Genomic DNA, 57,011 nt, shown 5'->3' with positions numbered 1-57,011 from the left:
TTTCGCCCTGGTCCCGGTGGCCGCCGGCTTCATCTGGACGGGGGACCTGCGCGCGGCGTTCTGGGTTTTCGTCGCCGCCGGGATCACCGATGCCCTGGATGGCTGGCTGGCCCGGGTGCTTGACGCCCGCACCGCCCTGGGGGCGACCCTTGATCCCTTGGCCGACAAGGCGTTGCTGGTGGCGACCTTCTTCACCCTGGCGCTGACGGGGGCCATTCCCTTGTGGTTGCTGGGGCTGGTGGCCCTGCGCGACGCCTTGATCCTGGCCGGTTTCGCTTGGTTGCGTCTCAGGGCCGGGCGGCCGATCCGGGTCACCCCCAATATCCTGGGTAAGGCCAATACCCTGGCCCAGATCCTGCTGTGCGCCGCGGTGATCGGCGCTAGCGCCTTCACCTTGGATCTCAGCGCGGTGATCGCCGTTCTGACCCCGGTGGTGGCGGCGACCACGATCATCTCGGGGATCGCCTATCTGCGGATGTGGCTGCGCCGGGGCTGGGATGGCCAGCAGGCCCACGACCGAATCGAACGAACCCGGCGCAATAATCAGCAAAGAGACGACCGATGAACCGCGACAAACAAATCCGTGTCTGGCTTATCGGCATCCTGGTTTTCGCCGTTCTGATCTTTCTGCTGCGCTCGGTGCTGCTGCCCTTCGTCACCGGGCTCGCCGTCGCCTATTTTCTCGATCCGCTGGCCGATCGCCTGGAAAAATGGGGAACCTCGCGGCTGTGGGCGGTCATCTGGATCACCCTTGGCTTCGTGCTGGTCATGGTGCTGGCGCTTCTGGTGCTGTTGCCCCTGATCAACGGCCAGATCGCCGATTTCGTCACCAATATGCCCGAATACGCCCGGGCCCTGGTCGGCAAGGGGCGGGCACTGCTTGATAATCTGGTCGATGTTTTGGGCCCCGACCGCATGAGCGATGTCACCTCGTCGCTGGAGGCGGCGGCCGGCGAAGCCACCAAATGGCTGGGCGGGCTGGTCAATCAGCTGATCAGCGGCGGCGCCGCCCTGATCAATCTGGTGTCGGTGCTGGTCATCACCCCGGTCATCGCCTTCTATATGCTGCGCGATTGGGATGTCATGGTGGCGTCGATCGACCGCTGGCTGCCCCGGCCCTACGCCCCGGTGATCCGCGCCCAAATGGCCGAGATTGATCGCACCATCGCCGGGTTCGTGCGCGGTCAAGCCAGCGTCTGTCTGGCCCTGGGCTCGTTCTACGCCATCGGCTTGACCATCGGCGGGCTTGATCTCGGGCTGATCGTCGGCATGATTTCGGGGTTGCTGTCGTTCATTCCCTATGTGGGAACCATCACCGGCTTCATCGTGTCGATGGGGTTGGCCCTGGCCCAATTCGACAGCTGGATCGATACGGCGATCATCGCCGGCATCTTCGTTGTCGGCCAGATGATCGAAGGCAATTATCTGACGCCCAAGCTGGTGGGCGACCGCATCGGCCTGCATCCGGTCTGGGTGATCTTTGCCCTGCTCGCCGGCGGCGGATTGTTCGGTTTCCTGGGCGTCTTGCTGGCGGTGCCGCTGGCCGCGGTGATCGGCGTGCTGGTGCGCTTCTTCCTGGGCCGCTATCTCAACAGCCCGCTTTATACCGGAGCCACCCCGGAAGCCCCGGCCGTGACTCGGGTCCCCCCGGACAACGGGGCGCCTGAATGAGCGCCGGGGTGCAGCTTCCGCTGGATCTGCCCTGGCGGCCGGCCCTGGGGCGCGAACATTTTCTGGTGGCCGCCTGCAATGCCAGCGCCGTCGCTCTGGTCGAGGCCTGGCCCCATTGGCCAGCCCCGGCGGCCTGCATCCATGGGCCGACGGGGGCGGGAAAAACCCATCTCGCCCAGGTTTTCGCCACCCGGGCGGCGGCGGTGGTGCTTGACCCCGCCGTTATCCTAGGTACCGATCCGCTGACCCTGTTCGAGGGGGGGCGGGCGGCGGTGATCGAGGACGCCGACCGCGCCGGGCTGCCCGAGGCGACGCTGTTCCATCTGCTCAACGCCGCCCGCCAAAGGGGCGGATCGCTGCTGCTGACCGCCCTGTCGCCGCCGGCGCGCTGGGGCGTCCATCTGGCCGATCTGCGCTCGCGGCTGGCCGCCCTGCCGGCCGAAGGGCTGTGCGAGCCCGATGACGAGCTGATGGCCGCCGTTCTGCTCAAGCTGTTTTCCGATCGCGGGCTTGATGTTGCCCCCGGCGCCATCGGCTATTTGCTGCCGCGCATGGAGCGCAGCTTCGCCGCCGCCCGCGATCTGGTGGTCCATGCCGACGCCCTGGCCCTGCGCGAAGGGCGGGCGGTGACCGTGCCGCTGCTTAGGCAACTGCTGGCTACTCCAGATCGCGCGGACAGGTGAACGCCGTCAGGCGGGCGCAGGCGGCCTCCAGATCCGACCACGGTCGGCCGATCGCCAATTCGGCCAGGGCGCCGGTGGGGAATTTGTCCCTGGCCTTGGCCAGGGCGGCCGGGTCGCTGGCGGGACCGGCCAGGGCCAGGGTCAGATCGCCCAGCGCCGGATTATGCCCGACCACCAGCACCGAGGCGGTTTCGGCCTGAAGGCCGCGCAGCAGGTTGAGCAGCGGACCGGCATCGAACACATAAAGCAGCGGCTCGTAGACCACGGGGACGCCATAAAGCGCGGGCAGGATGAGGGCCAGGGTTTCGCGGGTCCGCCGCGCCGGCGAACAAAGGACCACGGCCGGCGGGTCGGTCCGCCTCGCCAGGGACAAACCGATCAGGCGGCCGGCGCGACGGCCGCGCGCCGAGAGTGGTCGATCGAAATCGTCGACTTCTGGGTCTTGCCAGTCGGACTTGGCATGGCGGAGGAGGAGCAATCGTTTCATATTTATGAAAGCGTCCTTCGCTGGGCCGGTCGCATGTTTGCAGGCCGGGGGCCCTGTCGTACAAAGGACCCGAGGAGTCCGCCTCCTTTGGGTTTTGCCGGGCCCGCGTTCATCATCTCAAGGAAAAAGAAGGGAAGCCAGCATGACCTCCGCTCCGCCGCCCCCCGCCGTCGAAGCCATCCAGGGTGTTGCCGCCCAGGATGTCGCCCCGCGGACCCGTCAGGGGGTCAAACCGACGGCGGCGGCCTCTGGCGATCACCCCGAGGCGCCGGTGATCACCATGGACATGCCCGATCGCTTCATCAATCGCGAGGTCTCGTGGCTGGCCTTCAATTTCCGGGTGATGGAGGAGGCGCGCAATACCCGCCATCCCTTGATGGAGCGGCTGCGCTTCCTGTCGATTTCCGGCTCCAACCTCGACGAGTTCTATATGGTGCGCGTCGCCGGGCTGAAGGGGCAGGTCGAGGCCGGGGTGAACAAGGTCAGCCAGGATGGGCTGACCCCGGCCCAGCAGCTGACCGAGATCAATCAGGCCGCCCGCCAGCTTCTGGAAGAGCAGCAGGTGGCCTGGGAAATCCTCCATGACGAACTGGCCGCCCAGGGCATCACCGTGGTTACCCCGGGCCAGTTGTCCAAGGCCGACCGGGTGTGGCTCGATACCTATTTCATGGGGCAGGTCTTCCCGGTTCTGACGCCGCTGGCCATCGATCCGGCCCATCCCTTTCCGTTCATTCCCAATCTGGGCCATGCCCTGGTGCTGCAGCTCCATCGTCCCAACGACGACACCAGCCTGCGCGCCCTGGTGCCCTTGCCCAATCACGTCAGCCGCTTCACCCGCCTGCCTTCGGAAGAGGGGCAGGGGGCGCGCTATATTTTCCTGGAAGACATGGTCGGGCTGCATCTCGACCGGCTGTTCCCCGGCTTCAAGGTCAGCCAGGGCGGGCACTTCCGGGTCATTCGCGATTCCGAAATGGAAATCGACGAAGAGGCCGAGGATCTGGTGATGAGCTTCGAATCGGCGCTCAAGCGCCGGCGGCGCGGCCATTGCATCCGCCTGACCCTCAACGCCAATATGCCCGAGGAGCTGGTCAAGCTGATCTGCGACGAGATGGACGTCGCCGAGGAGGATATCTTCAAGGTGCGCGGGCCGATCGGTCAGGCCGACCTCAAGCAGCTGATCTCCGATGACCGCCCCGATCTGCAGTTCACCCCCTATACCGCCCGCTTCCCCGAGCGCATCCGCGACTTCGGCGGCGATTGCTTCGCCGCGATCCGCAAGAAGGACATCATCGTCCACCACCCCTATGAATCCTTCGATGTGGTGGTGCAGTTCCTGCGTCAGGCGGCGCGCGATCCCAATGTGCTGTCGATCAAGCAGACGCTCTATCGCACGTCGAATAATTCCTCGATCGTCGCGGCCCTGGTCGAGGCGGCCGAGGCCGGGAAGTCGGTCACCGCGATGGTCGAGTTGAAGGCCCGCTTCGATGAGGAGGCCAATATCCGCTGGGCCCGCGATCTGGAACGCTCGGGCGCCAATGTCGTCTATGGCTTCATGGATCTGAAGACCCACGCCAAGATCTCGCTGGTGGTGCGCCGGGAAAGCGGCGGCGAGCTGCGGTCCTATGTTCACTTCGGAACGGGCAATTACCATCCGATCACCGCCAAGATCTATACGGATCTTTCCTATTTCACCTCCGACGAGAAGCTGTGCCAGGACGCCGCCCGCGCCTTCAACTACATGACCGGCTATGCCCGCCCGGGCGAGATGGAAAAGCTGCGCATCGCGCCTTTGGGGCTGAAGGAATACCTGCTCGAACGCATCCAGGCCGAAGAGGATCACGCGCGCGCCGGGCGGCCGGGAACCATCTGGGCCAAGCTCAACGCCCTGGTCGATCCCGATGTCATCGACGCCCTTTATCGCGCCTCGCAGGCCGGGGTGCGCATCGATCTGGTGGTGCGCGGTATCTGCTGCCTGCGTCCCGGCGTGGCCGGGCTGTCGTCGACCATCCGGGTGAAGTCGATCGTCGGCCGCTTCCTCGAGCATTCGCGCATCGCCTGTTTTGGCAATGGCAAGCCGCTGCCCGGACCCGATGCCCTGGTCTATATCTCCTCGGCCGACTGGATGCCGCGCAACCTCAATCGTCGCGTCGAGTCTTTCGTCCCCATCGAAAACCCGACGGTGAAGGCCCAGGTTCTTAACCAGATCATGGTGGCCAATCTCAATGATCGGGCCCAGTCGTGGTATCTGACCGCCGATGGCGTCTTCCGCCGGGCCAAGGCCTCGGATGACGCCTTCTCGGCCCATACCTATTTCATGACCAACCCGAGTCTGTCGGGACGGGGATCCGCGCTCAATGACCCTGAAAAGGACATTCCTACCCTGGAGGTTTCAGCTCAGAGGAACTAAGGTGCCGACCCCAGAGACCGGTACCGGATCCCTTGCTGACATGACTGCGTCCGCCGCCTTCCCGCATGTTCCGGCCGCCCCGGTGGATCTTCGTCCGCTCGGGGTGGTCGATATCGGCTCCAATTCCGTTCGCCTCGTCGTCTATCGCGGCCTCGCCCGCACCCCCATTCCGCTGTTCAACGAAAAAGCCACCTGCGCCCTGGGCAAGGGCCTGGGCGAGACCGGCGTGCTCAATCCCGAAGGCGTCGCCCTGGCGCTGAAGGCGGTCAAGCGTTTCGCCCATCTGGCGCGCCGCATGAACGTCGGCAAGCTGGAACTGGTGGCGACGGCGGCGGTGCGCGACGCCTGGGACGGCCGGGATTTCGTGCGCGCCCTGGAACGGGTGTCGGGGCTGCCGGTCAGCGTTCTCAGCGGCGAACAGGAAGCCAAGACCGCCGCGCTCGGCGTGCTCTGCGGCTTGCCCGATGCCGATGGCATGGTCGCCGATCTTGGCGGCGGCTCGCTGGAACTGGTGATGCTTGACCAGGGGCGCTTTGGCGATTTCGCCACCATGCCGCTGGGGATCTTGCGCCTGTCGGAAGCCTCCGATAACAGCCGCGTGCGCGCCGTCGACATCATCGACGAGCATCTGGCGGGGCTGCCGTGGATTCCCAAGGGCCGGGGGCGGACGCTTTATGCGGTGGGCGGCGCCTGGCGCAGTCTGGCCCGGGTCTGCATCGAACAGATGCACTATCCGCTTCATGTTCTCGATAATTTCGCCATTTCCCGGGTCGAGGCCCTGCGCCTGATCGAGGTTTTGTCGCGGCTGTCGCGCAAATCGCTGGAATCCATCCAGGGAATCAGCCGCAAGCGCCTGCCCCATTTGCCGATGGCGGCGGTGATTCTGGAACGCCTGCTTGAGGAGGTCCGTCCCGAGACCCTGGTCTTCTCGGTGTACGGCATGCGCGAGGGCCGCTTCTTCCAGAACCTGCCGCCCGAGGTTCGGGTTCAAGATCCGCTGATCAGTTCGTGCAGCGAACTGGCGCGCAGCGCCGGCCGCTTCCCCGAGCACGGCGAGGAACTGATGGCCTGGATGGCGCCGCTGCTGCCCAACGAAAGCGTCGAGCAGGCGCGCCTGCGCCGCGCCGCTTGTCTGATCAGCGATGTCTTTTGGTCAGAACACCCCGATTATCGCGCCGATCAGGCCTTCCACCGGGTGCTCAAGCTGCCGTTCATGGGGCTCAACCATACCGACCGCGCCGGCCTCGCCCTCACGGTTTACTATCGCTATACCAGCGAGGGAACCGACGACTGGGCCATGCGGGCGGCCTCCTTGCTTGACGAGACGCGGCTGAAGCGGGTGCGCATCATCGGCCATGCCCTGCGCCTGGGCCATACGGTCACCGGCGGCGCGCCGGGGCTGCTTGGGCGCTCGGCCCTGTCGGCCAAGGACGGCGTCTTGACCTTCCATGTTCCCGAAGACGACCCGATTTTCCTGCCCGAGGTCTTTGGCAAGCGCCTGGAAAAACTGGCGCGCGCCATGGGACTGGAGCCCAAACTCGCCCTCTTGCCCCCGGCCGCGCAGGCGTAAGGCCGGCGCGGCCGATCGGGCGGCTTTTAGCCCTTTAGGAAGTCGCCATAGGTGGTGGCGATGTAGTCGACGGCCACCTCGACGAAACGGCCGCCCAATTCGGGGGTCGCCAGAGCGGGGTTGGAGCCGATGCGGCCATCGGGGAAGGCCCGGCGGAAATCCCGGCTATCGGTGAACCGGCCTTGGGGGGCGACCGGCGGATCGAGGACCGGGGTGCGTTGCTGGTCGGGATAGGCGTGCCACGTCACCGACACCTCGGAGGGGGTGGCGTGGCTGCCCTCGGCGTCACCGAAGGCCTCGGCGGCCAGGGCCTCGACGGCGGGCGAGGAGAACCAGCTGCACAGCTGGCAGGCGATATCGGGGGCGCCGTCGCCATGGTGAACGCGCATTTCCTCATAGGCCTCGTAAAAGGCGCTCTGGATCGAGGGAATATTGCCGCCATGGCCGTTGACGAACAGGAAGCGGGTGAAGCCGTGACTCGAGAGCGCCAGAATGGTGTCGCGGATCACGGCGATCAGCGTCGAGGGCCGCAGGGTCATCGAGCCGGGGAAGGCCATGTGATGGTGGGCCATGCCCACGGCGATGGTCGGGGCGACGAGGGTGTCGAGGACCTCTCCGGCCCGCCAGGACACCACCTCGGCGGTGATGGCGTCGGTGCCGATCAAGCCGCTCGGGCCATGCTGTTCGGTCGACCCGATGGGAATGATGACGCCCCGGCGCGTGGACAGGTAGTCGGCCACCTCGGGCCAGGTAGACAGTTGAAGACGCAACGCGAAAACTCCTGAAAGATCAAAGGGGCGACAGGCGCCCCAAACGCGGATAACCCGCTATCCTGCGCGCGGGTGGACGGCGTGGTCAAGGCGGTCACGGCGCCGCGTTCCCTGCCGCCCTCTCGCCGAAATCGCGAAAAATAAGCAGGGTTTGCCACCTCTAATATGCGCCTTGGGGATTTTTCTCGCTATCTCCCTGGTGGACGGAGGGGTCTCTTCCCTATCTACTGTGGTGTTATAGAGGGCCGGCCCCGGAATGGCGGGCTGGTACGACCCCACAAAGCAGAAGAGTTCCCATCCCGAATGACCGATGAGACCCTGCCGTTTATCCTGCTGGTGGAAGACACCCCCGTTCAGGCAAGAACCTATCTCGACTACCTCGACGGCGGCCCTTGGACGATCGAGCATGTCGAGACCGGCGCGGAAGCCTTGGCGGTTCTGGAGCGGCGCCCCCCCAGCCTGATGCTCCTTGATATCCATTTGCCCGATATGGATGGCATGGAGATCCTGCGCCGGGTGCGGTCGCTGCCGCTGTCGATGGGGGTGGTGATGATCACCTCGAACGCCTCGATCAGTCTGGCGGTGGCGGCGATGCAAGCCGGGGCTAATGATTTCCTGGTCAAGCCGTTCAGCCGCGACCGGCTGATGGTCACCCTGCGCAACGTCATCGACAATCAGCGTCTGTCGCGCGAGGTCGAGACCCTGCGCGAGAATCTGGGGATCGCCGCCTTCCAGGGCTTTGTCGGCTCCTCGGCGGCGATGCAGCGGGTTTACCGGCTGATCGAAGCCTCGGCCGCGAGCACGGCGACGGTTTTTATCACCGGGGAAAGCGGCAGCGGCAAGGAACTGGCGGCCGAGGCCTTGCACCGCTACGGGCCAAGGGTGAAAGGCCCCTTCGTCGCCCTGAATTGCGGCGCCATCCCGCGCGAGCTGATGGAAAGCGAGGTCTTCGGCCATGTGCGGGGGTCGTTCACCGGGGCGGTCTCCGACCGGGACGGGGCGGCCGCCCAGGCCAATGGCGGCACCTTGTTCCTTGATGAGATCTGCGAGATGGATCCCAATCTGCAGACCAAGCTGCTGCGCTTCCTGCAGACCGGCATGGTCCAGAAAGTCGGCGGCGACCGGCCCGAAAAGGTCGATGTGCGCATCGTCTGCGCGACAAACCGCGATCCTTTGGAAGAGGTCAAGGCCGGACGCTTCCGCGAGGATCTGTATTACCGTCTGCACGTCATTCCCATCCGCCTGCCGGCCTTGCGCGACCGCGAGGGCGACGTTCTGGAAATCGCCGATCATTTCCTCGCCAGCATTGCGACCGAGGAAAAGAAGAGCTTTCGCGGCTTTTCGCCGGCGGTGGCCCAGGCCCTGCTTGCCTATGACTGGCCGGGAAACGTCCGCCAGTTGATCAATGTCCTGCGCAATGTGGTGGTGCTTAACAACGGGCCGGAAGTGACCTTGGGGATGCTGCCCCAGGCGATCGCCGATGCCGATGGCGAGGCCATCGCGGGCGAGGCGGCCGAAGGCGAGTCTCCGGCGCTGTTTCGCCAGCAAGACATCGAACCGTTGTGGGTTGTGGAAAAACGCGCCGTCGAGCGGGCGATCGGCGCCTGCGGCGGCAATATTCCCCGCGCCGCCGCCCTGTTGCGCGTCAGTCCCAGCACGCTGTATCGCAAGAAGCAGGCCTGGGAAGAGGGCCGGCATTAAAACAAATCCCGAGCCCTGTGGTCCGCAGCGTTCGTGATCTCTAGCGAGAGGCGAGGGTCTGATCGGCCGCCGGAGTCGCTTGCGCCATGGTCGCCGGATAGATGAAGCCGTGGGCGGGGTAGGAGCGGCCGTAGTCGCCGATATCGGGGTGGAGGAAGCGCACCTCCGTCCAGTCGTTGTCGCGCGAGACGTCGACGACGGGCATGTCTTCATAGACGCGGCCTCGGGTCTTGTCGTTCCAGCCCCAATTGGCATGGGCGACGCGGATGGCCCGGCGGCTTTCGATGGCGGTCACCACCGCCACATGGCCCGAGCGCAGGCGTTCGGTCGCCCGCAGGGCCAGCACCGATCCCAGCCGGGGCGTCTGGCCCCGGTCGTAGCGGCCGCGCGCCTGATCCCACCAGTGCCCGGCATCGCCCGACAGGGCCACCCCCGACACATAGCGGGCATAGGGCACGCACCAGACGAAGCCGTCGCGGTCGGGATAGGCCGGAACCCGCATGGCCCCCGTGCTGGGACCCATGCTGCGGCCCGTATTGCCGGCGCAAGCGCCCAGCAGCAGGGGGGCGAGCAGCACAAAAATCACTCCGAGCTTACGGGACGACGGGCGGGGCATCGGCAAAGGGGCGGTCATTGTCCAGTCCAGCGGGGCGGGCGTTTTTCAAGGAAGGCGTCGATGCCTTCGGCGGCGTCTTTGGTTTGCATGTTTCGGGTCATCACGGCGCTGGCATAGGCATAGGCCTCGTCGAGGGGGAGCTCGATCTGCTGGTAAAAGGCCTCTTTGCCGATGGCCAGGGTCAGCGGCGATTTCTCGGCGAGGATCCGCGCCAGGGCGTCGGTGGCGGCGGCCAGTTCGGCCTCCTCGACCACCTGGGTGATCAACCCGCGGGCCAGGGCTTCTTCGGCGTCGAGCGGCCGGCCGGTCAACAGCATCTCCATCGCCGTCTTGCGGCCGACGGCGCGCGACAGGGCGACCATCGGAGTCGAGCAGAACAGGCCGATGGTGACGCCGGGGGTGGCGAAGCTGGCGCGGCGCGCCGCCACCGCCAGATCGCACGAGGCGACAAGCTGGCAGCCCGCCGCCGTCGCCAGCCCCTGAACCCGGGCGATCACCGGCTTGGGCAGGCGGACGATGGTTGTCATCAGGCGCGAGCATTGGGCGAACAGGGCGGCATGGGCGGCCTCGTTTGGCTCGCCGCGCAACTCGCGCAGGTCGTGGCCGGCGCAAAACACCGGCCCGCTGGCGGCGATCACCACCACCCGCACCGCCGGATCCTCCGCCGCCTGATCCAGGGCGTCTTGCAGGGCGGCCATCAAGGCCTTTGACAGCGCGTTGCGGGCTTGCGGGCGGTTGAGGGTCAGGGTGCGCACGCCGTCAACGGTAAGGGACTCCAGCAGGGGAGGGGGAACCGTCATGGCTGTCCGATCCTTGCGCCCGGGTCGGCCAGGGGGAAATCCTGGCCGGAGCCGTGTTGTCGATATTGTTCAGGAAACGGCTGCGAGTCTTTGATTTGGTTGAAGGTTGACGCATTCATTGATCCTGTGCAAGCGAAACCGCCGCGCGCCTGCTCGCCCCTTGTCCGCGGGCCCGATCGGCACCCCGGTCCGTCGGGGCGCGATCCGGGTTTGGGGAACGCAATATCCGACTCGCTCGATAAGATATTAATAGTCAATTGCATTCTCATCTCGAACACGGTAAGTCGAACGCGGACCCCCCGGTATCATTGCGCGCGATGTCCAGAAAATCGGGCGAAAAGCCGGGGCTCTTATCGCGATGCGATCAATCTATGCTAAAAAATAGGGGCGATCGGTCCCGGCATGGTTGGCGTGTGCCGCCCCAAGCGGAAAGGCTTTTCAGATGAATAACGATATCGCCCCGGAGGCCGCTCCGTTGTCTGGCGCCCTGTCGGCGGGCGCTTCTCCCGACGGACCGACGGGGATGGTCGCTACCGGGGGCGGCGGCCTGGACGGCGCGGCCCAGGGGCTGCCGGCGCCCGGCCTGCCCGGACTCGACACGGCGGCGGATGGATCCCTGAACGCGGTCGGCGACGCCCTGGGCGGATTGGTGGCGCCGGTCGCCCCCGCCCTTCACGATTTCAGCGCCCTGGGGCTGTTCCTGCAGGCCGATCCGGTGGTCAAAGGGGTGATGGGGCTGCTGGTCGTCGCCTCGATCGCCGTTTGGGCGGTGATCCTTGACAAGGCGGTGCGGCTGGTGATCGCCCGGCGCGAGGCCCGGGCCTTTGAACGGGCGGTGGCGGCCAATGATCTGTCGGCGGTGATGCTCAAGGGCGGCATGGCCACAACGGTGGTGCGCAGCGCCCATGAGGCTTGGCAGGACTATCAGCCCGGCGAGGCCCGCTCGGTGCGCCGCGATGGCATTGAACGCGCCATGCGCCTGACGGTGAACGCCGAGCTGCGCAAGCTCGAGGTTGGCCTGCCGCTGCTGGCCAGCGTCGGCTCGGCCGCGCCCTTCGTCGGCTTGTTCGGTACGGTCTGGGGCATCATGCACAGCTTCACCAGCATCGCCCAATCCAACGACACCAGTCTGGCCGTGGTTGCCCCTGGCATCGCCGAGGCGCTGTTCGCCACCGCCATCGGTCTGGTGGCGGCGATTCCGGCGGTTCTGGCCTTCAACGCGCTCAGCGTCGGCCTTGGCCGCATCGGCCAGCGCTTCCAGGCGTCGATGATCCCGCTGGCCGGCCGCCTTGCCCGCGATGTTCCCGACCAGCTGCGCCGGGCGGGGGAGTGATGGCCGGGGCGCTTCTTCCCTCGGGGGATGACGAGGGCGGCTACAAGCCGATCGCCGAGATCAACATCACGCCGATGGTCGACGTGATGCTGGTGCTGCTGATCATCTTCATGGTCGCCGCCCCCCTGATGTCGATGGGGGTGCCCGTCGATCTGCCGCGCACCCAGGCGGCCGAGGCCCAGCCGCCCAAGGATCCGGTGGTGGTCAGCATCGACCAGACCGGCGCCCTGTTCCTGCGCGACCAGCCGCTGGCCGAGGCCGATATGGACGCCCGGCTGGCCGCCCTGGCCAAGGAAAAGCCCGGTTCGGTGGTTTATGTGCGCGGCCACAAGGATCTGCCCTATGGACGGGTGATGGAGGTGATGGGGCGGATCGGTCAGGCCGGCTTCGCCAAGGTCTCGCTGATGGCCGAAATGCCCACGCCGCCAGCCGCCGCCGGGGCCGCCGCCACGGGAACGGGCCGGTGAGGGGGCCTTCGGGGCGGACTTGGGGCATCGCCGGATCGGCGGCGCTCCATCTTGGCGTTGTCGCGGCCCTGATGGCCTCGCCGACACCCGAGACGCCGCCAACGCCCGAAACCGCGCCGATGATGACCCTGGAATTCGTCATGGCGCCGCCGCCCCCGCCACCGCCGCCCCCCCCGCCGGCCGAGGTGGCGCCGCCGCCCGAGATCGCGCCGCCGCCGCCCTTCGAACCGGTGATCGCCTCGACCTCGGCGTTGGCCGAGCCGCTGATCGCCCCGCCGGAGGAGCCGCCGCCCGAGGTTAAACGCGAGCCCGAGCGCGAGCCGCCGCCCAAGCCCGAGGCCAAGCCCAAGCCCAAACCCAAGCCTAAGGCCGAACGCGCCCCCGATCCGATCGAAACTCCGGCAAAGAAAAAGCCGGAAAAGACGACCTCGTCGGATCAAGCGAGCAGCACCCCCTCGGATGCGCCGGCGTCTTTCGATAGCGCCCCCCAGGGCGTGGCTTCGGCGACTCCGGGCCCGACCCGGGCCTCGGCGTCCGGGCCGCCGCCCAGCTATCTGTCGCGGCTGCTGGCCGATCTCGCCAGCCATAAGAACTACCCCCGGCGCTCGCGCAGTCGCGGCGAACAGGGCGAGGCCCGGCTGTTCCTGGTGATCGGCCGCGACGGCAGCGTGCTGTCGTCCAAGCTCATGCGCTCGACCGGCTATGCCGATCTCGACGCGGCGGTGAACGAGATGGTCGATAAGGCCAATCCCTTGCCACCCTTGCCCGACGACTATCCCGAAGCCCGCATGGAACTGATCGTTCCCATCACCTTTACCTTGCGCTGACGGTCGGCGGCGTTCCCGCCGTTTGCTTAAGTCTCCGCTCTTTTCCCTTCGGCCAGGATGGCGCCACGGCGCCTCCTGGCCGTTGGCTTTTTAGCGCCCAAAACGATGGTTTGCGGGGCCAAGCCCTTAAAGGGGTGACGTTCCAGGGGGTTGGCAATGGGGTATAATAATACCAATTTAATAACGCATTGATTTTAAAGGATTAATCCACGTTGACACTGCGTCTTTTCCTGGCATACTCCGCCGCCACACCATAAGAAGGATGACCGCTGGCCCTGATGGGGCGGAGGGCGGATCCGCCCTTTGAGTGGACACCCACCGGGAACCGCCGGGACCGGGCCGTCGGGTTTGCCGCGCGGTTCCTCCGGCCGGAAGGAAAAGAACGGACGATGAAAACCTATTCCGCGAAGCCGAGCGAGGTGGATAGGAAATGGTACGTGATCGACGCCGAAGGCGTCGTTCTCGGGCGTCTTGCCGTGATCATTGCTGATCTGCTTCGTGGCAAGAACAAGACCATTTACACCCCGCATATCGATACCGGCGACCATGTGGTCGTTATCAATGCCGAGAAGGTTCACCTGACCGGCAACAAGGCCGCCAACGAGCGGTTCTTCTGGCACACCGGCCATCCCGGCGGCATCAAGAGCCGCAGCCTTGGCCAGATCCGCGACGGAGCCCATCCCGAGCGTCTGATCGAGAAGGCCGTTGAGCGGATGATGCCGCGTGGCCCGCTGGCCCGCGCCCAGTTCAAGAAGCTGCGTGTTTATGGCGGCGAAGCGCATCCCCACGACGCCCAGCAGCCGGTGGTCCTGGATGTCGCGGCGCTGAACCCGAAGAATAAAAGGAGCGCCTAATTCATGGCCGAGGAAATCAAATCCTTCGAGGACTTGAAGGACGTCGCCGCCCCGGCCGCCCTGCAGCAGAAGCGCGAGCCCAAGCGCGACGCCCAGGGTCGCTCCTATGCCACCGGTCGCCGTAAGGATGCCGTGGCCCGCGTGTGGATCAAGGCCGGTTCGGGCCGCATCACCGTCAACGGCCGCGAGCTGGAAAACTACTTTCCCCGCCCCGTGCTGCGCATGGTGATCAACCAGCCGTTCGTGGTGACCAACACCACCAACCAGTTCGACGTGGTTTGCACGGTCACCGGTGGTGGTCTGTCGGGTCAGGCCGGCGCCCTGCGCCATGGCATCAGCCGCGCCCTGACCTATTTCGATCCCGACATGCGCCCGGCCCTGAAGGCCGAAGGCTTCATGACCCGCGATCCGCGCACCGTCGAGCGCAAGAAGTACGGCCGCGCCAAGGCCCGCCGGAGCTTCCAGTTCTCCAAGCGCTGATCGGGGTTTTTATCCCAGATCGCAGCGAAAAGGCCCGCGCAAGCGGGCCTTTTTGCATGGGGGGGCTGGGCAGCTGCTCTCTTATAACGACGTAATAACCACGTATTAACGTCTTTACAAAGCCTTATTAAGATGCTAATAATGTCCTCGTTGATCCACGAAGGAGGATGGCATGACGCCGCGCGAAATTGAGCAAATGGTCTTTGAACTGGAAGAGGTGCGTATCGTTATCAGGGCGTCTGTCAACGCTGAGCTGGGGGATTACGAGTATTCCCGTAAGGCTGCGGGGAGCGCCTCGATAACAGAGTGGCTGCAACAACGCATTTACCCGATAATCGAGGGGTACGATGTGGTGGTTACCGATGGAACGGGGGCAATTCCCCACGGTCGCACCAAGATGGAAACTCTGCGGTCTAGTTACGGGGGGTAGATTAACGGTAAGATATGGGTTTAGAACCGACAATAGGGTGGGGCGGGAAAAAAGAGCTAAGCATATTGTATATGGTCTGAACGTATTTTTCTTACGGTGATTTTCCAGTTCTCCAAGCGCTGATCGGGGTTTTTATCCCAGATCGCAGCGAAAAGGCCCGCGCAAGCGGGCCTTTTTGCATGGGGGGCCCAAGAAGGGTGGGGGCGGGGTCAGCCGTCGATGATGGTCGGCGCCGGCAGGGCGGGCCGGGGGGCGGCTGGCGGGTTTAGGCGCAGCACCAGGGTCATCGACAGCGGCGACGCCGGGTCGGTCAGGGTCAGGCTGACCGGTTGACCCTCGGCCAGGGTCTCGGTGATCGAGCGCGCCATCTGATCGGCCGCTCGCCAAGCCTCGCCCATTGTCGGCGCCAAGCCCGGCGGCGCAGCGGGGAAAAATCCGCCAAAGGGGGATGCCCGCAAGAAGGGATTGGCCGCCAGCGCCGCCTGCCAGGGCAGCAGGGCCAGATCCATCAGCGCCGTCATGGCGGCGAACGGATCGGTGGCGTCGGTTTGGCGCGGCGGGGCGCCGCCGAAGGCGGATCCGCCGAAGGGGAAGAAGGGGAACACCATCGGGTCGTCCTCCAGGGGCCGCTCTGGCGATGCGCTCCGCCTTGGCCCTACCCGTTGAACGCTAGCTTAGATGGTCCGTTCCGTCCAGATCGGCTGTCTGCATGGGCCGTCAACTAAAAGGGGGACCGGATTGCTCCGGTCCCCCTCCGTCATCGGGTGATCGTCGGCGGGCGGCGCCGCGATCAGGACGACATCAGTTTCGACCACCAGCCAACGCGGCGGGGTTGGTCGGAAGACGGGACCGCGGCCGGCGGGGCGGCGGCGGCCGCGGGGTCGGGGGTCTTGACGACGGCGACCGGCGGCGGCGCGACGGGTGCGGTCGGCGGTTCCCCGTCGGCGGGGTCGCGGTCGATGTCCGTCTCGGCGGTCTCGACTTCGGCCTCGGCCTCGGCGATCTCGGCGGGGGTCTCGTCGAGCAACCGCTCATCGCCCAAGGGCTCAGCGAAGGGCGCCTCGGCGTCCGGGGCGTCGTCGAAGGCGGCGAGATCCGTTTCGGCGGTCGCCGGGCCGGCTTCGGCGTCGCTGGCGTCAAGGGCGATGGCGCGGTTGGTCTCGACGCCCCGATCCTTGCGGCGGGGGCGACGGCGACGCGGCGGACGGCGACCCTCGCGGCCAAGCTCATCGGTGATCGCCGCCGCAGAGTCCTCGCCGGCCGGGGCGCTGTCCGCGTCGGTCGACGAGATGATCTCGTCCTCGGCGGTCGGATCGTCGTCGATCTCGGCGCTTTCGATCGAGTCGTCATCAAGGGGCAGGGTATCGGCGGTCGAGGCCGGCACGGCGGGCTCGGGCAAGCCGTTGCCCGTGTCGTCGCGACGACCGCGACGGCCGCGGCGACGGCGGCGGCGGCGCGACTGGCCATCACGATCGCTCAGCGACCCGTCGGCCGGGTCCAACTCGTCGCCCGTGTCCTCGGCCTCGTCGCCGGTCTCACCCTCGTCATCGGCGCCCTCGTCCTCGGTCGAGTCAGCCGTGCCTTCGGGCGCGCCCTCTTCGTCGTCGACGGACGAGCCTTCGATCTCCACGCCGTCCTGATCCTTGCGGCGACGGCGGCGACGGCGGCGGCGCTTGCGGCCCTGTCCATCGGCATCGGCGCCGTTTTGGCCGTTCTCTTCGGCGAAGGCCTCGTCCTCGACGGTGCCCTCGTCCTCGTCCTCGTCTTCCAGGACCTCGGGCGCCGGCAGGGCGGCGACGGGCGCGGTCGGCGGGGGGGCGGCGGCGGGCAGGGCATCCAAGCCCTCGCGCTCGGCCTTCACCCGGTCCATGCGATAATCGGGAACGATCAGCGTGTCGTCGCCCAGCAAGAACACCTGGAAGTCATAGCGCGCCTCGATGGCGGCCAGAACGGTGCGCTTGTTGTTTAGGATGTAAAGGGCGATCGCCGTCGGCACGGTGACCGTGACCTCGCTCGAACGCCGGCGCACGCCCTCTTCCTCGATGATGCGCAGGATATGGATGGCCGTGGATTCGACCGAGCGCAGCGACCCCGAGCCATGGCAATGCGGGCAGGGCTGGAAGCTGGTTTCCATCAGGCTGGGGCGCAGCCGCTGGCGCGACATTTCAAGCAGGCCGAAATGGCTGATGCGGCCAAGCTGGATGCGGGCGCGGTCGTTGCGCAGCGCGTCCTTGACCCGGCGCTCGACATTGGCGTTGGAGCGCGGATCGTCCATATCGATGAAGTCGATGACGATCAGCCCGGACAGGTCGCGCAGGCGCAGCTGGCGGGCGATTTCGTCGGCGGCTTCCAGATTGGTCTTATAGGCGGTCTCTTCGATATTGCGCTCGCGCGTCGAGCGGCCCGAATTGACGTCGATGGCGACCAGCGCCTCGGTTTGGTTGATGACCAGATAGCCGCCCGAGCGCAACTGGGCGATCGGCGAATGCATGGCATCCATCTGGCTTTCCACCTGATAGCGGTGGAAAAGCGGCATGATCTCGTCTTTGTAGGGCTGGACCTTCTTGGCGTGCGAAGGCGTCAGCATCTTCATGAAATCCTTGGCGGTGCGGTAACCGGCATCGCCTTCGACCAGGATTTCCTCGATGTCGCGGGAATAGATATCGCGGATGGCGCGCTTGATCAGGCTGCCTTCCTCGTGGATCAGGCAAGGGGCGCGCGAGGCCAGCGTCGTCTGCCGGATGGAATCCCAGGTGCGCAGCAGATAGTCATGGTCGCGGCGGATTTCGGCCCGCGACCGCTCGCTGCCCGCCGTGCGCAAGATGACGGCGCTGCCCTTGGGGCCGATCAATTCGCCCATGATCGACTTCAAGCGCTTGCGATCGGTGGCGCTGGTGATCTTGCGCGAAACGCCGCCGCCGCGCGTGGTATTGGGCATGAACACGCAATAGCGCCCGGCCAGCGACAGATAGGTGGTCAGAGCCGCGCCCTTGTTGCCGCGCTCCTCCTTGACGACCTGCACCAGCATGATCTGCCGGCGCTTGATCACCTCTTGGATCTTATAGCTGCGGCTGACCCGCGATTTGGCGCGCGGAGCGGGGGCCGAGTCTTCGGCTTCATCGCCGCCCAGGGTCTCGACGCTGTCGGCCTCGTCATCGTCATCGGCGGCGGCTTCAAGCGCCTCCTCGGCGATCAGCTTTTCGCGGTCGGCGACGGGGATCTGGTAATAGTCCGGGTGGATCTCGTTGAAGGCCAGGAAGCCATGGCGATTGCCGCCGTATTCGACGAAAGCGGCCTGGAGCGAGGGTTCGACGCGGACGACTTTGGCGAGGTAGATGTTTCCCTTAAGCTGTTTCTTCGTTGAAGTCTCGACGTCAAACTCGTCGAGACGGGTACCGTCCAGAACCACGACCCGCGTTTCTTCGGGGTGGTTCGCATCGATAAGCATGCGCTTGGTCATTCGGAAGGATACTCCGCGAGGCCGGTCCACCAGGGCTTTTCGCCACGGGTGGCCGGTCGATCAGATGGGATCGGCGGGCCTTCTTGATGCCGGAGGGCTGGCGTACGAACGCTGACCAAGGGCGTAGGCAATAAGATCGCGCCACCGCCGCACCGACCGGATGATCCGATCCTGGAGCAGCGGGCATCCCCCGCGGAACGCGGGAGCCTACTTGGTTTCGTTCACACCAAACCCGGATTGTCATTTTCCAGGGTGCCTAGCCCGTCCGGCACGGGGGAAGCCCGGCCGGGAACGGATGTGTTGCGTTACAATACCGGTTGATGGGCCCGGGCACGTCGACGTCTATATCCGACGTCCGCGCGCTTCCTGTTCCGGCCAGATCGCGGTTCCGCCGATAAGCCGGCGGTCCTTCGCGTCGCCCCGGCCCCCGTTGCCGGCGTAGACCGCCAGCCCTGGGCCAGACCCTTCAACGGAATCTCGTTCATCAAGATACAGTCGGGCCACCCCTTCCACAACCTTCTTTCTTTCCGGTCGGATTTTCCCGCCGCTTCGCCGATAAGGCGAGAGCCAGGGCGCGCGGAGGGTGTGGCCCTGGTGCACCCAATTTTAATTATCCATGGTAAATCATAGGGTAATCGCGGCTTCTTAGATCGAAATCTTGTCAATTGGGCCGCTGTCCCCTATACCTGTGGTGGGACTTTCAAACCATGGAACGATACGTGGGCCGAGGGACGACACCGCCGATGGCGCGCCGCAAAGCAACCGGAGTGAGCCGACGCAGCCTGCTGGCGGGAACCCCGTTCGTCGCCGCCGCCTTGCTGGCGCCCCGGCCGGCGCTGGCCGCGACCCGGGCGACCGGCCTGCGGTTGGGCGACCATGGCGGCTCGACGCGCTTCGTGCTCGAGCTTTCGGGGCCGGTGACGTGGCAACTCGTCTCCCTCTCGGCGCCCTATCGCCTGATCATCGATATGCCCGAGGTCGAGTTCGCCCTGGGGCTGGTGCCCCGCGACACCGGTCTGGTCGCCGGCGCCCGCTATGGCGTGGTGCGGCCCGGCTTCTCGCGCATGGTCATCGACCTCACCGGCCCGGCGATGGTCGACAAGGACTTCCTGCTGGAACCGCGCGAGGGGTTCGGCTGGCGGCTGGTCATGGATCTGGTGCCGACCACGCCCGAGATCTTCATGGCCGGGGTTGGTCAGCCGGCCAAGCCCGTCGTCCCCGCCACCGTCACCCCCGAGCCCTCGACCCGCGCCGTGGCCTTCGCCGCCGCCGCCGCTCCCGCCGCCGCCGCGAGCGGGACGACGGCGCCCACACCCATCGGTCCGGGCGGCCCGGTCAATCTGCGGCCGGCCGCCGTGGGCAAGGGGCCGGTCACGGTCAATCTCGCCTCTTTGCCCTCGGCCCAGGCGCCGATCGCCGATCCGTCGATTCCCGGCTCGTTTGGCGGTCCAGGCGGGGCGGCGGCGGGCGAGGGGATGCAGGTGATGGCGCGCGAGGGGCCGGCGATCGTCCGGCTGGCCGACGGCCGGCGCGTGCCCATTCCCTTGGAAAAGCCCCAGCGCTCGGTCGATCCGGTGCGCAAGCCGGTGATCGTGCTTGATCCCGGCCATGGCGGCAAGGACCCCGGGGCCATCGGCGCTTCGGGAACCTATGAAAAGATCGTCACCCTCGAGATGGCCCGCCAGCTCAAACGCGCCCTGGAGGCCACCGGCCGCTACAAGGTGGTTCTGACCCGCGAGAGCGACACTTCGGTTCGCCTGCGCGAACGCATCGCCTTTGGCCGCCATGCCGGGGCCGATCTGTTCGTGTCGATCCATGCCGATGCCATGGCCAATCCCCAGGTGCGCGGGCTGTCGGTCTATACCTTGTCGGAAACCGCTTCCGACGACGAGGCCGCCCAGCTGGCCGATCGTGAAAACAAGGTCGATATCCTGCTGGGCATGGATCTGTCCCAGGAATCGCCCGATGTCGCGACGATTTTGATCGATCTCGCCCAGCGCGAGACCAAGAACAAATCGGTTCATTTCGCCAATACCCTGGTCTCGGCCTTGCCCGGTGATGTGTTGAAGCTGGAAAAGACCCGCCGGTATGCCGGTTTCGCGGTTCTGAAGGCGCCCGACGTTCCCTCGGTCCTTGTGGAAATGGGCTTCCTTTCCAATGTGTCCGACGAAAAACTGTTGCGCACCGCCCCCTATCGGGCGAAGCTCGCCGCCGCTCTTGTCCGCAGCGTCGATGATTTCTTCGCCCCCCAGCAGCAACGCGCCTGGAAACCTTAACGGTTTTCGCGCGATCGGCCCTGTCGATCGCCCGCCGGGATGAACGGGCGCCTTGACCGCGCCACGATCGTGGTGCAAAGACCGCAGGCAAGAAAACGCCCCGCACCGAGAGCGGGGCGGGGAACCGGTCGACGAGACCGGCCTTACTCGATTCGGATGCGCTCTTGATGCAGTGTCCGAAGTCTGGCGATCGGCGGAGCCTATGCGGCGCACCAGTTCCCCTCCCGGCGATCCCCCTGGGACGCCCCCTGATAAAAAGCGTGGATATCCTGCGATGATTCGGATTCTGCTGACCCTGGTCATGATCGGCATGGTCGGCGGCGCCGGCGGCACGGCCTATCTGCTCAATTCCTATGGGAGCGACCTGCCCGATTACGGCGCCCTGGCCAATTACGAGCCGCCGATCACCACTCGGGTTCTGGCCAGCGATGGCCGTTTGATGGCGGAATACGCCATCGAAAAGCGGGTCTATGTGCCGATCAACGCCATTCCCCAGAAGGTCAAGGACGCCTTTTTGTCGGCCGAGGACAAGAACTTCTACACCCACTCGGGCGTGGATTTCGTCGGGCTGTTCCGCGCCGTGCTGACCAATCTGCAGAACTATGGCTCGGGCCGGCGGCCGGTCGGCGCCTCGACCATCACCCAGCAGGTGGCCAAGAACTTTCTGCTGACCAACGAGGTGTCCTTTGATCGCAAGGTCAAGGAAGCCATCTTGGCCTTCCGCATCGAGGAGGCCTTTTCCAAGGATCACATTCTGGAACTGTATCTGAACGAGATCTATCTCGGCTTCAGTTCCTATGGGGTGGCCGCGGCGGCGGTGAACTACTTCAACAAAAGCCTTGATGAGCTGACCATCGGCGAGGTCGCCTTCCTCGCCGCCTTGCCCAAGGCCCCCAACAACTACAATCCGGTGCGCAAGAACGACGCGGCCAAGGCCCGTCGCGACTGGGTGGTCGACCGCATGGTCGAGGATGATCACATCACCCAGGCCGAGGGCGAAGCGGCCAAGGCCGAGCCCCTGGAGGTGCGCAGCCGTGACGAGACCCAGCTTGTGCGCCATGCCGACTTCTTCTCGGAAGAGGTCCGCCGACAGCTGCAAAGCCGCTATGGCGAAGAGGCGCTTTACAAGGGCGGGCTTTACGTGCGCACCACCCTTGATCCCCGCCTTCAGGAGATCGGGGCGCGGGCCCTGCGCAAGGGGCTGATCGATTACGATCGCCGCCATGGCTGGCGCGGCCCGGTGACCCGCCTGGAAAACGTTCAGGAATGGAAGGCGCGTCTGGCCGAATTGCCCGTTCCCCCCGGCGCCTCGACCAACTGGCGGTTGGCCGCCGTGCTGCGGCTTGATGCCGGCGAGGTCAAGCTTGGCCTGCCCGACGGCTTCGGCGGCGCCATCCCGATGAAGGAAATGGCCTGGGCCCGGCCGACGCTCGACGGTCAGCGGGTGGGCAACGCCCCCAAGAAGCCCGCCGATGTCTTGAAGGTTGGCGATGTCGTGCTGGTCGAGCCTTTGGAGAAGGACGACAAGGGCAAGGCCTATGCGCCCGGAACCTATGGCTTGCGCCAGATGCCCAATGTCGAAGGCGCCCTGGTCGCCATGGATCCCCATACCGGCCGGGTGATGGCGATGGTCGGCGGCTTCGCGCCCGAGCGCAGCGAGTTCAACCGGGCGATCCAGGCCAAGCGCCAGCCCGGCTCGTCGTTCAAGCCCTTCGTCTATCTGGCCGCCCTCGATCACGGCTATACGCCGGCGACCATCATCCTTGACGCGCCGTTCGTCTATGATCCGGGCCCCGGCCAACCCTTGTGGAAGCCTAAGAACTACAGCGGCCAGTTCTACGGCCCCTCGACCCTGCGTCGGGGTGTCGAGATGTCGCGTAACCTGATGACGGTGCGTCTGGCCAATGCGGTGGGCATGGATGTGGTCGCCGAATATGCCGAGCGCTTCGGCGTCGTCCACACCATGCCGCGCGTCCTCGCCGCCTCGCTCGGCGCCGTCGAGACCACGGTGATGGACATGACGACGGCCTATGCGATGCTGGTCAATGGCGGGCGGCGGATCGCCCCGACGCTGATCGACCGCATCCAGGACCGCACCGGCACCACCGTCTATCGCCATGACGAGCGGCCCTGCGATGCCTGCAAGGCGTCGCAATGGGCGGGTCAGGCCGTGCCGGCGGTCGTTGACAATCGCGAGATCATGACCGATCCGCTGTCGGCCTATCAGATCGTGTCGATCCTTCAGGGCGTCGTCCAGCGCGGCACCGGCGGCAAAGTCCAGGCGGTGGGCAAATCGGTCGCCGGCAAGACCGGCACCTCGAACGACAGCCTCGATACTTGGTTCGTCGGCTTTTCGCCCGATCTGGTCTGCGGGGTCTTCGTCGGCTTCGACGAGCCCAAGTCCCTGGGGTCCCATGAGGCCGGGTCGACGACGGCGGCGCCGATCTTCACGACCTTCATGAAGGAAGCCCTGGCCGACAAGCCCGATATTCCCTTCCGCGTGCCCGAGGGTATCAAATTCGTCCGCATCGATCCCCAGACCGGCCAGCGCGCCGGCCCGGGAACCTCCAACGCCATCCTTGAGGCCTTCAAGCCGGGATCCGAGCCCTCGCTGGCCTCGAGTTATGTGATCGACGGATCGGCGCCGGTGGGCGATTACGGCGCCTATTACGGCGGCGTCGGCGGCGAGGGCGCCACCGGCGTTCCCGGTCAGGCGGCCCCGGGCTTCGGCGCCGGTGGCGCCCCGCCCCAGGCGGGCGGCCTTTATTAGACCAACGCCCCGAGAGTGAACGTTTAGAGCGGGGGGCGTGAACCCGATTTTACGCCTCCCGCTCTCAGACCGCTCCTTTGGCGGGCCGGGGTCAGGCGCGCAGGCGGCCGACGAAGGCGATCACCGACTGATCAAGGCGGTCGATCTCGTCGACGGCGTGATCGGACAGACCGCGCATGGTGGCGGCATTGGCCGAGAAGTCGCCGGTCAGGCCATCCATGCGGGAGATCACCTCGCCCAGTTCATGGGCCAGGGACGATACCGCGTCGATGGTTCCGGCGACCAACTGACTGGCTTTTCCCTGATCTTCCATGGCGGCGGCGATGGCCGAGACGGTGGCGCTGATATCGGTCATGCTGCGGCTGATGGTGGCGATGACGGCCGCTGAGTCGCGGGTCGCCCCCTGGATGCCGGTCACTTGGGCGGCGATCTCGTCGGTCGCCCGCGCCGTTTGGGTGGCCAGGGTCTTCACCTCATTGGCGACCACGGCGAAGCCCTTGCCGGCATCGCCGGCCCGCGCCGCCTCGATCGTCGCGTTCAGGGCCAGCAGATTGGTTTGGGCGGCGACGGCGCTGATCAGCCCGACCACCTCGCCGATCCGCTCGGCCGCCGTGCTCAGCGCCGCGACCTTTTCCGTCGCCCGTTCGGTATCGGTCAGGGCGGAGCGCGACAGGGCATCGGAGTGACGGACGCTTTCAAGGATGCCCGACACCGATTGGGTCATCGTCCGCGCCGCCTGGGCCATCGATTCAACGCCTTCGGCCGTGCGTTCGGACAAATCGCGGGCCATCGAGGATACCTGCCGCGAGCTTTCCGACGATCCGTTCAGGGCTTCGGCCGCCCGGCGCATGGTGGCGCTGTCGTCCTTCAGGGCGCCCAAAGCCGTGCCGACCGACCCTTCGAGATCATCGGCGACGCCGCGCACGGCGGTGACCTGGGCCTCGGCGGCGGCGGCTTCCAGACGCAAGCGCTCCTCGGCGACCTTGCGGGCATCTTCGCGGGCGGTATTGGCCTCGACCACCGCCTGTTCGGCGGTGGCGAACGACGTGGTCATGCGCACGATCACCCAAACCAGGGTCACGGTTTCAATGATGACGATGGCCGCATGCAGGGCCACCCGGCCGAGATCGGCACCCGGGGGGAAGACCCAGGCCGGCATGGCGTAGGTCAAAATCAGGTGGTGGGCGGCGATGGTCAGCGCCGCGGCAAGGATGACCCTCGCGTCGCAGAGCACCACAAGGATGGCCAGAACGGCGAAGAAATACAGGTGGATGTCGATCTGCCAGGGATGGCCGCGAAACATGAAAACCAGCACCGCGACCTGAATGACCAAACCGACGCCGATGGCGCTTCTACTGGCCGGACTATCCCCGGCCAAGAAGATCAGCGCGACCGGGATCGCGGCGAAGAGCGCCGAGACCGCCAAACCGGCAAGCATGGCCGCCCCGGTGATCAGTCCGGCGACGGCGACCAAAGCGACCTGAAGAAGCAGAAAAGGGATGAAGAAGCGTAAGACGCCTTTCCGCAGGAGGGCTATTTCGCGGCTCATCGCGCCGTGTCTCCACTTGGGGGGGCGCAGCCTTGGGCCGCCAGCGGATCAAGAACAAGAAGAACGCCCATGGTTGTCAAAGAGGCGATGCCTGGTGGGGTGGGAAAGGCCGCGACCATCACCGAAGCCGAGGCCCCTTGGCGGATGGGCCGGCCGTCCGCCGCCGTGATGCGAGCGAAAATCTCGTCCTCATCAAGGCCGGGCGGAAAAACGAGAGCGAGGGTGGTGGCCTCCGCCGAGGGAAAGAAGGAAAGCCACCCCAAGGCGAGGAGTCCCGCCAGCGCCATCGCGCCGGCCGTGAGGACACCGGCGGCCGGGCTCTGGAGGAAGGAGTGAGTCAAAGCCGTACACCCATAAAAATACATCTATTAAGGTATGTACGGCTTAGCACGGTCCTTCCCCCACCGCAAGGGCGGCGGGCAAGGGACGCCTCAAGACAAGGGCGCCCGCGCCGCCCTGGTGGCGCGCTTTCCCCGTTGCGTCCGCAAGGGCAGGGAGGTATGCAAAGGCGATGGCGTCCGGTGATCCCTATCCCCGCACGCCGAATGGAGAGTGGATGTTAGAGCTTGTGTGACAGGGCTCTCTGACCCTCAGAGAGCCGCGTGATCTTAAGAAAAGCGGGGAGGCTAGGCCTCTCGGCGGTTTTTTCACGCCCGTCATACGAGACATCCATGACTATCTCACGCACAGAACAACGTGTGTTACACGTGCTGGCTCTGGGTGGCCGCATCCTGCACGAGCGCGGCGAAGGCCCTAAAATCACCACCATCACCTGCGTCACGCGGGACGGACTGATCCTTGCGGATTGCGATCTGGCGGTCTTTAGCCGATTGCGGCGCCGGCGGCTGATCGAATCCCGCGCGGGCGGCCCCTATCGCCTCTCCCCGCTCGGCCGGGCGATGGTTCGCCCGCAAAGCGACAATCAAGGCCACATAACATGCTGATCGGCGAGGAACGCCCAGGCGACATCCCGGCAATCGGCACACACCCCGCCCAGGCCTTGTCCAGCCCGCCCCCATCCAGGGGAAGCGAGGCACACCGCTCCACAAACAAAGGAGGGTCCGCTGTGGACATTCCACGGATATTCACCATTAGCGAAAGCGCCCATCGCATCCACAATCCCTTCACCCCGGAAAAGCTCGCCACGCTTGGCGCGGCCTTGCGTTTGGACCCGGGGGCCCGGGTGCTCGACCTTGGCAGCGGGTCGGGCGAGATGCTGTGCAGCTGGGCGCGCGATTACGGGCTCGGCGGCCTCGGCGTTGACATGAGCCCGGTATTCACCGACCAAGCCAAACGCCGCGCCGACGCCCTGGGCGTCGCCGACCGGGTTGCGTTCCTCCATGCCGACGCCGCCGGCTTCGTCGCCGACGAAAGGGTCGATGTGGCGGCCTGTGTCGGCGCCACGTGGATCGGTGGGGGAGTCGTCGGCACCATCGGGCTTCTGGCCAAGAGCCTGCGCCCGGGAGGGATCATCCTCATCGGCGAGCCCTATTGGTTGAAGCTGCCGCCGAGCGAGGAGGTCGCCAAGGGATGCCGCGCCGCTTCACTCTCGGACTTCCTCGGGCTTCCCGAGCTTGTCGCGTCTTTCGGCAAGCTTGATTACGACGTCGTGGAAATGGTTCTGGCCGATCAAGACAGCTGGGATAGGTACGAGGCGGCCAAGTGGCTGACCATGCGCCGATGGCTCGCCGCCAATCCCGACGATGACTTCGCCAAAGAGGTTCGCGCCGAACTGACCTCGGCGCCCGAACGTCACGCCCGATATACCCGGGACTACCTGGGCTGGGGGGTGTTCGCCCTCATGGCGCGGTGAGGGGAGGCGACCGCCGCTAGAGCCGCCGCGTTAAAGGGGGGTCCTTTAACGCGGTTCGCTCTGCGGGCGCCGCCTTTGCCCGGGCGCTCAGGCGCGCAGGCGGCCGACGAAGGCGACCACCGATTCATCAAGGCGATCGATCTCGTCGACGGCGTGATCGGACAGACCGCGCATGGTGGCGGCATTGGCCGAGAAGTCGCCGGTCAGGCTGTCCATGCGGGAGATCACCTCGCCAAGCTCATGGGCGAGGGTCGATACCGCGTCGATGGTTCCGGCGACCAGCCGACTGGCTTGTCCCTGATCTTCCATGGCGGCGGCGATGGCCGAGACGGTGGTGCTGATGTCGGTCATGCTGCGGCTGATGGTGGCGATGACGGCCGCTGAGTCGCGGGTCGCCCCCTGGATGCCGGTCACCTGGGCGGCGATCTCGTCGGTCGCCCGCGCCGTTTGGGTGGCCAGGGTCTTCACCTCATTGGCGACCACGGCGAAGCCCTTGCCGGCATCGCCGGCCCGCGCCGCCTCGATCGTCGCGTTCAGGGCCAGCAGATTGGTCTGGGCGGCGACGGCGCTGATCAGCCCGACCACCTCGCCGATCCGCTCGGCCGCCGTGCTCAGCGCCGCGACCTTTTCCGTCGCCCGCTCGGCATCGGTCAGGGCGGAGCGCGATAGGGTGTCGGAGTGACGGACGCTTTCAAGGATGCCCGACACCGATTGGGTCATCGTCCGCGCCGCCTGGGCCATCGATTCAACGCCTTCGGCCGTGCGCCCGGACAGATCACGGGCCATAGAGGACACCTGCCGCGAGTTTTCCGACGAATCGTCCAGGGCTTCGGCGGCCTGGTGCATGGCGGCGGTGCCGTTCTTCAAGGCGCCCAAAGCCGCGCCGACCGACCCTTCGAGATCATCGGCGACGCCGCGCACGGCGCTGACCTGGGCCTCGGCGGCGGCGGCTTCCAGGCGCAGGCGCTCCTCGGCGGCCTTGCGGGTATCCTCGCGGGCGGTATTGGCCTCGACCACCGCCTGTTCGGTGGCGGCGAAGGCCCGGGCCAGACGCCGCGCCACCCAGACCAGGGTCGCGCCTTCGACGACCACGACCATGGCATGCAGGGTCACCCGGCCCAGGTCGGCGCCCTGGGGGAAGATCCAGGCCGGCATGGCGTAGGTCAGAATCAGATTGTGGGCGATGATGGTTAGGGCGGCGGCAAGGATCACCGTGGCGTCACAAAGGGCGACGAGGGTGGCGAGGCCGGCGAAGAAATACAGGTGGATGTCGCTCTGCCAGGGATGGCCGCGAAACATGAAGATGAGAACCCCGACCTGGATCATCAGGCCGACGCCCATGATGCTGCGGCTGGCGGGGGTGTCGCCGGTCAGCAGGACCAGGGCGATCGGAGCCAAGGCGATGGGCACGGCGACCAGTAGCCCGGGCAGGATCTCCGCTCCCGAAATCCACCCGGCGACCGGAACCGCGGCCGCCTGCAAAAGCAGAAAAACCATAAAGAGGCGCAAGACACTCAGGCGGATGAAGGCGAGTTCGGTGGTCATGGGGGGGTATCTCCTGCCCGTGGGAGCGCAGCCATAGGGCGCCAGCGGATCAAGAACCAAAGGAACGCCGATTTCCGTCGGCGGGGGACCGGGGACGGGGTGGGGAACCGGGCGATGATGACCGAGGGGGTGGCGCCTTGGCGCAAAAGGAACCCGCCCGCCGCCGGGGCCCGGGCGAAACCATCGTCGCCGCCCGGAGGGAAGACCAGAGTAAGGGCGGCCCCCTCGGCGGGGGCGGCGAAGGCCACCCGGGCCGGCAGGGGGCGCGCGCCAAGGCCCAGGGCGTTGAGGATGCCCGTCGCCTGACCATGGAGAAATGACTGGGTCACAAGGACAATTCCATGAGAGACAGGGGGTCTTCCCCCTGTCCCATACCATGGGGGCTAGGTACCCGCAAGACGGGTGGGGTTGCGCCGACGTAAGGTTTCAGGGTATCTCCGGGGGCTTCCATCCTTATTGTCAGGCCCCCCTCCCATGCCCCATAGCCGGCCGTTGTCCCGTTTGCGGGCAAGCTTGATTTTGCTTCTGGTGTCCTTCATCTGGGGGAGCGCCTTCGTCGCCCAGAAAACGGCCTTTGACGCGGTGGAGGGCGCCACCGCCCCCGCTTTGGGACCTCTGGCCTTCACCGGTGCGCGCTTTCTTCTGGGCGCCCTGGTCGTGCTGCCCTTCGCCCTGCGCGAAAACCGTCAGGCGCGGAGCCGGGGGGCGCCAGGGGCGGGGCTTTTGGCGATCTTTTGCGGGATCGGCGCGGTGCTGTTCGCCGCATCCTTCACCCAGCAGCTTGGCATCATCGGCACCTCGGTGACCAATGCCGGATTTCTGACGGCGCTTTATGTGCCGCTGGTGCCCGTCGTCGCCCTGGTGATCTTCCGTCAATCGGTGCGCAAGATGATCTGGCCGGGGGCGGCGGGCTGTCTGGCCGGGCTGTGGCTGCTGACCGGGGCGGCGACGAACGGCCTGTCGGCCCTGACCGCGGGCGATCTGTGGGTGCTGGTCGGCGCCCTGTTCTGGGCCTTCCATGTGACGGTGGTCGGGGTGATGGCGACGCGCAGCGGCCGGCCGCTGACCCTGGCGGCGGCGCAGTTCCTGACCTGCGGGGTTCTGGGCTGGGCCGGGGCCTTCGCCTTCGAGACGCCGACCCTGGCCGGGATGGCCGCCATCGCCCCCGAGATCGCCTATGCGGGAATTCTCTCGGTGGGGGTCGCCTTTACCCTGCAGGTGGTGGCCCAGCGCCATACCCATCCGGCGGCGGCGGCGATCATCTTGTCGATGGAGATGGTCTTCGCCTCGCTGGCCGCCGTCGTCGTTCTGGGCGAGCGTCTGAGCGGCGTGCAATGGCTTGGCGCCGGCTTGATCCTGGCCAGCATCATCGCCGTTGAAAGCGCCGCGGCCCTCGGCGATCGCCGTCGTGGCGCGGCGGGGGCCCTTACCCCCTAATAGGCGCGTTTGACCCAGCGAATGGGGGCGGCCTTCTCCAGGGCGATGTCTTCGATATCGGGCGCGTTGTAAGAGGCCAGGGTGAACAGCGCCTTGGTGCGGCCGCGCTTGATCAGCTTGATCAGGGTGGTGCCATCGGCCAAGCGCACCACGCAGTCCCGGCCATGGAGGTCTTCGGGGGAGCGGTGAACGTCTTCCTCGGAGAAGAAGACGATATCGCCGGCGCGATAGACCGGCCACAGGGCGTCGCCCTCGACGATCAGCGCCTCGGTGCGGCTGGAGGCGCCCGGCGGCAATTCGGTGAAGCCGATCGGTTCGGCCGGGGCCAGGGTGACCTGACCGCCGAGGCCAACCCGACCGACCACCGGCACAAGCGGGTCGGTGCGCTCGCGGCCATACAGCAGAAAGGCGGCCGAAACATTGAGGATGCGGGCCAGATCCTCGACGATCCACGGCTTGGGCGTGTTCCGTCCGCGCTCGTAATAGGCGATGGTCGACTGGTTGACGCCAAGCAGCTTCGCCAGGGCATATTGGGACATGCCCTGGTCCTTGCGCGCCTCGGCGATACGTTTGCCTATCTCGATCATTCTGGCAATATATGCCTCTCTGTCATCCACCGCAACGGTCATGGGGGCTTTGGCGATGGCGCGGCATTGCCCGTCCTTCGGCGCCGCGGACCGTCTTCGCCCGGGATCCCTGGCCAATCAAGAAAAAGAAACTCTAGGTCGAAAAAATGTCGATTTGACATTTAATGAGATAGGGTCATTATTTCCCCGTTGACTTGGGGGAGTTCGATCCATGAATCGCCACCGCTTCGATCGCTGCCAGTACCTGTCGGGCGATCCGGCGCGCCGGTCGTTTTGCGACCGCCCGGTTCGGCCGGGCAGCGCCTATTGCCCCGACCATCACCGCCTGTGTCATCCGCCGCCGGGCAGCGGGGCCTATCGGCGTGTTCTGCGCGAGTTCCGCGAGGCCGGCCGGTTCACCGCCCTTTCCCCCTGGCCACCGACCGGCGCGGCCGCCGGGGATGGCCGGGGGGAGGAGCCATGAGCCGGCGACGGCCGGCGCTGTGGCATGGGCGTCTTCTCGATGCCTTGCACGAGGCCCTCGACGCCGCCGACCGGCTTCACCCGCTGGATGATCCACGGGGGCTGGTGCGGATCGGCAACGCCCTGGGGCGGGGCGGGGTGGCGCTGAAGGCCCTTTCCGCCGCCGCGCCCGATCTTCTCAAGCCAGATGATTTCAAGGAGGAAACGACATGATGTCTCGCCTCAGCTCCGCGCCGCCCCCGGCGGCGGCCCGCGTGGACGCCCTGGTCGCCGACATCCTGGCCCGTGAAGGCGGTTATGGCGCCGATCCCGCCGATCGGGGCGGGGCGACCAATCACGGGATCAGCTTGCGCTATGCCCAAGGGATCGGCCTCGATCTCGACGGCGATGGCGATACGGATAAGGACGATATCGTGCTGGTCACCCGCGATCGCGCCGCCGCGCTGTATCGCCGCGACTTCTTTTACGGGCCCCGGCTGCATGCGCTGCCCTGCTCCTTGTGGCCGGTGCTGTTCGACTGGGCGGTGCATAGCGGTCCGGCCCGCGCCGTGATCGGCTTGCAAAGCGTGCTCAATCAAACGCGCCGCGCCGGGGTGGCGGGCTTCGACAGCCTGGACGAGGATGGGCGCATCGGCGCGCGAACCCGCAAGGCCGCCGAAATCGCCGAGGCCGCCTTGGGCGGCTTTCTGGTCAACGCCCTGGTCGAAGAGCGGCTCGCCCTGCTGCGTCGGCTGGTGGCCAATGATCCCCGGCTGCGCGGCTTCCTCAAGGGCTGGATCGCCCGGGTTCTGACCTTTCGCGTGGAGGTCTGAATGTGGGACAGGATTCTGGGACTGCTGGGGGCGGGCGGGCTTTCGGCGGTGAAGGCGCTGGTGGGGCGCTTCGTCGCCGATAAGGACGCGGCGGCGGCGGCGGTTCATGCCGAGACCCTGCGTCAGCTTGAAATCTATGGCGCCGAGAGTGCGGGACGGAGCGGCGCGACGGCCTGGGATAGTCTGGTCGACGGTCTCAACCGTCTGCCCCGGCCGTTGATGGCTTTCGCCGTGATGGCGATGATGGTTTGGGCGCCCCTTGATCCCATCGGCTTCGCCGAGGCCATGCGTGCCTATGCCCTGGTTCCCGAATGGTTGGCGACGACGTTGTTCGGAGTCGCGGCGTTTTATTTCACCGCCCGTCATTTCGAGAAACGTCTGGAACTGGGCGGGCCGCCCAAGGTCCCGCTTGAGCGGGTGATCGGCGATATCGCGGCGATGGAAGCCATGCGCCCGAAGAATAACAGGGCTGATAAAAACGCAACGGCGCTCGCTTCCCCCACCGGTCAATCGCCTTTGGATAACCAATCCCTCTTGGACTGGAGGCGGCGGAATGGGGGAAATATAAAGTAAAATCAGTTGGATAGTCTTGTTTTTGGTGCGCTTTCGCCAAGGTCTGTGGGCGCTTGCGAAGCGCTCTTAGCGGCAAGCGGGGCGAACAGCCTTTGAAACGACACCTTTCAGCCGCAATTTTTGAGCATATTGTAGGCATACCATCGCGTTCAGAGCGGGAATCGGGGGGCCGATAAGGTTTCTTTAGCTCGAATGTGATTTATCGGCCGTTTCAAGCCCATCGCTTCTGGCGACGGGACGAGGGACGGCCGCTCTTGTTTGACGTGGAGGATCCTTCGCCCGACGGGGTCCAGGGGCCAGTCGACGGCCTTTTTAAAAGGCGGCTGGCACGGCGCGCGCATAACGCGGCGAAGGGTAGGAAAGACTGGGGCGGGGCGCGCAGGCGCCGGTGCCATTTGTTTAAGAGAAAAGGGTTTCGCCGATGGGCGGTGGTTTCGTGGGGGCCGGCCTGTTGAACCGGCGCGGTTTTCTGGGGATGAGCAGCGCCGTGGCGCTGGCGGCGGCGGTACCGGGTCTGGCCCGGGCTCAGCAGGCGGCCGACGAGGGGGAGGGGACCTTCGCCCGGTTGGTCGAGCGGGCCCGCGAGATGGCCGGCCAGGCCTATGTCGCGCCCGATTTCGATTTGCCGGCCAGTCTGGCCTCGCTTGATTACGATACCTATCGCAGCATCCGCTTCCGCAAGGATCGGGCGCTGTGGGGGGGCGAGCGGCCGTTCCACGTTGAATTGTTCCATCTGGGGGGCTATTTCCGCCAGCCGGTGCGTGTTCTCGAGGTGCGCCAGGGCCGGTTCGCGCCCATCCCCTATGACCAGACCATGTTCGACTTCGGCGAGGTCAAGATCCCCGAAGGCGTGCTGGCCCAGATGCCCGGCTTCTCGGGCCTGCGCGTCCATGCCGGGATCAATGATCCCAGCGTCATGGACGACGTGGCGGTGTTCCAGGGTGCCAGCTATTTCCGGGTGCTGGGCGCGGGCGGCAATTACGGCGCCTCGGCGCGCGGTGTCGCCATCGATACCGCCCTGGCCTCGGGCGAGGAATTCCCGGCTTTCGCCGCCTTCTATCTGGTGCCGCCGTCGCCGGGCGCCGACCGCATGGATCTGATGGCCCTGCTGGACGGCCCGTCGATCACCGGCGCCTATGCCTTTTCGATCATTCCGGGCAACCCGACGCGGGTGGCGGTGGAATGCCGGCTGTTCGCCCGCCGCGACATCAAGCAACTGGGCATCGCGCCGCTGACCAGCATGTTCGATTTCTCGCCGGTCGACCGCCTGGGGGTGGATGACTTCCGCCCGCGCGTTCACGATTCGGAAGGGCTGGCGATGCATACCGGCCGCGACGAATGGCTGTGGCGGCCTTTGACCAATCCCGATCGCCTGGAAACCAACATCTATATGGACGCCACGCCCAAGGGGTTCGGCCTGCTTCAGCGCACCCGGGGCTTGAGCGCCTATCAGGATCTTGAAGCCCGCTACGACCTGCGCCCCAGCGTCTGGGTGGTGCCGCGCGGCGATTGGGGGCCGGGCAGCGTGCGGCTGGTCGAGATCCCGACGCCCAATGAGACCAACGACAATATCGTCGCCTTCTGGACCCCGGAAAAGCAGCTCAAGGCCGGGGGCGAACTGACCTTCTCCTATGATCTGCTGTGGGGGATGGAGGTTCCGGCCTCGCCGCTGGCCCGGGTGGTCGCCACCAGCGCCGGTCATTACGGCATCCCCAGCGTCGAACGGCCCAAGGGCGAGCGCTCGCGCAAGTTCGTTGTCGAATTCGCCGGCGGCCCGCTGGCCGGGGTCGATGACCTGTCGCGGGTGGCGGTCGAGGCTTCGGCCGATAACGGCCGTCTGTCGCCCGCCGTCATGGTGCGCAATCCGACGACCGGCGGGGTTCGTATCTATCTTGACGTGCTTGCCGAAAACAACACCCCGGTGAACCTTCGCGTTTGCTTGCGCGTTAACGGGGCGGCGATTTCGGAGACTTGGACCATGCAGTGGCGCCCGACCACCGGCGAATAAGACCGCTCCCGCCCAAGGGATCACGCCCAAAAGATCACGCCCCTCGGCCCGCCTGTCGGGGAGATTTCGCGATGGGGCTTGCCTTTGGGCGGGGCGGACGCAATTTGGACATGAATACCGCTTAGAGTGTTATAATACCAACGCGACGGGCGCCCAAAGGGGCGCGCGAAGATCCAAGGAAGAAAGTCGATGACCCACATTGATGCCTCCCTGACGGTGCCGTCTGGCAAGGTCCGCCCCGAGGGTTTGGTATCGGGCGGATTGGAAGGCGTGCTGGCGTCGCGCGCCGCCCTTTATTTGCGGGTTGCCCACAACCTTGACAGCACCGCCGCCCGCGAGGCCGGCAGTCTGGCGGCGCGGCGCGCCATCGCCGTCACGCCCCACTGGCGCCTGGAAAGCGCCGGTCGCGCCGCCATCCGCGAGGCTCAAACGCTGGTCGGCCGGGCCGATTCGGATTTCGCCACCCTGCGCGGGGCCTTCCTGCCGCCCGACGCGCCGCGCGCCATGCCCGAGCAGAACCTTGATCGCTTGGGCTTTGGCGATCTGGGCGCGGGAACGCGACGGGTTCAGCGCCGCTTGCTGGTCCGCCTGCGCAATGCCGGACCGGAACTCGCCGCCCTGGTGGTGATGGCCGTGACCTTCCTTGCCCGCCCCGGGCTTTCCTTCTGACGGTTTCGCCTTGGCCCGCCGCTTCGGTCTGACCAGGGGGCGGGCCCCGCGCGGGCCCCGCGCGGGATAGTGGATGATACATTGGGAGCGGTGTCGCCCGGGGTTCGGCGCGACACCGCTCCCCGACTATTAACGGCCGGGCTTTCCGGCGCCAAAAGGAGCGGGCGACCGCCATGTTACTGCGACGCAGGTTGTTCGTTCTCTGCATCCTGATCCTGACGATCACGGCCGTGCAGTCGTTCGTCCATGTTCTATCGGGCGATGGTCTGTCCGCCCTCGATCTGGCTTTGACCGCCGTTTTCGTGCCTTTGGCGGCTTGGCTCGCCCAGTCGTTCTGCACGCTGACCGCCGGCGCCCTGATGATCGCTACCCAGCGCTTCAGTTGGCGCCGCCGGCGGGACGAACTGGCCGATATCGCCAGCGGGCTGGTTGACAGCCTGCCGCGCGTCGCCATCGTCATGCCGGTCTATAACGAGGATTCGGGCCGGGTGTTCGCCGGGGTCGCCGCCATGCGCGACGAATTGCGCGCCCTGGGCGTGGCCAAGCGCTTCGACGTGTTCATCCTCAGCGACAGCACCGATGGCGACAACTGGCTGGCCGAGGAAGAGGCCTGGGACAGCGAGCGCCACCGCGTTGGCGATAGCCCCCGGCTTTTCTACCGGCGGCGTTTTCGCAACATCAAGCGCAAGACCGGCAATATCGGCCAGTTCGTCGAACGTCACGGCGCCGCCTATGGCTATATGGTCGTGCTCGATGCCGACAGCCTGATGTCGGGCGAGGCCATCTGGGTTCTGACCCGGCGCATGGACGCCGAGCGGCGGACGGCGCTGATCCAGGCGCCGCCCAAGCTGATCATGGGCGATACGCCGTTTTCGCGGATGCTGCAGTTCGCCGGCGATGTCTATGGGCCGCTGAGTTCGGCCGGTCTGGCCTTCTGGGCCGGGGGCGAGGGCAACTATTGGGGCCATAACGCCATCATCCGCGTTGACGCCTTCGCCGCCTGCTGCGGCCTGCCGGCCTTGCCCGGCCGCGCCCCGCTGGGGGGGGATATCCTCTCCCACGACTTCGTCGAGGCCGCCCTGTTGCGCCGCGCCGGCTGGAAGGTGCGCATCGCCTGGGATCTGGGCGGCAGCTATGAGGAGCCGCCTCCGACCATGGAAGACTTCATGGTCCGCGACCGGCGCTGGTGCCAGGGCAATATGCAGCATGGGCGGATCTTGTTCGCCCGCGGCCTGCACGGCGTCAGCCGCAGCCATCTGTTGATCGGCATCATGTCCTATGTGACCTCGCCGCTGTGGCTGATCTTCCTGATCCTGTCGGGCATGCAGGCCTGGACGCTGGCCCGGGCCAAGGCGGTTTACTTCCAGCAGGGCGTGCCCTGGGCGACTTGGCCGATTTCGCGCGAGGAAGAGGCGGCCTATCTGCTGGCCGGTACCCTGGGCATGCTGTTCCTGCCCAAGATCTGGGGTCTGCTGCTGGCGATTTTCCACGGACCGACCCGGCGCGCCCATGGCGGCGGTCTGGCTCTGGTCGGCGGCTTCTTCCTGGAAAACCTGATTTCCGCCCTGGTCGCGCCGATCATGATGATCCGCCACAGCCAGTTCGTCGTCTCCATCCTGACCGGGGCCAAGGTCGACTGGAAGCCGCAGCGGCGCACCGCCGACAAGGGCAATCTGCGGGTGGCCTTGGCGTCCTATAAGGACGTGATGGTGATCGGCATAGCCGCCGTCGCCTTTGTTCTGTGGGCGGCGCCGTCGCTGGGCGTCTGGCTGTCGCCGGTGCTCGCCGGCCTGCTTGGCGCGCCGTTCCTGGCGATGGCGTTGGGCGATCCCGACCTGGGCGCCGCGCTGCGCCGTCGCGGGTTGCTGGTCATCCCCGAGGAGATCACGCCGCCCAGCGTTCTGACCCGCATGGAAGAGCGTCTGGCCGCCCGGCCGCCGACGGCCGAGGCGCCGGAATCGCGCTTTTCGCGCGTCATCCTTGATCCGGGCACCAACGCCCGCCACCGCGCCCTGATCCAGGCCACCGGCGAAGCGCCGACCGCCCCGGTCGAGGTGATGGAGCGTGCCGTCGGCTTGGCCATCCATCTTGGCCCCGAGGCCCTGGGCAAGGACGAGCGCAAGGCTCTGCTGGAATGTCCCGAACGCCTGGAGCAACTGCATGTGGCGTGCTGGGCGAGGCGTCTGGAAGATCGCGGCGGGGTGGCGCCCGGCTGAACGGCATAGGCCGTTTGCCGGCCCTTGCCGAGAGCGGAAGGCGGCTCTAGATCTTAAGCGTGGGGACGCCGAAATCCGGCACTTTCGGGGCAGGGGATCGTCAGATGACAGTGATGTCATCCCCCCGCCACCGCCGGGATGGGAGCGACCGGCGAGGATATCTGCCATCGTCTCCTTTTTCTTTTGTGAACGGCAAAGGCCATGAAAAGGCTTGTAGGTCTTCCTGCTTTGGCGGTGATTGTCGGCATGGTCGGCGCGCCGCTTGGCGGCATATTCGGTGCGCCGCTTGGCGGCGACGCCCTCGCCCAGGGACCCGATGGTCACTGGAATGGCCGCTCCGGTCGGGATAATGGCCCCCCTCCCGGCTGGGACAATAGTCCTGATGGTCCCGGCTGGAACGACCGTCCTGGTGGTCCCGGCTGGGACAATGATCGTCCCGGCTGGGACAATGGTCCGCGTCCCGGCTGGGACAATGGTCCGCGTCCCGGCTACGGCGACGGTCGTCCCGGTCCGGGCTATGGCAATGGTCCGGGGCGGCCGAGGCCCGACGGCTATTCCCTGGGGCCCTATTCGGCGCGGCCCTATGCGCCCGGGCCGGCTTATTCCTATACGCCGCCGCCACCGCGCTATTACGGTCCGCGGCCGGGCTATCCGGTGGTGATCGTGCGACCGCCGCCGCCGGTTTATTTCTATAACGAGGACAGGCGGGCGGTTCGCGACTATTTCCGCTGGCGTTCACCGCCGCCGCCCGTCGGGGTGAGCATCGTCGTTGGTCAGCCCTTCCCCTATGGCGTGGCCTATGCCCCGGCGCCCTATGATCTGTATCCGCGCCTGCACGAATACCCCGGCGCCGAGTTGCGGATCGTTGGACGCAGCGCCGTGCTGGTCGCCGTCGACAGTGGCTTCGTCCTCGACATTCTCCACGATATTTTTGATTAGACTGTCGTCGTCGCGCTCTGGTCCACAGCGCGACGACGATTTGCTTCACTATCAAGACCTTAGCGCCGCCGCCAGTCACGCTCGCCACCTTCCGCGACGAAAGTCATGCGCTTCGTGAACATGGGCCTGCCGCCCTGGGCAGGACCAACCACGGCCGCGCTCTATTCCGGTGTCGCGGAAACCGCGCAGGGCCGCACGAACTAGAACAGGTGCTGACGGTTGCTGATCGCATTGAAGAGCAGGACGCGGCATCGAGACAGGTGCAACAGGAGCGTGCCTCGTTCGTTGCTGAAAGACAGTGTTTGCTCGACTTTAAATTGAAAGTTTAGACGCAAGGCTAAAAAGACTCTGCACTGACGGTTGCGATCAAGGAAGCGAACGCGCGCATTGCTGCCTTTGACACAGACAACGCGGAGCTGATCGCCCAAGTCGCGCAGGAACAGCAGGAAATCGCTCGCGGCACCCCTCTCAAAGCAGTCTACGACCGATTCCTGGAAGAGCTGAAAGCGTCCCGGGAACAACTCCCAGGGTAACTTCTTGCTGACTTCAACGAAAAAACCACAATGCCCAACAGGGAATTCAACTAGAACGATTTAGATGCTGACAAGCTGGCGAGAGAGCATGGATAGCCCGTTGATCGTTTTTGACGATGCAATCAATGCCATCGATCACGGCCACCGCCGAGGGATTCGAATCGCGTCCCCGGATGTGGTGTAGGAGGGCTATCCTGGCAGGGGCGGTCATCGTGGATCTTCGGTAAAGTTTGGTCACCAAAACACAACTCCAACCGAGGGTGACCACGATGACCTACGAGATGATGGCGCTGCGCACGATGTTGGAAAAGGGGGCTGACGCCGATGTTCTGCGGGACATGATCGGCTTTGCCGTGCACCGTTTGATGGAACTGGAGGTCCAGGCTCACACCGGCGCGGCGCTGGGTGAACGCTCGCCTGACCGCGTAGCTCACCACAATGAGCTTCAAGCCAATAGTGAAAAGGTAGAGAATTTCAACTAAAAAATGCAAAATTATATTAAAGGAGGGGAAATGTATCAAGAAGATATTTATCGACTATCACCGAATGAGTGGGAATGGTTTGCGCAAGATATCTTATTTCACTTGGGCTTTATAGTTCATGTGGGGCCGTCGGAAGGAGCGGATGACGGTCTCGACATGATCGTTGAACGCAACAATGTGAAGTATCTTGTGAGCTGCAAACACAATCATAAATCGAAGAAAAGTGTAGGCGTCAGAGATGAGCAAGACATAAGAGATAGAGTGGAACAACATAAATGCAAGGGATTTATTGCCTTCTACTCTGTTGGAGCAACGACGGCACTCAAGAAGAAAATCGCATCACTCGAAAACGCCGGGATAGATGTAATTGAAATCTACCTGGACAATGTTCTCGACATCATTCCAACCATGGTGGGATTTGTTCTGCAAAAATACTTTCAGCGTCCACAAGAAATACACCACCAAGTGGTTTGTGGCGGTGATTACAAGCCACTTAAGTGCATGGGGGAGGGATGCGACAAAGACATTATTAGCAAAGAGCAGATCCCATATTCCCTGGTCGGCTTCTACATTGATAACAAAAATTCAATCCATTTTATTTATGGGTGCAAAATATGTCTGGCTGACTACTGCACTTCTCCATATTGGGCCGAAATCGGGCAAATCCGATATATCGAGGAGATGCTGAATTGGCGCTCAGTGGTTGATAAGGTGACAAGTCAAAACGAGCCGGCTCCCGATTTTTATAAGCATTGGGCATTACTGCAAGAGGCCATCCTGCAAATCCAAATTCCCCAAGGATGGGGGCGCTGGATATAAAACTACCAAAGCCGCAGACTTGGTGGGGCCGAAGGCGTCAAGGGGCAAAGCCGAATGGTCGCGATCCGGTACGAAGCGCGAGCGCAGTCCGTGAACCCGACGGCGGCACGCCGGGACTCACGGTTATTTCTTGCGCTTCTTGGGGCGAAGCGTTCCGTACGATTCGATCTGCCGCCGTGTGTCCTCCAGTGCCTTTTGCAGTACTTCGGCATCGAGCGGCTCGCCGGCGAGAATGGGGTCGGCAACACGCGCAACACCTACGGCCGGAAAACGGCGAATGATATCATTGTAATCTGGATGGGGTGAACGGAGGTCTCTATGGTTTTGCCTGAGAAGTACTGGGCCCTGCCTATTGAGAAGATCATAGAATTGGCGGTCGACAGAATTGAGAAGGATGGCCTGTTCTGGATGCCTTTAACCCGAACACTATCGCAAAACGTTAAAGTTGCAGTGATGGAAAAGTTATCCGACCGGCCTTTATACTTACATTCACCACCACCGGACTGGGATCATGTCCTCATCGACATCGGCCGGCTACCTGATTGGACGGAATGGGTCAACAGGCATGCTGCTGCCCGGTTCGAGTTAAAAGAGCGTGGCATTTCCGATCACAAGCTACTAGCCCTGCCCAAGGGTGTGCATCCTAGGGAAGCCGAGGACTACTGATCGTGAGGCTATTCGATATACGGCTCATAAATTATAACGTGCTGACTGAGTTCTCGTTGGTTGTTTGGCTGGATATGCGGAGGCGAGTAACCTGCCTCAATGGCTGGTTTCAGGTAAATTCATAGCCACCTTCTACAGGTCTAGTTTACACGGATCCTGCCGGCTCTCCGGCCTTCGGGGGAAGTCCCCCGGGGGTCAGGAGGCGGCGACGGAGGCGCCGACGCCGATCAGGGCGACGCCGGCCCCCTTGTTGAGGCGGGCCAGCGCGCGCGGGCTGCGCATCAGGCGGCGCGCCCTTTGGGCGGCAACGACATAGGGAAGGCACACCAAGCTCAAGACGATCACCACCAGCCCGGCCAGTTCGGCCAGCACGCCCGGGGTCATGGCGTGCATATCAACCACCATCGGCATGATGCCCATATAGAAGATGATGGTCTTGGGATTGGCCAGGGTGGTGGTCAGGCCGGCGACCAGGGCGCTGCGCGAGATGCCCTTTTCATCGGCGACCATGTCGCCGGTGGGATGGCTGCGCCACAACTTAACGCCCATCCAGATCAGATAGGCGCCGCCGGCCAGCTTGATGACCAAAAAGGCCTCGCCCATGGTTTCGGCGAGGGCGGCCATTCCGGCGGCGGCCAGACTGAGATAGATCAGATCGCCGCACAGCAGACCGAGGGCATAGCCGAAGGCAGCGCTGGTGCCCCGTCCCAGCGTCCAGCCGATCAATCCCAGCATTCCCGGGCCGGGAATGGCGGCGGCCAGGGCCAGGGCGCCGGTGAAGGCGATCAGGTTCTCGATGGGCATGGCGAGCTTGGACTCCTTAGGGAAAAGGTATCCTAGCGCCGCCATGCCCGGGCGGGAGAGTGCGTTTTTCTCGGGCTCAGGCTTAGATTTTTTCGGCTTTGCTAGCCTTGGCGCGGCCCTCCGCCGTCCTTGTCGATGTCGTCGGCTGTCCCATGGGGATGGGCCATGCGGGCGGGCTGAACGGCGGCGGTGAAGGCCGCGTCGTCCATCAGGCCGCTGGCCAGGGTTTCCTCGCGCAGGGTGGTGCCGTTGGCATGGGCGGCCTTGGCGATGGCGGCGGCGCGGTCATAGCCGATCGACGGGGTAAGCGCCGTCACCAGCATCAGCGAACGATCGACCATTTCGGCGATCCGCGTCTCGTCGGCGCTCAGGCCCTCGACCAGGAAGTGGGTGAAAGCCTTGCAGCCATCGGCGAGCAGGGTGATCGCCTGCAAGACGTTATAGGCGATCAGCGGCTTGTGGACATTGAGTTCGAAATTGCCCTGGGACCCGGCCATGGCCACGGCGCCATCGGCGGCCATCACCTGAAGGCAGATCATCAGCAGGCTTTCACATTGGGTGGGATTGACCTTGCCCGGCATGATCGACGACCCCGGCTCATTCTCGGGCAGGATCAATTCGCCCAGCCCGCAGCGCGGACCGCTGCCCAGCCAGCGGATATCATTGGCGATCTTGGTCAAGGCCACGGCCAGACCGCGCAGACCGGCGCTGGCGGCGACCATGGCATCATGGGCGGCCAGGGCGGCGAACAGATTATCGGCCTGACGGAAGGGATGGCCGGTGATTTCGCTGATGCGGGCGATGGCGCGGACGGCGAAGGCCGGATGGGTGTTGAGACCGGTGCCCACCGCCGTGCCGCCCAAGGCCAGTTCGCGCAAGCCGGGCAGGGTGGCTTCCAGGCGGTCGATCGCCTGATCGAGCTGGGCGACATAGCCCGAAAACTCCTGCCCCAGGGTTAAAGGCACGGCGTCTTGCAGGTGGGTGCGGCCGATCTTGACGATGGGCGCGAAAAGCTTCGCCTTTTGCGCAAGGCTGGCGCGCAGGCCGCGCACCTGCGGCAGCAGCGTGCACGACAGCGCCGTGACCGCCGCCATATGCATGGCGGTGGGGAAGGTGTCATTGGACGATTGCGCCATATTGACGTGATCATTGGGGTGGATCGGCGTTTTCGAGCCCAGCACGCCGCCGCTTAGTTCAATCGCCCGATTGGCGATCACCTCGTTGACGTTCATGTTGGTCTGGGTGCCGCTGCCGGTCTGCCAGACCCGCAGGGGGAAATGCTCCGACAGCCGTCCCTCGGCGACCTCGCGGGCGGCGGTCACGATCAAATCGGCGCGCGTCTCGTCAAGCTGGCCAAGCGAGCGGTTGGCGAAGGCGGCCGCCTCTTTCAAGGTGCCGAAGGAGCGGATCAGGGCTTCGGGCATGCGCTCGATGCCGATCGAGAAATGCTCAAGCGAGCGCTGGGTCTGCGCCCCCCAATAGCGATCGGCCGGGACGTCGATGGCGCCCATGCTGTCGGTTTCGCGGCGGGTGGCGGGGGCGGGCGGGGGAGGCGACGCGGGCATGGGCGGGGATCCTTCGATCGTCGGCGCGGGTGCCTGTGAATATGAGGCGGAGCGGCGGCCGGGGAAAGATCAGGAAACCCGCAGATTGGGCCAAGGGCCGGCCAAGACCTTGGGCTGATGGGCGCGGCTGACCGGCACGTCCATGCCATTGAGCAAGATCAGCCGCATCCGTCGGCCGTCGCGTTCGATGGCGCTCACCGCCTCGCGCGCCACCCACCACGACCGGTGAACCCGCAAGCCGGCGCTTTCGCCCAGATCGAGCGCCGCGTCGCCCAGGCGGCCGGCCAGGGTGCCGCTGCCCTGGGTGGTGTGAACCCGCAAGGTGTGATCGTCGCTTTCCAGGCACAAGATGGCGCCGCCCAACCCGGCGGGCATGCGCTTCAGGCGCGGACCGCCGAGTGTGGGGGGAGGGGGACGGGGCGGCCCTCGCGGGGCGAAGGGCAGGGGCGGCGGCGCGTCGATATAGGCGCGATCGCGCCGGCGCAGGGTTTCCGCGCTCAGGCTGGCCAGGGCGGCATCCATATCGATCTCGGCCCCGGGGCCGCCGCAATCGAGCATGGTCCAACTACATGGCGGCCGGCCAAAACGCCGCCTAGCCAGGATCCAGGCCAGGGCGCCGGCCGCTAGGGCGCCGGCCAGGGTGTATTGGGCCGTCGTCAGGATCGATTGGTCGGGCGGCGGCGCGGCCAGGAAAAAGCCGAGCAGCCGCATTTCCACCGTCAGCGGCGGCACCAGCAAACCGGCGCTTAAGGCGACGATCAACGCCCCGGGCAGGCGGCTTCCCCCGGCCAAGGCCAGTACCCCGGCCAGGGTCAGCAGAACTTGAAGCCATAGCAGGGCCGGGGCGATCAGCCATAGCGCCGTGTCCCCGCGATCGATCCAGGCCAGCCCCCCTCCGCCGGCGAGAGCGGCAAAGGCCAGCCGGGCCGACAGGCCAAGCGCCCGTCGCCCGGCGGCCGGTTGTGAAGAGGCGAGGAGGGGCGTGTCCGGCATCGCGGGGGCGGACGAAGGGTGGGCCGCCTACTCGGCGGCGGGGCGGCGGTGGACGGCGAAGCCGGCCCAGGCCTGGGCGACGGGCATGATTTCCAGGGTGTTGATGTTAATATGGGGGGGCTGGGTGGCGACCCAGAAGATGGTTTCGGCGATGTCCTTGGGGGTCAGCGGATCGACGCCGGCATAAACCTTGCTGGCCGCCTCGCGGTCGCCCTTGAAGCGCACGATCGAAAACTCGCTTTCGGCCATGCCTGGTTCGATATCGGTCACCCGCACCCCGGTGCCCAGCAGGTCATTGCGCAAATTCAGGCTGAACTGGCGGACGAAGGCCTTGGTCCCGCCATAGACGCTGCCGCCCGGATAGGGCCAGCGCCCGGCGACCGAGCCAAGATTGATGATCGACCCGTTGCCCGCCGCGATCAGCCGGGGCAGCAGGGCATGGGTGCAGGTGACCAGACCGGTGACATTGGTGTCGATCATCGTCTGCCAGTCGTCGAGCGAGGCCTCGGCGGCCTTTTCCAGCCCCGCCGCCAGACCGGCGTTGTTGATCAGCGTATGGACCTTGTCAAACGGCGCGGGCAGAGCCGCGATTACCGCCTGGACCGAGGCGCGGTCGCGCACGTCCATCACCGCGGCGTGAACGGGCACGCTGGCGCCCAATTCGGCCTTCAGCGCCTCCAGCCGCTCCGCCCGCCGGCCGGTCAGCACCAGGGCCCAGCCGGCCTCGGCGAACCGCCGCGCGCAAGCCTCGCCAAAACCGGCGGTGGCGCCGGTGATGAAAACCGTGTTGGTCATCCGTCTTCTCCTCGCAGCAGCCCCGGCGAAATCGCGCCGGGACCGGGCAAACCCATGATCGGGCCGATGGTTGGCGGCCAAGGCCCGGTCGTCAAGGGCAAAGGCGGCGAGAGCCGTGTAGGGCTTGCCGAGGGCGGGGGGGACGTGGCACTGCTTGGGGCGTTGTTTTTCCTGGGGTGATGGAACACCATGAAACTCTTGCGTTATGGTCCCGTGGGTCGGGAACGGCCCGGTCTGATCGACGCCGATGGCCGCATCCGCGATCTTAGCGATTATCTTGCCGATTTCGCCGGGGCCTCGCTGGGGCCCGCGTCGCTGGCCCGCCTTTCCAACCTTGATCCGGCCGATCTGCCGCTGGTCGAAGGACAGCCGCGCCTTGGCCCCTGTGTCGGCCATGTCGGCAAGCTGATCTGCATCGGCCTGAATTACTCCGATCACGCCGCCGAAACCGGCGCCAGCGTGCCCAGCGAGCCGATCGTTTTCCTCAAGGCGACCAGCGCCATCGTCGGCCCCAACGACGACCTGGAACTTCCGCGCGGATCGACCAAGACCGATTGGGAGGTGGAACTGGGCGTCGTCATCGGCACCCCCGCCAAATATGTGAGCGAGGAGGACGCCCTGGACCATGTCGCGGGCTATTGCGTGGTTCACGACGTCTCCGAACGCGCCTTCCAACTGGAGCGCCAGGGCCAATGGACCAAGGGCAAGTCCTGCGACACCTTCGGCCCCATCGGCCCCTGGCTGGTCACCGCCGACGAGATCGCCGATCCCCAAGACCTTGACCTGTGGCTCGAGGTCAACGGCGAGCGCCGGCAGACCGGCTCGACGCGGACGATGATCTTCGGCGTCGCCCGCTTGGTCTCCTATCTTTCGCAGATCATGACCCTGCACCCCGGCGATATCCTGTCCACCGGAACGCCCCCCGGGGTCGGCCTGGGGATGACGCCGCCAACCTTCCTTCAGCCCGGCGACGTGGTCCGCCTTGGGGTCGAGGGCTTGGGCGTTCAGTGCCAGACGGTTATCCAGGGATAACCCCACCGCCGTCCATTGCCGCTTTTAAGCGCCGCGTTGGCCGCCCGCTCCGCTGCCGATTCGGCGCCAGAGCGGGACGGGGCCGCGCCGATCACCGGGCCGGCTTTGCCGAAAAAGCCCATTAAATTCGTTTCGAACCAAAGACATTTTTTCTACCTTTGGTTTTTATTGACGGATTTTAACAACACCCATACGGTCCCTTGCGACGGCCCATGGCCCAAAAGGGAAAGCGATGGCACGATTCAGAGACGAGCTGCTTCTGGCATCGCTGATCGCCCTCGCGGCGCTGATTCTTCTTCGCGGATTGGGCAACGACAGCCTGGGGTTTCCCGATGCCGACCGCATTCTCATGGACTCGGTCTTCCTGCGCGACCTGCTGGTCGATCTGCCGCTTGCCGATCCCATCGGCTACACCAAGGATTATTTCGTTCAATACCCGGCTTTGAGCATCGGCTATCGACCGCCGTTTTTTCCCTTTGTCGCCGCGCTCCTTCAATTGCTGGTCGGGCCGGAAATGTGGGCGACGCGGCTGGCCTTGTTCGGCTTCGTCCTTGTCGGGGTGGCTTCGTCCTATTTCTGGATCCGCCGCCATTACGGCCCCTGGCCGGCCTGGGGGGCGACGGCGTTATGGTTGACCACGCCCTATCTGGCCCAATGGGGCTGGTACACGATGGCCGAGCTGACCGTGCTGTCGATGGCGCTGCTCGCGGCCAATCTTTTCGATAAATATCTGGCCGAAGGAAAGCCGGCTCTTTTGTATTGGAGCGTTCTGGCGGTCGCCCTGGCCGCCTGGACCAAGCAGACCGCGCTGTTTTTGCTGCCCTGGTTCGCCGCCATGGCCCTGGCCGAGGGGCGGTTTCTGGCGATCTTGCGCCGGCGCGAGGCGTGGATCGCCGCTTTCGGGCTTGGCGTTCTGCTCGCCCCCCTGGTGGCGATGACCCTGATGCTGGGCGATCTCAACCTCGAGCAATCGGTGGGGGGGACGAACCGCTGGACGCTGGCCAATTGGACGGTCCGCCTGAAAACCATCCTTCACCATCTGACCCCGCCGCTGCTGGCCCTCAGTGTGGTCGGGGCGATCTGGGCGGGGCTTAAGCGCGATCGTCACGGCTTGCCCTTCGCCCTGCTGATCGTCGTCGTTTATGGGGTCTTTTCGTATATTTCGGGCAAGAACGACCGTTATCCGATCTTCTGGGTGCCGGCTTTCGCCCTTTTCGCCGTGCTGCCCTTTCATTTCCTAAGCCAGCGCCTGCCGGCAAAGGCGACGGTGCCGGCGCTTGCCCTGGGTGTCGGCGTTCTTGCCGCCTATCAGGGAAGCTTGGCCTTCACCAAAACGCCGAGCTACGCCACCGGCTACAAGGAAGCCGCGGCCTATGTCCTCGACAGCAGTGAAACCCCGATCGTTTTCGTCGATGCCTATAACAACGGCTATTTTACCTATTTCATGCGCGCCCTGGATCAGGGGCGTTCCATGGTCGTTCTGCGCGGCGACAAGCTTCTGAGCAGTTCGGCGATCAATATGGCAACCAAGGTGGAGGTTCACGCCGAGGGACGCCAGGAAATCGAAGAAATATTCAGGTCCTTAGGGGTTTCTTTGATCGTTGTCGAAGAAAGAAATTACACCGGTCTTGATGTTCACGATGAATTAAGGCGGTTCCTCAAGACGGACTCCTTTGAATTGGTTCAGGCCATCCCCATCCATAGCAATAGAACCGTATCCGTCCTTGCCGATTTCCCCCCCCTGGGTGGGCAGGATCTGCTGGTCTATCGCTATAAGGACGCCAAGACCTTGACCAGCGGGGTGGTTTCCCTGCGCTTGCCCGTGGTTGGCCAGACCCTGAGCGTCGATATGGAAACGATGATGGAGCGCCGGCGCGCTCATCCCTAAAGCCCCCCAGGGGGGTGGCAAAGGACCTATCCGAGACCAGTCTTCCTATCCCTTCAGATCGGCGACAGGAGCTCTCCCATGAAACTCATCGTTCAGATCCCCTGTTACAACGAAGAGCAGACCCTGCCGCAGACCGTCGCCGATATCCCGCGCCATATCCCCGGGATCGATCAGGTCGAGATCTTGATCATCGATGATGGTTCGACCGACCGCACCGTCGAGGTCGCCCGCGGTCTTGGGGTCGACCATATCATCTGCAACCGCAACAATCGCGGGCTGGCCCGCTCGTTCCGCTCCGGTCTCGATGCCAGTCTGGCGCTGGGCGCCGATATCGTCGTCAATACCGATGGCGACAACCAGTATTGCGGCCTGGATATCCCCAAGCTGATCCAGCCGATCGTCGACGGCCGGGCCGATATCGTCGTCGGCGATCGGCGGACCGATCAGCAGGCGCATTTCTCCTGGGGCAAGAAGCAGCTTCAACGCCTGGGAAGCGCGGTGGTGCGTGGGCTTTCGGAACTTGATATTCCCGACGCGGTCAGCGGTTTTCGGGCGATTTCCCGCGATGCGGCTTTGGCGATCAATATCATCTCGCCCTTCAGCTACACGGTGGAAATGCTGATCCAGGCCGGCAAGAAGCATATGGCGGTGGTGTCGGTGCCGGTGCGCACCAACCCCAAAACCCGGGACTCCCGGCTGTTTCGCAGCATCCCCAAGTTCATCGAGCGCTCGGTGACGACGATGATCCGCATGTATCTGATGTATCAGCCGCTGCGGGTTTTCCTGGTCCTGGGATTGATCTTGTCGACGATCGGCATCATCCCCATCCTGCGCTGGTTCCTGTTCTATCTGGACGGCGCGGGCGCGGGCAATCTTCACTCGCTGATCCTGGGCGCCACCTTTCTGATCATCGGCTTTTTGACCTTCACCATCGCTTTGGTCGCCGATCTGATCAATTTCAATCGCCACCTGATCGAGATGTCGCTTGAACGCGTGCGCAGGCTGGAATTGTCAAACGGCTCGGGCCTTTACCGGCCGAAGGATCCGCCCGCGCCGCCGCCCGCCACCTTGCCGCTGCGGCGCAGGCGATCGGCTGAATAGCCCCCATAAACCCGCCGTTTCTTCGCCCCTCCGCTGAAGGAGAGCTTGATGTCGCCGGTTATCAACCATCCCGTTCTTGGCCCGGCCGCCCCGTCGCTGGGCTGGGTGCCCGCCCCGCGCTATTGGCTGCGGCGCCAGCGGGTTCTTGACCACATGCGGACCCTGGAGCGGGGGCGGCTGCTGGAGATCGGCTGCGGCGGCGGCGCCCTGCTGGCCGATCTTTCGCGCCTGGGCTTTGATTGCCGGGCCCTGGAAACCTCCCCGGCCGCCCGCGTCGTCGCCCGGGCCATGAACGCCGACACCGAAGGCGACAAAATCGTCGAGACGGCGCCCGCTGACTGGCGGGGAAGCTTCGATGTCGTCGCCGCCTTCGAGGTGCTTGAGCATATCGACGATGACGTCGGCGCCTTGCGCGACTGGCGCGACTGGCTGGTCGACGGCGGCCATATCCTGATCTCGGTGCCCGCCGACCCCCGGAAGTTCAACGCCGCCGACGAATGGGCCGGGCATTTTCGCCGCTATGACAAGGAAGATCTCCACAAGGTTCTGAAACAGGCCGGTTTTTCCGTCGTGTCGTCGGAGACCTATGGCTATCCCTTGGCCAATTTTCTTGAATATTTCCGCGCCTCGGCCCACCAACTGATGCGCAAGCAATGGGCCCACCGCAGCCGCGATGACGCCACCGCGCAGAGCGGGGTCAACCGCTCGCTCGATTCCAAGGTCTGGCCGCTTTATTCAAGCGCCTTGGGCGTGCGGGCCCTGCGCTTGGCCGACAGCCTGCAAAAGCGCTTTCGCGACAATGGCCGGGGCAATGGTCTTCTGGTGATCGGACGGCGGATTTGAAAACGGCGCGCCGCTTGGCGGCGATCGTCCTGGTCGTCGCCGCCGTCGCCTTTCTCGCCCATCATCTCTATGGCGCCATTCGGGCGGGCGATCTGCCCGATCAGGTCGATTGGTCGCTCACGGCGGCTCTGGCGGCGGCTTATGGTCTGGTGCTGGCCCTTGGCGGGCTTAACTGGGGCCTGCTGCTGGGGGGGCTTGGCCACGCCTTGCCGCGCCTGACCGCCGTTTCGATCCTGCTGGTCAGCCAGATCGGCAAATATCTGCCGGGCAATGTCGGCCATCTGGTCGGGCGGGTGGGGCTGGCCAAGGCCTATGGCGTGCCGGTCGCGCTTGCGGTTTTGGCGGTCAGCGGGGAAATCGCCCTGACCCTGCTCACCGCGGTCCTCGTCTGCGCCATTGGTTTGCTGTTCGCCCCCGATCTTGTCGGTCTGACCGGGGGCGTCGGCCAGCCGGGATGGATCGGCTTTGCCATCCTGGGGGCGTCCGGGCTGGTTCTGGTCGGGCTGATGGCCCTGCCGCGCCTTGTGCCCAGCCTGCCGGCCGTGCTGCGTCGGCGGCTGGAGGGGGCCGTCGCGATTTCGCCACGGACCGCCTTCACCTTCATCGCGCTTCAAGGGGGGCAATTCGTTGTGCAGGGGGGGATTGTCGGCGGTCTCGCCGTGGCCCTGGGCGAGCCCTTTCCACCGCTGGCCCAGACCACGACGCTCTTCGCCGTCGCCTGGGTTTTGGGCTTCCTCCTTCCCGGGGCGCCGGGCGGGTTGGGGGTGCGCGAGGCCCTGCTGGTCGCCGGTTTCGCCCCGCTGCTTGGGCCCGGTCCGGCGGTCGCCCTATCGCTTCTGCTGCGCCTTGTCACCGTCCTCGGCGATGGGATGGGCTTCGTCATCGGGTCGCTGCTGGCGCGGCGGATCCGCCTTCGCCGCGAGTGTGCGGGCGATCAGGGCGCTTAGGCGGGCGCCCAGGGCGGCGGGCGAGAAGCGCTCGCGCAGATCCTGGGGAAGGCTTTCCCCGCTGTGGCCAAGCTCGAGAACGGCTTGGAGCAGGGCGGCGGGGTCTTCGGGGGGGATTAGGCGGATACCGGCCAGTCCCGGCTCGAATAATTCGCCGATCGCCGGCGATTGGCGGGTCACCAAAGGCCGGCCGGTCGCGGCGATCTGGAACACCTTATTGGCGATGACCCGCCCCGCCTTATCCGAGCCGCCGAAGATCCCCAGGCAGACATCGGCCGCCGCCACCGCCTCGATCAACCGCTCGTAATCGACCCACCGCTGCCAGTGAATGGCCAGACCGGGGGTGACCTCCATCATCGCCTGGATTTTGCCGGCTTCCTGGCCGCTGCCGATCAGCCGCCACGCCACCCGCCGCTCGCGATCAAGGGCGGCGGCGCGCAGGATGGTTTCAATGCCATGCAAGGCGATGAACTGGCCGTAGAACAACACGGTAAGCGGCTGGCCGGGGCCGGGGGGCGGGCGGGGCGGCAGATAGGGGAAGCGATCGAGTTCCGCGCCGACGAAAACATGGCCCGAGCGCGCCAGCGGCAGGCCATAGGCGTCTTCCAGCAGCCGCGATTGGGCGCGGGTATCCATCAGCGCCAGATCGACGCGGCGGCAGGCCAAGCCTTCGCCCCAGCGTAAGAGATGGGCCAGCGGATGGCGCGGCGAGATCATCTTGCGGTCGCCAACCACCGTATCGGGAAGGGAAAGAAAGACGTCCCAAACAACGGCGACCCGGCGCAGGCGGGCGAAGGGGCCGAGAATCAGCACATCGAGATGGCCGAGATAGCCAAAAACCACGGCGTCATGGGGCGGACAGCGCAGATAGCGGACGATCAGCAGCGGATAGGCCGCCAACCAGCGCAAAAGCCGGGTTACGCGGGCCCAGCCGCCGATCAGGCTTTTGTCGGCCACGCCGGCCCAGACATCGACGCAACACTCGCGCACCTCGACGCCGGCGGCGCGCAGGGCCGCGATCATCAGGCGGTTGCGCGGCTTGTCGTGGTCATAGGTGCCCAGATAGACAACGCGCATGTTCAACCCGCTCCCCCCGCCCTGATCCCACGCTATGACAAATCCCTCGCCTCAGGCCGATTTGCGCTGAAGGGAAGGGGGGGTGCGCAGGTGATCAAGGGTGGCCTGCAGGGCTTCGGGCCCCGAGCGCGTGCGGCTGAGGGTGGCGATGGGATGGGGACCCCGGCCGAGGCGGGAGCGGCCTTGAAGGATCTCGCGCAGATAGGAGCGCAAGATCGGATGGGGACCGATTTCGATGAAGGTGGTGACGCCGCCGGCCGCCATCGCCGTGACGGCGGCATCGAAGCGCACCGGTTCGCGCACGTTATCCCACCAATAGCGGGCATCAAGGGTCTCTCCGCCGCGGGCCTTGCCATCGACCGAGGAGAAAAACCGATAGCCGGGGGCGCAGGGGCGGGGGCGCAAGGGGGCCAGGGCCTTGAGCAGATCGTCGCGCACCGGATCAAGCACGCGGTTGTGGAAGGCGTAATCAAGATCAAGTAGGCGAAACAGCGCGCCGGCGGCCTTGGCCTGTTCGCCAAGAGCGATCAGGCAGGCCTCATCGCCCGAAAGCGTCACCGAGGTCGGACTGTTGAGGGCGGCGACGACGACGGCGCCATCGTATGGGGCGCAGAGCGCTTCGGCTTCGATCGCCGAGAGGGCGAGGGCGGCCATCTTTCCCTGGCCCCAGGTGCGTTCCTGGGCGGCGCTGCGGGTGAGGATAAGATCAAGGGCCTGATCGGGGTCCAGCGCGCCGACGACGGTGGCGGCGGCGACCTCGCCCACCGAATGGCCGCAAACCGCGCCAAAGGCCAGCCCCCGGGCCCGCAGGCTATCGACAAGGCCGATCTGCAGGGCATAGAGCAGCGGCTGGGCGGTGCCGATGCGGGCGATGGTCAGGGCCGAGGTGTCCGCGTCCAGGGCGTCGATCACCGACCAGCCGGCCCGCTCACGGATCTTGGCGTCAAGGGCGCTGACGCTTTCGCGAAAAACCGCATCGTCGCGCAACAGGGCCGCGCCCATCCCCGGCCACTGGCTGCCATTGCCGGCGAAGACCAGTCCGACGGTCGCCCTGTCGACAGACTGCCCGATATCGGGCAGTCTGTTTGCCATGGAGTGGTTCATGTCCGCCTATCCCGCCTTGTCATGCTTGATCCCGGCCTTTTTTTAGGCCTTTGCTTTCTGATATCAGCGCGGCAACAGGGCTTGTAAAGCCCCGATGCTCCCGGGGCCGCCGCTTGCTCCACCCCCGGCCGGGCGGCTATGCTCGCACCGCCTGATCCCCCACGCCTATTTTTTTTAAGGACCCTGCCGCCATGGGCGCCCTGCCATCCCGTTCCGTCTGCCCCCACGATTGCGCCAGTGTCTGCCCGGTCGAACTTGAGCTGACCGAGGGCGGCAAGCTGGCCCGCCTGCGCGGCAGCCGGGTGAACAGCTATACCGAGGGGGTCATCTGCGCCAAGGTCGCCCGCTATGACCAGCGCCTGCACCATCCCGAGCGGCTGATGGAGCCGCTGCTGCGCGTCGGCCCCAAGGGATCGGGCCAGTTCCGGCCGATCTCCTGGGACGAGGCCCTCGACCGGGCGGCCGAAGGATTGCGCGCCGCCGCCGCCCAATGGGGGGCCGAGGCGGTCTGGCCCTATTACTACGCCGGAACCATGGGGCTGGTTCAGCGCGACGGCATCAATCGTCTGCGCCATGTCCTGGGCTATTCCCAGACCGAGGAAACCATCTGCATCGGTTTTTCCGATCCGGGCTGGAAGGCCGGGATCGGCGGCAAGCGCGGCGTTGACGCCCGCGAGATGGTGCAATCCGATCTGGTGATCTTCTGGGGCTGCAACGCCGTTCATACCCAGGTGCAGTTGATGAACTGGGCGACCAAGGCGCGGCGGATGCGCGGGGCGCCGCTGGTCGTTGTCGATCCCTATCGCAACGCCACGGCCGAAAAGGCCGATATCCATCTGATGCCGCGCCCGGGCACCGATGGCGCGCTCGCCTGCGCCGTGATGCATGTGATGTTCGCCGAAGGCTTGGCCGATCGCGCCTATATGGCCGCCCACACCGATGATCCGCGCGCCCTGGAGGCCCATCTGGAAAGCCGCACCCCGGCCTGGGCGGCGGCGATCACCGGTCTTGAAGCGGCCGAGATCATCGACTTCGCCCGTTTGTATGGGCGGACCAAGCGGTCCTATCTGCGGCTGGGCTATGGGTTCACCCGCCAGCGCAACGGCTCGGCGGCGATGCACGCGGTCAGCTGCCTGCCCGCCGTCAGCGGCGCCTGGGCCCATCCGGGCGGCGGGGCGCTGTATTCGGGCAGTGGCCTGTTCCCCCTTGATACCACCCTGATCGAAGGCAAGGACGTCGCCGATCCGACGGTGCGCAAGATCAATCAGATCTCCTTCGGCCGGGCCCTGACCGGCGATGCCGAGGCCCTGGCCGGCGGGCCGCCGGTCAAGGCGCTTTTGATCCAAAACACCAATCCGATGGTCGTCTGCCCGGAAACCGACCGCGTGCGCGCCGGCATGGCCCGCGAGGACCTGTTCACCGTCGTCCACGAGCAGTTCATGACCGAAACCGCCGCGATGGCCGATATCGTCCTGCCAGCCACCATGTTTCTGGAACACGACGATATCTATAAGGCCGGCGGTCATACCTATCTTCAGGTCGCCAAGGCGGTGATGCCCGCGCCCGGCCAATGCCGGTCCAATCACGCGGTGATCTGCGCCCTGGCCGAGCGCCTGGGGGCCCGCCACCCCGGCTTCTCCTTAAGCGCCTGGGCGTTGATCGAGGCGACGCTGGCGGCCTCGAAGCTGCCCCCGGCCGGCGAGATCCTGGAAAGCGGCGGCCTTGATGGCGTGCCGGCCGATTTCAACGACGCCCATTTCCTCAACGGCTTCCCCAACGCCAGCGGTCGCTTCCGCTTCCGCGCCGAATGGGAAGGTCCGATGGCCAGCCAGATGCCCGCTCTGCCCGATCATCTGGCGCTGATCGAAGAGGCCGACGCCCGCTATCCCTTCCGACTCGTCGCCGCCCCGGCGCGCAATTTTCTCAATTCCACCTTCAGCGAAACCCCGGGCTCGATCGGCGCCGAAGGCCGGCCCCAGGTGCTGATCCGTCCCGACGAGGCGGCCGCCCTTGGCATCCTCGACGGGGCGCTGGTCCATCTAACCAGCCGGCGCGGCGAGATTACTATCCACGCCCGCTTGTTCGAAGGGTTGCCCAAAGGGGTGGTCGTGGTGGAAAGCTTGTGGCCCAACGCGGCCTTTCCGGGGGGCAAGGGCATCAATACCCTGACCGGCGCCGATCCGGGCCCGCCTTTGGGCGGCGGCGCCTTCCACGACAACGCCGTCGCCATCCGCCCCTACGATCACGGTAAATTGTGCTAAATGAGCGCCATTTAGCCCCGGGATATTAATCTAGATTCAATATCTATGGGCGCCATATAGGGGCGCCATAGGAAGGCGGCGACGGCGTGGGGGGCGGAGATCGGCCCCCCGGCCGGCCGGCTTGGAGTGAACAGGACGCGGGGGCTTGATGGGGTTGGAGCAGGACGACGAGGGAGGGGCGCGACGCGCCTGCGTCATCGTCATCGGCAATCAAAAAGGAGGGTCGGGCAAATCGACCGTGGCCATGCATCTGGTCGTCAGTCTGGCCCGCGCCGGTTTGCGCACTGGCTCGATCGATCTTGACGCCGGCCAGGCGACGCTGACCCGCTATCTTGAGAACCGCCGGGCCTTCGCCGAGAAGCGCGGGCTTGATCTGCCGTCGCCCGAACATGTGCCGATGGTGCCCGGCACCAGCCTGGAGGCCGATATCCGCCGGCTTGAACACAGCATGCTGGCCTTCCATGAGGAGGTCGACGTGGTGGTGATCGACACCCCCGGGTCGGATACGGCGCTTAACCGTGCCGCCCATGCCCTGGCCGACGTGCTGATAACCCCGCTCAACGATAGCTTCATCGATCTTGACGTCATGGCGCGGATTGATGGCGATAGTATGACGATCACCGGCCCCAGCCCCTATGCGGCGGCGGTGTGGGAGGCCAAGCAGGCGCGGGCGCGCCGCGATGGCACCTCGATGCGTTGGATCGTCATGCGCAATCGCCTCTCCCATCTCGACGCCCGCAACAAGCGCGACATGGAAGACGCCTTGAACGACCTGTCGCGGCGCATCGGCTTTTCGGTGGTGCCTGGATTGGGCGAGCGGGTTATCTACCGCGAGCTGTTCCTCAACGGCCTGACCCTGCTTGACCTCAAGGACAAGGGCACCGGTGTCGACATCAGCATGTCCCACGTCGCCGCCCGTCAGGAGCTGCGCGCCCTGCTGGCCGCCATCGGAATGCCTAAATCCATCGGCCTATAGGGGCGGTCGGGACGGGGGGTCGCGCCAAACCCGGGGAAGCTTCGCTGGCGAAAGGCCGCGAACGCAAGCCTCGCTTGAAGTGCGCCACCCGTCGTGGCATTACGGGCGTGCGAAATCATGCCCCCCAGTCCTCCGGTTCCGGGGGCGGCTTTCAGGTCTTTTCCCCCGGTTCCGGGGGTGTTTTTCGATCCGTATCAAAAGCAATCGCGAGGGATCACTATGTCACGACGTGTGCGCAAGGCCGTATTTCCGGTTGCCGGAATGGGAACGCGTTTCCTGCCGGCGACCAAGACCATGGCGAAGGAAATGCTGCCCGTCGTCGATAAGCCGCTGATCCAATACGCGGTCGAAGAAGCCGCCGCCGCCGGTATCGATCACTTCATCTTCATCACCGGTCGCGGCAAATCGGTGCTGATGGACCATTTCGACCATATGCCCGAGCTTGAGGCCCTGCTCAAGGAACGCGGCAAGACCGATGTTCTGGAAAACCTGCTGGGCTCGATGCCCTCGCCGGGCAAGGTGTTCTCCACCCGCCAGCAGCAGCCCCTTGGCCTGGGTCACGCCGTGTGGTGCGCCCGCGCCTTCATCGGCGATGAGCCCTTCGCCGTTCTGCTGCCCGATGATCTGGTGCTGGCCGATACGCCCTGCATCAAGCAGCTGATCGACGCCCACGCGCAGACCGGCGGCAATGTCGTCGCCGTCGAGGACGTGCCGCGCGAGCGCACCAACAAATACGGCATCCTCGACGTCGTCGAGGACAACGGCACCCTGGCCCGGGCCAAGGGTTTGGTCGAAAAGCCCGATTCCGACAAGGCGCCCTCGACCCTGGCGATTATCGGCCGCTATGTGCTCGATCCGGGCATTTTCGACCTGCTCGAAAACCAGAACCGCGGTGCCGGTGGCGAGATCCAGT

At 65.5% G+C, this 57,011-nt stretch carries 51 protein-coding genes and 1 pseudogene (2 of these 52 cut by a window edge); 36 read left to right on the top strand and 16 right to left on the bottom strand.

Annotated features, from left to right (window positions below; translation table 11 throughout):
- The 3 genes in view from RRU_RS11225 to RRU_RS11215 are tightly spaced (each overlapping or abutting the next) and all read left to right on the top strand, a layout consistent with a single transcriptional unit that may run on beyond the window.
- Positions 1–565, top strand: partial view of a CDP-alcohol phosphatidyltransferase family protein gene (locus tag RRU_RS11225; protein ID WP_011390014.1) — the 3' portion only. It extends 59 nt beyond the left edge of the window; only the last 565 of its 624 coding nucleotides appear in the window; its start codon lies beyond the left edge, outside the window; it ends in the stop codon at positions 563–565.
- The gene (locus RRU_RS11220; RefSeq protein WP_011390013.1) at positions 562–1,671 is read left to right on the top strand and encodes an AI-2E family transporter; all 1,110 of its coding nucleotides are present in this window, start codon (positions 562–564) and stop codon (positions 1,669–1,671) included. The genes RRU_RS11225 and RRU_RS11220 overlap by 4 nt, the downstream gene beginning before the upstream one ends.
- Positions 1,668–2,354, top strand: coding sequence for an HdaA/DnaA family protein (locus RRU_RS11215; RefSeq protein WP_011390012.1), 687 nt, complete (start codon positions 1,668–1,670; stop codon positions 2,352–2,354). The genes RRU_RS11220 and RRU_RS11215 overlap by 4 nt, the downstream gene beginning before the upstream one ends.
- Here RRU_RS11215 and RRU_RS11210 read toward each other — a convergent pair.
- Positions 2,329–2,841: a SixA phosphatase family protein gene (locus tag RRU_RS11210; protein WP_011390011.1), complete on the bottom strand. Its 513-nt coding sequence runs from the start codon at positions 2,839–2,841 to the stop codon at positions 2,329–2,331. The two genes, RRU_RS11215 and RRU_RS11210, sit on opposite strands and share 26 nt — an antisense overlap.
- 142 nt (positions 2,842–2,983) lie before the next feature.
- Here RRU_RS11210 and RRU_RS11205 point away from each other — a divergent pair, with 142 nt between their 5' ends.
- A complete protein-coding gene (locus RRU_RS11205; RefSeq protein WP_011390010.1) occupies positions 2,984–5,248 on the top strand; it encodes an RNA degradosome polyphosphate kinase in 2,265 nt (754 codons plus the stop codon).
- 40 nt (positions 5,249–5,288) lie between these two features.
- On the top strand, positions 5,289–6,818 hold the full coding sequence (gene ppx, locus RRU_RS11200; RefSeq protein WP_011390009.1) for an exopolyphosphatase: 1,530 nt from the start codon (positions 5,289–5,291) through the stop codon (positions 6,816–6,818).
- A gap of 26 nt (positions 6,819–6,844) precedes the next feature.
- On the opposite strand, the gene RRU_RS11195 is transcribed toward ppx, so the two are convergent.
- A complete protein-coding gene (locus tag RRU_RS11195) occupies positions 6,845–7,588 on the bottom strand; it encodes a creatininase family protein (protein WP_011390008.1) in 744 nt (247 codons plus the stop codon).
- 303 nt (positions 7,589–7,891) lie between these two features.
- Here RRU_RS11195 and RRU_RS11190 point away from each other — a divergent pair, with 303 nt between their 5' ends.
- The gene (locus RRU_RS11190; RefSeq protein ID WP_014626323.1) at positions 7,892–9,289 is read left to right on the top strand and encodes a sigma-54-dependent transcriptional regulator; all 1,398 of its coding nucleotides are present in this window, start codon (positions 7,892–7,894) and stop codon (positions 9,287–9,289) included.
- A gap of 40 nt (positions 9,290–9,329) precedes the next feature.
- Here the strand turns inward: RRU_RS11190 and RRU_RS11185 are convergent, their stop codons facing one another.
- Both RRU_RS11185 and RRU_RS11180 read right to left on the bottom strand, forming a co-directional pair.
- A complete protein-coding gene (locus RRU_RS11185) occupies positions 9,330–9,923 on the bottom strand; it encodes a CHAP domain-containing protein (RefSeq protein ID WP_011390006.1) in 594 nt (197 codons plus the stop codon).
- Positions 9,920–10,705, bottom strand: coding sequence for an enoyl-CoA hydratase (locus RRU_RS11180; RefSeq protein WP_011390005.1), 786 nt, complete (start codon positions 10,703–10,705; stop codon positions 9,920–9,922). Before RRU_RS11180 ends, RRU_RS11185 begins: the two co-directional genes overlap by 4 nt.
- Before the next feature lie 442 nt (positions 10,706–11,147).
- Between RRU_RS11180 and RRU_RS11175 the strand changes: the two genes are divergently transcribed.
- From RRU_RS11175 to RRU_RS11150, 6 genes are all read left to right on the top strand, one after another.
- Positions 11,148–12,038 carry a MotA/TolQ/ExbB proton channel family protein gene (locus RRU_RS11175; protein WP_011390004.1) on the top strand — a complete coding sequence of 297 codons (891 nt, stop codon included), beginning with the start codon at positions 11,148–11,150 and terminating at the stop codon, positions 12,036–12,038.
- Positions 12,038–12,505 carry a protein TolR gene (tolR, locus tag RRU_RS11170; RefSeq protein ID WP_011390003.1) on the top strand — a complete coding sequence of 156 codons (468 nt, stop codon included), beginning with the start codon at positions 12,038–12,040 and terminating at the stop codon, positions 12,503–12,505. Before RRU_RS11175 ends, tolR begins: the two co-directional genes overlap by 1 nt.
- The gene (locus RRU_RS11165) at positions 12,502–13,332 is read left to right on the top strand and encodes a TonB family protein (protein WP_011390002.1); all 831 of its coding nucleotides are present in this window, start codon (positions 12,502–12,504) and stop codon (positions 13,330–13,332) included. The genes tolR and RRU_RS11165 overlap by 4 nt, the downstream gene beginning before the upstream one ends.
- Positions 13,333–13,721: 389 nt before the next feature.
- The gene (gene rplM / locus RRU_RS11160) at positions 13,722–14,186 is read left to right on the top strand and encodes a 50S ribosomal protein L13 (RefSeq protein ID WP_011390001.1); all 465 of its coding nucleotides are present in this window, start codon (positions 13,722–13,724) and stop codon (positions 14,184–14,186) included.
- A 3-nt stretch (positions 14,187–14,189) separates the two neighbouring features.
- Positions 14,190–14,666: a 30S ribosomal protein S9 gene (gene rpsI, locus RRU_RS11155; protein WP_011390000.1), complete on the top strand. Its 477-nt coding sequence runs from the start codon at positions 14,190–14,192 to the stop codon at positions 14,664–14,666.
- 172 nt (positions 14,667–14,838) lie between these two features.
- Positions 14,839–15,096, top strand: a complete 258-nt coding sequence (locus RRU_RS11150) for a hypothetical protein (RefSeq protein ID WP_014626322.1) — start codon at positions 14,839–14,841, stop codon at positions 15,094–15,096.
- Positions 15,097–15,305: 209 nt separating this feature from the next.
- Here the strand turns inward: RRU_RS11150 and RRU_RS11145 are convergent, their stop codons facing one another.
- The gene (locus RRU_RS11145; protein ID WP_011389999.1) at positions 15,306–15,704 is read right to left on the bottom strand and encodes a hypothetical protein; all 399 of its coding nucleotides are present in this window, start codon (positions 15,702–15,704) and stop codon (positions 15,306–15,308) included.
- Positions 15,705–15,886: 182 nt separating this feature from the next.
- Positions 15,887–18,556 carry a ribonuclease E/G gene (locus RRU_RS11140; RefSeq protein ID WP_011389998.1) on the bottom strand — a complete coding sequence of 890 codons (2,670 nt, stop codon included), beginning with the start codon at positions 18,554–18,556 and terminating at the stop codon, positions 15,887–15,889.
- A gap of 767 nt (positions 18,557–19,323) precedes the next feature.
- Here RRU_RS11140 and RRU_RS11135 point away from each other — a divergent pair.
- Positions 19,324–20,832: an N-acetylmuramoyl-L-alanine amidase gene (locus tag RRU_RS11135; protein ID WP_162470615.1), complete on the top strand. Its 1,509-nt coding sequence runs from the start codon at positions 19,324–19,326 to the stop codon at positions 20,830–20,832.
- 274 nt (positions 20,833–21,106) lie between these two features.
- Positions 21,107–23,602: a penicillin-binding protein 1A gene (locus tag RRU_RS11130; protein WP_011389996.1), complete on the top strand. Its 2,496-nt coding sequence runs from the start codon at positions 21,107–21,109 to the stop codon at positions 23,600–23,602.
- Positions 23,603–23,693: 91 nt separating this feature from the next.
- Here the strand turns inward: RRU_RS11130 and RRU_RS11125 are convergent, their stop codons facing one another.
- Together RRU_RS11125 and RRU_RS11120 are read right to left on the bottom strand one after the other, a co-directional pair.
- The gene (locus RRU_RS11125) at positions 23,694–25,151 is read right to left on the bottom strand and encodes a methyl-accepting chemotaxis protein (RefSeq protein ID WP_011389995.1); all 1,458 of its coding nucleotides are present in this window, start codon (positions 25,149–25,151) and stop codon (positions 23,694–23,696) included.
- On the bottom strand, positions 25,148–25,414 hold the full coding sequence (locus RRU_RS11120) for a hypothetical protein (protein WP_162470614.1): 267 nt from the start codon (positions 25,412–25,414) through the stop codon (positions 25,148–25,150). Before RRU_RS11120 ends, RRU_RS11125 begins: the two co-directional genes overlap by 4 nt.
- A 408-nt stretch (positions 25,415–25,822) precedes the next feature.
- Between RRU_RS11120 and RRU_RS11115 the strand changes: the two genes are divergently transcribed.
- Entirely contained in the window at positions 25,823–26,095 is a 273-nt protein-coding gene (locus RRU_RS11115) for a YjhX family toxin (protein WP_011389993.1), read from the top strand.
- Positions 26,096–26,217: 122 nt separating this feature from the next.
- Complete coding sequence (locus tag RRU_RS11110; protein WP_011389992.1) at positions 26,218–26,964, top strand: SAM-dependent methyltransferase; 747 nt, start codon at positions 26,218–26,220, stop codon at positions 26,962–26,964.
- Positions 26,965–27,051: 87 nt separating this feature from the next.
- On the opposite strand, the gene RRU_RS11105 is transcribed toward RRU_RS11110, so the two are convergent.
- Positions 27,052–28,509: a methyl-accepting chemotaxis protein gene (locus tag RRU_RS11105; RefSeq protein WP_011389991.1), complete on the bottom strand. Its 1,458-nt coding sequence runs from the start codon at positions 28,507–28,509 to the stop codon at positions 27,052–27,054.
- A gap of 474 nt (positions 28,510–28,983) precedes the next feature.
- Here RRU_RS11105 and RRU_RS11100 point away from each other — a divergent pair, with 474 nt between their 5' ends.
- A complete protein-coding gene (locus tag RRU_RS11100; protein ID WP_011389990.1) occupies positions 28,984–29,946 on the top strand; it encodes a DMT family transporter in 963 nt (320 codons plus the stop codon).
- On the opposite strand, the gene RRU_RS11095 is transcribed toward RRU_RS11100, so the two are convergent.
- Entirely contained in the window at positions 29,943–30,533 is a 591-nt protein-coding gene (locus RRU_RS11095) for an XRE family transcriptional regulator (protein WP_011389989.1), read from the bottom strand. The genes RRU_RS11100 and RRU_RS11095 overlap by 4 nt on opposite strands.
- Before the next feature lie 211 nt (positions 30,534–30,744).
- Here RRU_RS11095 and RRU_RS11090 point away from each other — a divergent pair, with 211 nt between their 5' ends.
- The 11 genes and pseudogenes from RRU_RS11090 (at position 30,745) to RRU_RS11040 (ending at position 40,712) form a co-directional block, all read left to right on the top strand.
- Positions 30,745–30,996 (top strand): hypothetical protein, encoded by a 252-nt coding sequence (locus RRU_RS11090; RefSeq protein WP_011389988.1) that lies wholly within the window; start codon positions 30,745–30,747, stop codon positions 30,994–30,996.
- Complete coding sequence (locus tag RRU_RS11085) at positions 30,993–31,208, top strand: hypothetical protein (protein WP_011389987.1); 216 nt, start codon at positions 30,993–30,995, stop codon at positions 31,206–31,208. The genes RRU_RS11090 and RRU_RS11085 overlap by 4 nt, the downstream gene beginning before the upstream one ends.
- Positions 31,205–31,807, top strand: a complete 603-nt coding sequence (locus RRU_RS11080) for a glycoside hydrolase family 108 protein (protein ID WP_011389986.1) — start codon at positions 31,205–31,207, stop codon at positions 31,805–31,807. The genes RRU_RS11085 and RRU_RS11080 overlap by 4 nt, the downstream gene beginning before the upstream one ends.
- Positions 31,808–32,380, top strand: a complete 573-nt coding sequence (locus RRU_RS11075; RefSeq protein ID WP_011389985.1) for a holin family protein — start codon at positions 31,808–31,810, stop codon at positions 32,378–32,380.
- A 421-nt stretch (positions 32,381–32,801) separates the two neighbouring features.
- Positions 32,802–34,388 (top strand): glucan biosynthesis protein, encoded by a 1,587-nt coding sequence (locus RRU_RS11070; protein ID WP_011389984.1) that lies wholly within the window; start codon positions 32,802–32,804, stop codon positions 34,386–34,388.
- Between the two features lie 189 nt (positions 34,389–34,577).
- Positions 34,578–35,057, top strand: a complete 480-nt coding sequence (locus RRU_RS11065) for a hypothetical protein (RefSeq protein ID WP_011389983.1) — start codon at positions 34,578–34,580, stop codon at positions 35,055–35,057.
- 80 nt (positions 35,058–35,137) lie between these two features.
- On the top strand, positions 35,138–37,273 hold the full coding sequence (mdoH, locus tag RRU_RS11060) for a glucans biosynthesis glucosyltransferase MdoH (protein ID WP_313387803.1): 2,136 nt from the start codon (positions 35,138–35,140) through the stop codon (positions 37,271–37,273).
- Between the two features lie 201 nt (positions 37,274–37,474).
- Positions 37,475–38,212: a hypothetical protein gene (locus RRU_RS11055; protein ID WP_011389981.1), complete on the top strand. Its 738-nt coding sequence runs from the start codon at positions 37,475–37,477 to the stop codon at positions 38,210–38,212.
- Between the two features lie 802 nt (positions 38,213–39,014).
- Positions 39,015–39,185 (top strand): annotated as a pseudogene (locus RRU_RS11050) (IS256 family transposase); the annotation flags it as partial.
- A gap of 72 nt (positions 39,186–39,257) precedes the next feature.
- The gene (locus tag RRU_RS11045) at positions 39,258–40,046 is read left to right on the top strand and encodes a restriction endonuclease (protein WP_014626314.1); all 789 of its coding nucleotides are present in this window, start codon (positions 39,258–39,260) and stop codon (positions 40,044–40,046) included.
- 318 nt (positions 40,047–40,364) lie between these two features.
- Positions 40,365–40,712: a hypothetical protein gene (locus RRU_RS11040; RefSeq protein ID WP_014626312.1), complete on the top strand. Its 348-nt coding sequence runs from the start codon at positions 40,365–40,367 to the stop codon at positions 40,710–40,712.
- Positions 40,713–40,907: 195 nt separating this feature from the next.
- Here the strand turns inward: RRU_RS11040 and RRU_RS11035 are convergent, their stop codons facing one another.
- The 4 genes from RRU_RS11035 to RRU_RS11020 all read right to left on the bottom strand — a co-directional run bounded on the left by RRU_RS11035 (position 40,908) and on the right by RRU_RS11020 (position 44,869).
- Positions 40,908–41,516, bottom strand: a complete 609-nt coding sequence (locus RRU_RS11035) for a LysE family translocator (RefSeq protein ID WP_011389979.1) — start codon at positions 41,514–41,516, stop codon at positions 40,908–40,910.
- Between the two features lie 101 nt (positions 41,517–41,617).
- Positions 41,618–43,081, bottom strand: coding sequence for a class II fumarate hydratase (gene fumC / locus RRU_RS11030; RefSeq protein WP_011389978.1), 1,464 nt, complete (start codon positions 43,079–43,081; stop codon positions 41,618–41,620).
- 69 nt (positions 43,082–43,150) lie between these two features.
- A complete protein-coding gene (locus RRU_RS11025; RefSeq protein ID WP_011389977.1) occupies positions 43,151–44,074 on the bottom strand; it encodes a LytTR family DNA-binding domain-containing protein in 924 nt (307 codons plus the stop codon).
- Positions 44,075–44,101: 27 nt separating this feature from the next.
- Positions 44,102–44,869, bottom strand: coding sequence for an SDR family oxidoreductase (locus RRU_RS11020; protein ID WP_011389976.1), 768 nt, complete (start codon positions 44,867–44,869; stop codon positions 44,102–44,104).
- A 189-nt stretch (positions 44,870–45,058) separates the two neighbouring features.
- On the opposite strand from RRU_RS11020, the gene RRU_RS11015 reads away from it, so the two are divergent.
- The 5 genes from RRU_RS11015 to RRU_RS10995 all read left to right on the top strand — a co-directional run bounded on the left by RRU_RS11015 (position 45,059) and on the right by RRU_RS10995 (position 50,680).
- Positions 45,059–45,901 carry a fumarylacetoacetate hydrolase family protein gene (locus RRU_RS11015; RefSeq protein WP_011389975.1) on the top strand — a complete coding sequence of 281 codons (843 nt, stop codon included), beginning with the start codon at positions 45,059–45,061 and terminating at the stop codon, positions 45,899–45,901.
- Positions 45,902–46,133: 232 nt separating this feature from the next.
- Positions 46,134–47,789 carry an ArnT family glycosyltransferase gene (locus RRU_RS11010; protein ID WP_011389974.1) on the top strand — a complete coding sequence of 552 codons (1,656 nt, stop codon included), beginning with the start codon at positions 46,134–46,136 and terminating at the stop codon, positions 47,787–47,789.
- Between the two features lie 78 nt (positions 47,790–47,867).
- Positions 47,868–48,890, top strand: a complete 1,023-nt coding sequence (locus RRU_RS11005) for a glycosyltransferase family 2 protein (protein ID WP_011389973.1) — start codon at positions 47,868–47,870, stop codon at positions 48,888–48,890.
- A 48-nt stretch (positions 48,891–48,938) separates the two neighbouring features.
- Entirely contained in the window at positions 48,939–49,733 is a 795-nt protein-coding gene (locus RRU_RS11000; RefSeq protein ID WP_011389972.1) for a class I SAM-dependent methyltransferase, read from the top strand.
- A complete protein-coding gene (locus RRU_RS10995) occupies positions 49,730–50,680 on the top strand; it encodes a lysylphosphatidylglycerol synthase domain-containing protein (RefSeq protein ID WP_011389971.1) in 951 nt (316 codons plus the stop codon). Before RRU_RS11000 ends, RRU_RS10995 begins: the two co-directional genes overlap by 4 nt.
- Here RRU_RS10995 and RRU_RS10990 read toward each other — a convergent pair.
- Both RRU_RS10990 and RRU_RS10985 read right to left on the bottom strand, forming a co-directional pair.
- On the bottom strand, positions 50,561–51,757 hold the full coding sequence (locus RRU_RS10990; protein WP_011389970.1) for a glycosyltransferase: 1,197 nt from the start codon (positions 51,755–51,757) through the stop codon (positions 50,561–50,563). The genes RRU_RS10995 and RRU_RS10990 overlap by 120 nt on opposite strands.
- 51 nt (positions 51,758–51,808) lie before the next feature.
- Complete coding sequence (locus RRU_RS10985) at positions 51,809–52,849, bottom strand: acyltransferase domain-containing protein (protein WP_237703757.1); 1,041 nt, start codon at positions 52,847–52,849, stop codon at positions 51,809–51,811.
- 203 nt (positions 52,850–53,052) lie between these two features.
- Between RRU_RS10985 and RRU_RS10980 the strand changes: the two genes are divergently transcribed.
- The 3 genes from RRU_RS10980 to galU form a co-directional block, all read left to right on the top strand.
- Positions 53,053–55,122, top strand: a complete 2,070-nt coding sequence (locus RRU_RS10980; RefSeq protein ID WP_011389968.1) for a molybdopterin oxidoreductase family protein — start codon at positions 53,053–53,055, stop codon at positions 55,120–55,122.
- A 148-nt stretch (positions 55,123–55,270) separates the two neighbouring features.
- Positions 55,271–56,098: a division plane positioning ATPase MipZ gene (locus tag RRU_RS10975; RefSeq protein ID WP_011389967.1), complete on the top strand. Its 828-nt coding sequence runs from the start codon at positions 55,271–55,273 to the stop codon at positions 56,096–56,098.
- Positions 56,099–56,317: 219 nt separating this feature from the next.
- On the top strand, positions 56,318–57,011 hold the 5' portion of the coding sequence (gene galU, locus RRU_RS10970; protein WP_011389966.1) for a UTP--glucose-1-phosphate uridylyltransferase GalU. Its footprint extends 185 nt past the window's final position; only the first 694 of its 879 coding nucleotides appear in the window; it begins with the start codon at positions 56,318–56,320; the stop codon falls past the right edge of the window.

The sequence above is a fragment of the Rhodospirillum rubrum ATCC 11170 genome (assembly GCF_000013085.1).
In the GTDB taxonomy this organism is placed as follows: Bacteria; Pseudomonadota; Alphaproteobacteria; order Rhodospirillales; family Rhodospirillaceae; genus Rhodospirillum; species Rhodospirillum rubrum.
The sequence above is the reverse complement of the archived record's forward strand: the minus strand, read 5'-3'. Positions and strand labels throughout refer to the sequence as shown.

Bases quoted from the DNA above. Each gene is read 5' to 3' on its own strand.
- RRU_RS11075 (WP_011389985.1), top strand. From the start codon at position 31,808: ATGTGGGACAGGATTCTGGGACTGCTGGGGGCGGGCGGGCTTTCGGCG.
- RRU_RS11145 (WP_011389999.1), bottom strand. From the start codon at position 15,704: ATGGTGTTCCCCTTCTTCCCCTTCGGCGGATCCGCCTTCGGCGGCGCC.
- RRU_RS11185 (WP_011390006.1), bottom strand. From the start codon at position 9,923: ATGACCGCCCCTTTGCCGATGCCCCGCCCGTCGTCCCGTAAGCTCGGA.
- RRU_RS11000 (WP_011389972.1), top strand. From the start codon at position 48,939: ATGTCGCCGGTTATCAACCATCCCGTTCTTGGCCCGGCCGCCCCGTCG.
- RRU_RS11065 (WP_011389983.1), top strand. From the start codon at position 34,578: ATGACCCACATTGATGCCTCCCTGACGGTGCCGTCTGGCAAGGTCCGC.
- RRU_RS11215 (WP_011390012.1), top strand. From the start codon at position 1,668: ATGAGCGCCGGGGTGCAGCTTCCGCTGGATCTGCCCTGGCGGCCGGCC.
- tolR (WP_011390003.1), top strand. From the start codon at position 12,038: ATGGCCGGGGCGCTTCTTCCCTCGGGGGATGACGAGGGCGGCTACAAG.
- RRU_RS11180 (WP_011390005.1), bottom strand. From the start codon at position 10,705: ATGACGGTTCCCCCTCCCCTGCTGGAGTCCCTTACCGTTGACGGCGTG.
- RRU_RS11205 (WP_011390010.1), top strand. From the start codon at position 2,984: ATGACCTCCGCTCCGCCGCCCCCCGCCGTCGAAGCCATCCAGGGTGTT.
- RRU_RS10985 (WP_237703757.1), bottom strand. From the start codon at position 52,849: ATGGCAAACAGACTGCCCGATATCGGGCAGTCTGTCGACAGGGCGACC.
- RRU_RS11175 (WP_011390004.1), top strand. From the start codon at position 11,148: ATGAATAACGATATCGCCCCGGAGGCCGCTCCGTTGTCTGGCGCCCTG.
- RRU_RS11055 (WP_011389981.1), top strand. From the start codon at position 37,475: ATGAAAAGGCTTGTAGGTCTTCCTGCTTTGGCGGTGATTGTCGGCATG.
- RRU_RS11130 (WP_011389996.1), top strand. From the start codon at position 21,107: ATGATTCGGATTCTGCTGACCCTGGTCATGATCGGCATGGTCGGCGGC.
- RRU_RS11125 (WP_011389995.1), bottom strand. From the start codon at position 25,151: ATGAGCCGCGAAATAGCCCTCCTGCGGAAAGGCGTCTTACGCTTCTTC.
- RRU_RS11080 (WP_011389986.1), top strand. From the start codon at position 31,205: ATGATGTCTCGCCTCAGCTCCGCGCCGCCCCCGGCGGCGGCCCGCGTG.
- RRU_RS11040 (WP_014626312.1), top strand. From the start codon at position 40,365: ATGGTTTTGCCTGAGAAGTACTGGGCCCTGCCTATTGAGAAGATCATA.
- RRU_RS11020 (WP_011389976.1), bottom strand. From the start codon at position 44,869: ATGACCAACACGGTTTTCATCACCGGCGCCACCGCCGGTTTTGGCGAG.
- fumC (WP_011389978.1), bottom strand. From the start codon at position 43,081: ATGCCCGCGTCGCCTCCCCCGCCCGCCCCCGCCACCCGCCGCGAAACC.
- RRU_RS10980 (WP_011389968.1), top strand. From the start codon at position 53,053: ATGGGCGCCCTGCCATCCCGTTCCGTCTGCCCCCACGATTGCGCCAGT.
- RRU_RS11045 (WP_014626314.1), top strand. From the start codon at position 39,258: ATGTATCAAGAAGATATTTATCGACTATCACCGAATGAGTGGGAATGG.
- RRU_RS10990 (WP_011389970.1), bottom strand. From the start codon at position 51,757: ATGCGCGTTGTCTATCTGGGCACCTATGACCACGACAAGCCGCGCAAC.
- RRU_RS11095 (WP_011389989.1), bottom strand. From the start codon at position 30,533: ATGATCGAGATAGGCAAACGTATCGCCGAGGCGCGCAAGGACCAGGGC.
- RRU_RS11115 (WP_011389993.1), top strand. From the start codon at position 25,823: ATGACTATCTCACGCACAGAACAACGTGTGTTACACGTGCTGGCTCTG.
- RRU_RS11150 (WP_014626322.1), top strand. From the start codon at position 14,839: ATGACGCCGCGCGAAATTGAGCAAATGGTCTTTGAACTGGAAGAGGTG.
- RRU_RS11090 (WP_011389988.1), top strand. From the start codon at position 30,745: ATGAATCGCCACCGCTTCGATCGCTGCCAGTACCTGTCGGGCGATCCG.
- rpsI (WP_011390000.1), top strand. From the start codon at position 14,190: ATGGCCGAGGAAATCAAATCCTTCGAGGACTTGAAGGACGTCGCCGCC.
- RRU_RS11105 (WP_011389991.1), bottom strand. From the start codon at position 28,509: ATGACCACCGAACTCGCCTTCATCCGCCTGAGTGTCTTGCGCCTCTTT.
- RRU_RS11035 (WP_011389979.1), bottom strand. From the start codon at position 41,516: ATGCCCATCGAGAACCTGATCGCCTTCACCGGCGCCCTGGCCCTGGCC.
- ppx (WP_011390009.1), top strand. From the start codon at position 5,289: ATGACTGCGTCCGCCGCCTTCCCGCATGTTCCGGCCGCCCCGGTGGAT.
- RRU_RS11005 (WP_011389973.1), top strand. From the start codon at position 47,868: ATGAAACTCATCGTTCAGATCCCCTGTTACAACGAAGAGCAGACCCTG.
- RRU_RS11220 (WP_011390013.1), top strand. From the start codon at position 562: ATGAACCGCGACAAACAAATCCGTGTCTGGCTTATCGGCATCCTGGTT.
- RRU_RS11070 (WP_011389984.1), top strand. From the start codon at position 32,802: ATGGGCGGTGGTTTCGTGGGGGCCGGCCTGTTGAACCGGCGCGGTTTT.
- RRU_RS11025 (WP_011389977.1), bottom strand. From the start codon at position 44,074: ATGCCGGACACGCCCCTCCTCGCCTCTTCACAACCGGCCGCCGGGCGA.
- RRU_RS11010 (WP_011389974.1), top strand. From the start codon at position 46,134: ATGGCACGATTCAGAGACGAGCTGCTTCTGGCATCGCTGATCGCCCTC.
- RRU_RS11100 (WP_011389990.1), top strand. From the start codon at position 28,984: ATGCCCCATAGCCGGCCGTTGTCCCGTTTGCGGGCAAGCTTGATTTTG.
- rplM (WP_011390001.1), top strand. From the start codon at position 13,722: ATGAAAACCTATTCCGCGAAGCCGAGCGAGGTGGATAGGAAATGGTAC.
- RRU_RS11085 (WP_011389987.1), top strand. From the start codon at position 30,993: ATGAGCCGGCGACGGCCGGCGCTGTGGCATGGGCGTCTTCTCGATGCC.
- RRU_RS10975 (WP_011389967.1), top strand. From the start codon at position 55,271: ATGGGGTTGGAGCAGGACGACGAGGGAGGGGCGCGACGCGCCTGCGTC.
- RRU_RS11190 (WP_014626323.1), top strand. From the start codon at position 7,892: ATGACCGATGAGACCCTGCCGTTTATCCTGCTGGTGGAAGACACCCCC.
- RRU_RS11210 (WP_011390011.1), bottom strand. From the start codon at position 2,841: ATGAAACGATTGCTCCTCCTCCGCCATGCCAAGTCCGACTGGCAAGAC.
- RRU_RS11015 (WP_011389975.1), top strand. From the start codon at position 45,059: ATGAAACTCTTGCGTTATGGTCCCGTGGGTCGGGAACGGCCCGGTCTG.
- RRU_RS11140 (WP_011389998.1), bottom strand. From the start codon at position 18,556: ATGACCAAGCGCATGCTTATCGATGCGAACCACCCCGAAGAAACGCGG.